The sequence below is a fragment of the Agathobaculum sp. Marseille-P7918 genome (assembly GCF_964248325.1).
In the GTDB taxonomy this organism is placed as follows: Bacteria; Bacillota; Clostridia; order Oscillospirales; family Butyricicoccaceae; genus Agathobaculum.
The window spans coordinates 1-41,699 of the sequence record NZ_CAXTXI010000017.1; the positions used below are offsets into that span (position 1 = coordinate 1).

The 41,699-nt window shown below is 47.9% G+C and carries 38 protein-coding genes, 2 pseudogenes and 1 riboswitch; of the genes and pseudogenes, 30 read left to right on the forward strand and 10 right to left on the reverse strand.

Going from position 1 to position 41,699, the window contains the following annotated elements:
* The first annotated feature begins 224 nt into the window (after positions 1-224).
* The 24 genes from ACESSO_RS16225 to ACESSO_RS16340 all read left to right on the forward strand — a co-directional run bounded on the left by ACESSO_RS16225 (position 225) and on the right by ACESSO_RS16340 (position 25,756).
* A complete protein-coding gene (locus tag ACESSO_RS16225; RefSeq protein ID WP_373166631.1) occupies positions 225-590 on the forward strand; it encodes an ArsR/SmtB family transcription factor in 366 nt (121 codons plus the stop codon).
* Between the two features lie 4 nt (positions 591-594).
* Positions 595-3,039: a heavy metal translocating P-type ATPase gene (locus ACESSO_RS16230; protein WP_373166596.1), complete on the forward strand. Its 2,445-nt coding sequence runs from the start codon at positions 595-597 to the stop codon at positions 3,037-3,039.
* A 106-nt stretch (positions 3,040-3,145) separates the two neighbouring features.
* Positions 3,146-4,969 carry a TIGR03960 family B12-binding radical SAM protein gene (locus tag ACESSO_RS16235; RefSeq protein ID WP_373166632.1) on the forward strand — a complete coding sequence of 608 codons (1,824 nt, stop codon included), beginning with the start codon at positions 3,146-3,148 and terminating at the stop codon, positions 4,967-4,969.
* On the forward strand, positions 4,962-5,630 hold the full coding sequence (locus ACESSO_RS16240) for a TIGR03936 family radical SAM-associated protein (RefSeq protein WP_373166597.1): 669 nt from the start codon (positions 4,962-4,964) through the stop codon (positions 5,628-5,630). Before ACESSO_RS16235 ends, ACESSO_RS16240 begins: the two co-directional genes overlap by 8 nt.
* Before the next feature lie 13 nt (positions 5,631-5,643).
* A complete protein-coding gene (miaB, locus tag ACESSO_RS16245) occupies positions 5,644-7,044 on the forward strand; it encodes a tRNA (N6-isopentenyl adenosine(37)-C2)-methylthiotransferase MiaB (protein ID WP_373166598.1) in 1,401 nt (466 codons plus the stop codon).
* Positions 7,045-7,059: 15 nt separating this feature from the next.
* Positions 7,060-9,648 carry a DNA mismatch repair protein MutS gene (gene mutS, locus ACESSO_RS16250; RefSeq protein ID WP_373166599.1) on the forward strand — a complete coding sequence of 863 codons (2,589 nt, stop codon included), beginning with the start codon at positions 7,060-7,062 and terminating at the stop codon, positions 9,646-9,648.
* 17 nt (positions 9,649-9,665) lie between these two features.
* Positions 9,666-9,950, forward strand: coding sequence for a hypothetical protein (locus ACESSO_RS16255; RefSeq protein ID WP_373166600.1), 285 nt, complete (start codon positions 9,666-9,668; stop codon positions 9,948-9,950).
* Positions 9,951-9,973: 23 nt separating this feature from the next.
* Positions 9,974-11,920, forward strand: coding sequence for a DNA mismatch repair endonuclease MutL (gene mutL, locus ACESSO_RS16260; protein ID WP_373166601.1), 1,947 nt, complete (start codon positions 9,974-9,976; stop codon positions 11,918-11,920).
* Positions 11,921-11,933: 13 nt separating this feature from the next.
* A complete protein-coding gene (gene miaA / locus ACESSO_RS16265; protein WP_373166602.1) occupies positions 11,934-12,875 on the forward strand; it encodes a tRNA (adenosine(37)-N6)-dimethylallyltransferase MiaA in 942 nt (313 codons plus the stop codon).
* Positions 12,876-12,905: 30 nt separating this feature from the next.
* The gene (hfq, locus tag ACESSO_RS16270) at positions 12,906-13,154 is read left to right on the forward strand and encodes an RNA chaperone Hfq (protein WP_373166633.1); all 249 of its coding nucleotides are present in this window, start codon (positions 12,906-12,908) and stop codon (positions 13,152-13,154) included.
* A gap of 18 nt (positions 13,155-13,172) precedes the next feature.
* Positions 13,173-14,450 (forward strand): HlyD family efflux transporter periplasmic adaptor subunit, encoded by a 1,278-nt coding sequence (locus ACESSO_RS16275; RefSeq protein ID WP_373166603.1) that lies wholly within the window; start codon positions 13,173-13,175, stop codon positions 14,448-14,450.
* Positions 14,447-15,172: a YggS family pyridoxal phosphate-dependent enzyme gene (locus tag ACESSO_RS16280; RefSeq protein WP_373166604.1), complete on the forward strand. Its 726-nt coding sequence runs from the start codon at positions 14,447-14,449 to the stop codon at positions 15,170-15,172. Before ACESSO_RS16275 ends, ACESSO_RS16280 begins: the two co-directional genes overlap by 4 nt.
* 20 nt (positions 15,173-15,192) lie before the next feature.
* A complete protein-coding gene (locus ACESSO_RS16285) occupies positions 15,193-15,693 on the forward strand; it encodes a cell division protein SepF (protein ID WP_373166605.1) in 501 nt (166 codons plus the stop codon).
* Positions 15,694-15,705: 12 nt separating this feature from the next.
* Entirely contained in the window at positions 15,706-15,972 is a 267-nt protein-coding gene (locus ACESSO_RS16290; RefSeq protein ID WP_373166606.1) for a YggT family protein, read from the forward strand.
* Positions 15,973-16,062: 90 nt separating this feature from the next.
* Positions 16,063-16,692, forward strand: coding sequence for a DivIVA domain-containing protein (locus ACESSO_RS16295; protein ID WP_373166607.1), 630 nt, complete (start codon positions 16,063-16,065; stop codon positions 16,690-16,692).
* A 26-nt stretch (positions 16,693-16,718) separates the two neighbouring features.
* Complete coding sequence (gene ileS, locus ACESSO_RS16300; protein WP_373166608.1) at positions 16,719-19,511, forward strand: isoleucine--tRNA ligase; 2,793 nt, start codon at positions 16,719-16,721, stop codon at positions 19,509-19,511.
* A 68-nt stretch (positions 19,512-19,579) separates the two neighbouring features.
* Positions 19,580-20,083 (forward strand): signal peptidase II, encoded by a 504-nt coding sequence (lspA, locus tag ACESSO_RS16305; protein ID WP_373166609.1) that lies wholly within the window; start codon positions 19,580-19,582, stop codon positions 20,081-20,083.
* Positions 20,076-20,996, forward strand: coding sequence for an RluA family pseudouridine synthase (locus ACESSO_RS16310; protein WP_373166610.1), 921 nt, complete (start codon positions 20,076-20,078; stop codon positions 20,994-20,996). Before lspA ends, ACESSO_RS16310 begins: the two co-directional genes overlap by 8 nt.
* Entirely contained in the window at positions 20,993-21,805 is an 813-nt protein-coding gene (locus tag ACESSO_RS16315; RefSeq protein WP_373166611.1) for a Cof-type HAD-IIB family hydrolase, read from the forward strand. Before ACESSO_RS16310 ends, ACESSO_RS16315 begins: the two co-directional genes overlap by 4 nt.
* A 155-nt stretch (positions 21,806-21,960) precedes the next feature.
* A complete protein-coding gene (locus ACESSO_RS16320) occupies positions 21,961-22,332 on the forward strand; it encodes a GntR family transcriptional regulator (RefSeq protein ID WP_373166612.1) in 372 nt (123 codons plus the stop codon).
* Positions 22,333-22,347: 15 nt separating this feature from the next.
* Positions 22,348-23,073: a hypothetical protein gene (locus ACESSO_RS16325; protein WP_373166613.1), complete on the forward strand. Its 726-nt coding sequence runs from the start codon at positions 22,348-22,350 to the stop codon at positions 23,071-23,073.
* Positions 23,060-23,536 carry a hypothetical protein gene (locus ACESSO_RS16330; protein ID WP_373166615.1) on the forward strand — a complete coding sequence of 159 codons (477 nt, stop codon included), beginning with the start codon at positions 23,060-23,062 and terminating at the stop codon, positions 23,534-23,536. The genes ACESSO_RS16325 and ACESSO_RS16330 overlap by 14 nt, the downstream gene beginning before the upstream one ends.
* Positions 23,537-23,551: 15 nt before the next feature.
* A complete protein-coding gene (locus ACESSO_RS16335; RefSeq protein ID WP_373166617.1) occupies positions 23,552-24,304 on the forward strand; it encodes an ATP-binding cassette domain-containing protein in 753 nt (250 codons plus the stop codon).
* Between the two features lie 3 nt (positions 24,305-24,307).
* Positions 24,308-25,756: a hypothetical protein gene (locus tag ACESSO_RS16340; RefSeq protein WP_373166618.1), complete on the forward strand. Its 1,449-nt coding sequence runs from the start codon at positions 24,308-24,310 to the stop codon at positions 25,754-25,756.
* 115 nt (positions 25,757-25,871) lie between these two features.
* Here ACESSO_RS16340 and ACESSO_RS16345 read toward each other — a convergent pair whose 3' ends face one another.
* The 8 genes from ACESSO_RS16345 to ACESSO_RS16380 form a co-directional block, all read right to left on the reverse strand.
* Complete coding sequence (locus ACESSO_RS16345) at positions 25,872-26,750, reverse strand: metallophosphoesterase (protein WP_373166619.1); 879 nt, start codon at positions 26,748-26,750, stop codon at positions 25,872-25,874.
* 55 nt (positions 26,751-26,805) lie between these two features.
* Positions 26,806-27,420: an ECF transporter S component gene (locus ACESSO_RS16350; RefSeq protein WP_373166620.1), complete on the reverse strand. Its 615-nt coding sequence runs from the start codon at positions 27,418-27,420 to the stop codon at positions 26,806-26,808.
* Positions 27,421-27,509: 89 nt separating this feature from the next.
* Positions 27,510-27,641: riboswitch (FMN riboswitch) on the reverse strand.
* Between the two features lie 42 nt (positions 27,642-27,683).
* Complete coding sequence (locus tag ACESSO_RS16355) at positions 27,684-28,289, reverse strand: toprim domain-containing protein (RefSeq protein WP_373166621.1); 606 nt, start codon at positions 28,287-28,289, stop codon at positions 27,684-27,686.
* 1 nt (position 28,290) lies between these two features.
* Complete coding sequence (holA, locus tag ACESSO_RS16360) at positions 28,291-29,337, reverse strand: DNA polymerase III subunit delta (RefSeq protein WP_373166622.1); 1,047 nt, start codon at positions 29,335-29,337, stop codon at positions 28,291-28,293.
* Between the two features lie 4 nt (positions 29,338-29,341).
* Complete coding sequence (locus ACESSO_RS16365; RefSeq protein ID WP_373166623.1) at positions 29,342-31,576, reverse strand: ComEC/Rec2 family competence protein; 2,235 nt, start codon at positions 31,574-31,576, stop codon at positions 29,342-29,344.
* 61 nt (positions 31,577-31,637) lie between these two features.
* A complete protein-coding gene (locus ACESSO_RS16370; RefSeq protein ID WP_373166624.1) occupies positions 31,638-31,976 on the reverse strand; it encodes a histidine triad nucleotide-binding protein in 339 nt (112 codons plus the stop codon).
* 37 nt (positions 31,977-32,013) lie between these two features.
* The gene (gene alaS, locus ACESSO_RS16375) at positions 32,014-34,641 is read right to left on the reverse strand and encodes an alanine--tRNA ligase (RefSeq protein ID WP_373166625.1); all 2,628 of its coding nucleotides are present in this window, start codon (positions 34,639-34,641) and stop codon (positions 32,014-32,016) included.
* Between the two features lie 359 nt (positions 34,642-35,000).
* Positions 35,001-36,329, reverse strand: a complete 1,329-nt coding sequence (locus ACESSO_RS16380; protein ID WP_373166626.1) for an MATE family efflux transporter — start codon at positions 36,327-36,329, stop codon at positions 35,001-35,003.
* A gap of 192 nt (positions 36,330-36,521) precedes the next feature.
* Between ACESSO_RS16380 and ACESSO_RS16385 the strand changes: the two genes are divergently transcribed.
* Complete coding sequence (locus ACESSO_RS16385) at positions 36,522-37,382, forward strand: helix-turn-helix domain-containing protein (protein WP_373166634.1); 861 nt, start codon at positions 36,522-36,524, stop codon at positions 37,380-37,382.
* A gap of 427 nt (positions 37,383-37,809) precedes the next feature.
* Here the strand turns inward: ACESSO_RS16385 and ACESSO_RS16390 are convergent, their stop codons facing one another.
* Positions 37,810-38,133, reverse strand: a complete 324-nt coding sequence (locus ACESSO_RS16390) for a hypothetical protein (protein WP_373166627.1) — start codon at positions 38,131-38,133, stop codon at positions 37,810-37,812.
* A gap of 318 nt (positions 38,134-38,451) precedes the next feature.
* On the opposite strand from ACESSO_RS16390, the pseudogene ACESSO_RS16395 reads away from it, so the two are divergent.
* A pseudogene (locus ACESSO_RS16395) lies at positions 38,452-38,655 on the forward strand (helix-turn-helix domain-containing protein); the annotation flags it as partial.
* Between the two features lie 56 nt (positions 38,656-38,711).
* Complete coding sequence (locus ACESSO_RS16400) at positions 38,712-39,149, forward strand: hypothetical protein (RefSeq protein WP_373166635.1); 438 nt, start codon at positions 38,712-38,714, stop codon at positions 39,147-39,149.
* A gap of 97 nt (positions 39,150-39,246) precedes the next feature.
* Here the strand turns inward: ACESSO_RS16400 and ACESSO_RS16405 are convergent.
* Positions 39,247-40,064 (reverse strand): annotated as a pseudogene (locus ACESSO_RS16405) (helix-turn-helix domain-containing protein).
* 532 nt (positions 40,065-40,596) lie between these two features.
* On the opposite strand from ACESSO_RS16405, the gene ACESSO_RS16410 reads away from it, so the two are divergent.
* From ACESSO_RS16410 to ACESSO_RS16420, 3 genes are read left to right on the forward strand one after another with little or no spacing between them, the layout of a single operon-like run.
* Positions 40,597-40,782 carry a hypothetical protein gene (locus tag ACESSO_RS16410; protein WP_373166628.1) on the forward strand — a complete coding sequence of 62 codons (186 nt, stop codon included), beginning with the start codon at positions 40,597-40,599 and terminating at the stop codon, positions 40,780-40,782.
* A complete protein-coding gene (locus ACESSO_RS16415; protein WP_373166629.1) occupies positions 40,783-41,112 on the forward strand; it encodes a DeoR family transcriptional regulator in 330 nt (109 codons plus the stop codon). It abuts the gene before it with no gap.
* On the forward strand, positions 41,105-41,404 hold the full coding sequence (locus ACESSO_RS16420) for a DUF3847 domain-containing protein (RefSeq protein ID WP_373166630.1): 300 nt from the start codon (positions 41,105-41,107) through the stop codon (positions 41,402-41,404). The genes ACESSO_RS16415 and ACESSO_RS16420 overlap by 8 nt, the downstream gene beginning before the upstream one ends.
* The last annotated feature ends 295 nt before the right edge of the window (positions 41,405-41,699 follow it).

Consider the following 41,699-nt stretch of genomic DNA (forward strand, 5'->3'; position numbering starts at 1 on the left):
CATGAAGGATATGGCCCCCTCTCGTCAAGTTAAGTGTCGCAACTCAACTTTAACCGATGTGGCCCTATCCTTCATCCTTTTTTTATTCAACTGTCCAAGATGTATTGTACTCCTACAACTCTATTTCACGATGCATTTTGAGGAATTCTTGACAGGAAAGGATTTCGATGATACTATTATTTAATAGAAAATTGCGTTTTGCGGGAGGGATCTGGTTGGCTGTTATGCGTCTGAATGAAGAGGCCGAATGCTGCGAAGAACATGTCATTCACACGGATGCTGTCACACATGCACGCATTGCAATGCCCAGTGAGGAAATCACTTCCGCTGCTTCGGACTTTTTTAAGGCTTTTTCCGACAAAACTCGTCTGCGTATTTTAACTGCGCTGGTGACAGAAGAACTGTGTGTTTGCGATATTGCTTCTCTATTAGGAATGAGCCAATCTGCAATCTCCCATCAACTTCGTTTTTTGAAACAAGCACGTCTTGTAAAAAGCAGAAAAAACGGCAAAACCGTGTATTATGCGCTTTGCGATGACCATATTCAAGTTATTTTAGCTCAAGGCATCGCACATGTGCAGGAGGGATAGATGAATGAGTGACAAGAAAAACCGTCTTGCAGAGCAATCAAAAGAAGATCGTCTCGATCAGAATGGTGCATTGCCGGAGTCGGACATTGGAAATACTTCGGCGCATGGGAAAGAGGAGGACTTGCCTTCTCCTACCGAACTATTAAATGACCTTCTGGCTGGACTGGAAGGCGGGATGCACAGCTCTGAACAGGTTGTACAACAGCCCGCTCCTGCTACCGCCGAGCAGTCTGGCGATCAGCCGGTATTGGATGCTGTGGAAGCGGATACTGATAATCAGGCAGAGGAACAGATGCCAGGTCAGGCTGAGATAATCGAGGAAACAGATGAATCAGAGCCTGTTGCTGAGCATATCAGTACGGCCCCAGAAGCTGAAGCCGATGAGAGTGAGTTCGAAGCGGACGACGCAGAAGAAAATGCTGCAATCAAGCCTGTTACCGAAACTGCATTGACGGTTTCTCCCAACGGTACCAACGGCACAGAAGGTATGACGCTGATGGAACGCGCGCAATATCACGCGCGAATGCGTCGCCGAGAGCAGACACGCCTGCGTCGTGAAAGTGCCAAGCGCGGTGCGTCCGGAGCAGAAATCCCATATCAAGCAATGACGCCGATGGATATGCGGTTTACCTTGATTCGTTTGGCAATTGCCGCAATCTTTTTGATTTTCGGTGTATTTCTTCGACAAACAGCTATCGGATTCATCTTCTATCTCATTGCATATTTAATTACTGTATTGCCGATTGTTGTAAAAGTGGCGCACAACTTTACTCACGGCAAGTATTTTGATGAATATTTGCTGATTTTCATTGCATCACTGGGTGCATTTCTTCTGGGAAATCGGCCTGAAGCAAGCGTAGTATTGATTCTGCACGGCGTAGGCAAAATCGCTAGCGACTTAGTTTTAGCCTCAACGCACAAATCCCTTACAAAACAGACCGGTTTTATTCCGGAGCATGCGTCGGTAGTGAATATGCAGGGAGAAGAACGACAGGTCTCTCCCAATGAAATAAAAATCGGCGACTTTGTACTGGTTCGTTCGGGCGAGCGCGTACCGATCGACGGAATTGTATTGCGTGGCGAAGGCACCGTAGATGATACCGTATTAACCGGTGACAACGAGCCGGTGCAGATTTCTAAAAACGCAAAGGTCTTGGCTGGCAGTTTATATACCGGTTCTCTTTTGCTCCTGCGGGCTGTGGCCCGTTTTGATGATTGCGCTTTCAATCAAATCATGCGCGTACAGGAAGAGGGGAAGGAGCGAAAGGCAGCGCTCGAAGACAGTGTAGCGCATGGCGCTGCACGAATCATTCCGGTCATCATTGTCTTGGCAATACTGTTGTCTATCATTCCGCCACTCTTTAATTCCGGTACGTCCATGGCAAATTGGATTTATCGTGCGTTGACCATTTTGGTAGTCTGTTGTCCTACCGCACTGTCTGTTTCGGTTCCGCTTTGTTTCTTGTGCGGCAGCGGCAGATTGATGCAAAAGGGAATTCATGTAAAAGGCAGTGAAGCGATTGAAAAAATGGCTGAGCTGCGCATGGTTGTGTTTGATAAAACCGGTACCTTGACGGAAGGTAACCTGCGGGTAAAAGAAATCCATGGCACACAGGACTTTAATCAGGAAAGCTGTTTGGCGTTGGCAGCGGCTGCGGAACAGTTTTCGCAACATCCGGTTGCGCGCGCTGTTGTAGCTGCTTATCCCAGTGTTCCGCAGAAAATCAGCGAATTTGAGGAATTTCCGGGTCGCGGTGTGCGGGCGCGAATTGGCAACCGCAATCTTCTGGCCGGCAATCGCAGGCTGATGGTTTCACGCGGCGTAAAGGGTGTGCCGGATATCCCGGGCACAGTGGTTTATATCGCATACGAAGGGGAATATGCCGGTGCAATCGTACTGGAGGACACTGTTCGCCCGGAAGCGGCCGATGCGATTAAAGAACTGAAAAATCAAGGTGTTCTGCGCACAGTTATCTTGACGGGTGATACAGAACTGCCTACCCATCAGGCTGCCGAAGCCATCGGAATTGATACCACGCACTTTGGATTGCAGCCGGAAGAGAAAGCCTCTAAAATGGAATTTCTCATGCGAACCATCCCGACGGACGGTACAGCAGCCTATGTTGGTGACGGTGTTAACGATATCGAGGAGCTCAAAATGGCCGATGTCGGCATTGCAATGGGCGTTGCCGGTTCCCAGCAATCCGCATCAGCGACCAACATTCTGGTAATGAGCAATGATTTGACAAGACTCAGCGACACGCTGCGCATTTGCCGGAGGACGCACAGCATTGCACTGCAAAACATGGTTGTCGTGATTCTGGTAAAAATTTTGTTAGCGCTGTTGACACTGGTGGGCGTGGCCTACATGTGGCAGGCTGTAGCTGCGGATGTTCTGCTTGCAGTACTGACGGTTTTGAATGCCGCCCGTATATTGGGCATCAAGTAAAGTGAAAAGGGGGCCATGCCGACGCAAGTCGGTATGGCCTTTTTGCCCGTTTTATGCTATAATTGATTTGTATATTGTTTTGGAGGAAAACGACTTGCATAAGAAAATGGAAGCTATTCTGTCCCGCGTGCAAAAGCCCGCGCGCTATGTGGGCGGCGAATGGGGGTCAGTGACAAAAGATAAGGCAGAGATTGATTTGCGCTTCGCCTTCTGTTTCCCGGATACCTATGAAGTTGCTATGTCACATCTCGGTTCCCGCATTCTGTATGGTCTGCTGAACGACCAAAAAGGGATTTGGTGTGAGCGTGTGTGCGCACCATGGATCGATATGGAGGCTGAAATGCGTGCCGCGGGTATTCCACTGTATGGTTTGGAAAGCGGCGATCCGCTTTATGAATTTGATATTATTGCATTTACTTTGCAATATGAATTATCGTTTACCAATATTCTCAACATGCTTGATCTTGGCGGCGTACCGGTGCTGGCCAAGGATCGCACAGACCTTAAGCATATTGTTGCCTGCGGCGGTCCTTGTGCGTATAATCCGGAGCCGCTGGTTGACTTTGTCGATCTGTTCATGATCGGTGACGGCGAGGAGATCATGCTTGAATTTACCGATTTGTATCGCAAGGCCAAGCGTGAGAACTGGAGCAAGAAGCAATTTCTGATTGCTGCTGCGCAGATTGACGGCATGTATGTGCCTTCGCTGTATGAAGTAAGCTACCACGAGGATGGCACGATTGACTGCGTCACACCAACCAACGGCGCGCCTGCAATGGTTCAAAAACGCATCGTCAAGGATTTGGATACCATGTATTATCCAGACTCCTTTGTTGTCCCGTCAACCGATATTGTGTTCGATCGTGCAATGATCGAACTGTTCCGCGGCTGTCCGCGCGGCTGCCGCTTCTGTCAGGCCGGACACACTTACCGTCCGCTCCGCACGAAGTCCAAGGAAACACTGCTGCGACAGGCCAAGGCGGTTCTGAAGAACTCAGGCTATGAGGAAATCTCACTTTCTTCGCTTTCTACCAGCGATTATGGCGATCTGTCCGGTTTGACCGAGTGCATGTTGGACTACTGCGAACCGCGGCATATCAGCCTGTCTCTGCCTAGCCTGCGCGCAGACAGCTTCAGCACAGAACTGATGCAGCGTGTACAGAAAACGCGCAAAAGCGGCCTGACCTTTGCATGCGAGGCTGGTACGCAGCGTTTACGCGACGTCATTAACAAAAACATCCGCGAGGAGGATGTTTTACACGCATGCGAAATCGCGTTTCAAGGCGGCTGGAACAATGTAAAACTGTATTTCATGATTGGTTTGCCGACCGAAACAACCGAAGACTTGGACGGTATCTCGGAAATCTGCAAAAAGGTTGCGTATTGCTGGCGCATGAATACAAACAACCGTGCGCGCGGCGTTCGTATTACGGCGTCTGCGTCGTGTTTTGTGCCCAAGCCGCAGACCCCATTCCAGTGGGACGCGCAGGATACACTAGAACAGTTTGTCGAAAAGCAGGCACACATGAAAGAAATCATGCGTACACGCAATGTAACATATAACTGGCATGACGCCAAAACCTCGGTGCTGGAGGGCGTGATCGCCCGCGGCGATCGTCGGCAGGGCGCAGCCATTTATCTGGCATGGCAGCGCGGCTGCAAGATGGATGGCTGGGATCAGTGCTTTGACTATGATAAGTGGATGCAGGCCTTTTCTGACTGTGGCCTCGATCCCGCATTCTATGCATCGCGGCAGCGCCCAATGGACGAGGTATTCCCGTGGAATCATATTGGCTGCGGTACACGCAAAGAGCACTTGAAGCGCGAATGGGAGCGTTCGCGTGAAGCGGCTATTACACCTGACTGCATGCAGCAGTGTGCAGGCTGCGGCGCAAACGCGCTGCTGGAAGGAGGTAAATGCCATGTTTAAAGCGCGGATGAAATTTGCCAAGGAGGGGAGAGCCAAGTATATCTCCCACCTTGACCTGATGCACACGATGCAGCGTGCAATGGCCCGTTGCCAGATGCCTCTCTGGTTTACAGAGGGGTTTAATCAGCATGCCTATGTGTCGGTGGCATTGCCGCTTTCGACTGGATATTCCGGCGAATGCGAGTTTTTGGATTTTAACATCACCGCAGATGCTGTGCCGGAAAATGCGGTTGAAGCGCTCAATGACGTATTCCCAGAGGGATTGCGTGCAATTGAAATTTATCCGCTTGAGGATGGCGGCATGAAGGTTGGTGCGATTGCATGGTCGCAATATCGTATCACTTGGGCCTTCGAGGACGGCATCCCGTCCGGATTTCTGCCCGCAGTGCGTGAACTATTTGGCCGTCAGAAGGTTGAAATTGTCAAGCGCAGCAAGCGAGGTGAAAAGACTGTCAACATGAAGGAACTGATGCGTGATCTGACCCTGTCCGAAGCAGATGGAGAGGTCGTTGCCGTTGTGACCACTGCTGCCGGTAACAACAACATGAGCCCGGAATACCTGACCCGTGCCATCCGTCAATATCTGCCGCAGTTCGAAATTCCGTTCTGTGCGTATCACCGTCTGAATGTGTTTACCGCGGACGGTTCCCCATTCCGATAAGAGGAGGCAAACAATGCCATCACCCGTTACCGTTTCTGAAGAACAACTGCAAAATCAGTTTACCTATATCGACGCGGTTTCTGCACTGACCCGCGGCAAGCAGCTGCGCGCCTATACGCATACGTTCGGCTGTCAACAGAATGAAGCGGATACCGAACGCATCCGCGGCATGCTGCACGAAATGGGATATTGTATGACCGACCGGCCGGAGGATGCTGATTTTATCCTGTATAATACCTGTGCTGTGCGTGAGCATGCAGAGGACCGTGCATTTGGCAATATCGGTGCGCTCAGCCACCTCAAAAAGCAGCGTCCCGATGTGGTAATTGCGCTGTGCGGTTGCATGGCACAGCAAGAGAAAAATGTCGAAAAAATCAAGAAAAGCTACCCTCAAGTCAGCTTGATGTTCGGCACGCATGCGCTTTGGCGCTTCCCGTCGCTGTTATATCGTGTCCTCACCGAGAAAAAGCGTGTCTTTGATATTGGTGGTGAGGATGATATTGCCGAAGGACTGCCGGTACTGCGCGCACAGGGGCCGAAGGCTTGGCTGTCCATCATGTATGGCTGCAACAACTTCTGCACCTATTGCATCGTGCCCTATGTGCGTGGACGCGAGCGCTCCCGCCGTCCGGAGGAAATCGAAAAGGAACTGCGAGATCTTGTGGCGGCAGGGTATAAGGAAATTACTCTGCTCGGCCAAAATGTTAACTCTTACGGCAAGGATCTCGGGCTGGATATCGACTTCGCCGACCTTTTACGGCGTCTGAACGCTGTGCCAGGTGATTTCTGGCTGCGGTTCATGACCAGCCATCCGAAGGACGCGTCGCCCCGTCTGTTTGACGCAATGGCACAATGTGAGAAAGTGGCCAAACAGCTGCATTTGCCGTTCCAATCCGGCAGTGATGAAATTCTGCGCCGCATGAATCGTCGGTATACAGCGGATGAGTATCGCGCTTTAATTGCTGATGCGCGGTCAAAAATGCCGGATATCACGTTATCGAGCGATATTATTGTCGGCTTTCCAGGCGAAACAGATGAGGATTTCGAACAGACGCTCCAGCTGGTCGAAGATGTGCGCTTTGACTTGCTGTTTACTTTCCTGTATTCTCCGCGCAGCGGAACACCTGCGGCGTCTTATGAGGATAATGCTACCCCGCAGGAAAAGCAGCAGCGTTTTGAACGTTTGCTCAAAGCACAAGACGCCATCGTCGCTGAGCGACAGGCGGCTTATCAGGGCAAAACAGTGCGTCTGTTGGTAGACGGCACTGCCAAAGGACCGGATTATCCTTTTACGGCACGTACCGAGGGAAATCTGTTGGTATGCGTACGAGGTGCAGATATCGAAATTGGTTCTTTTATCGAGGCTGAAGTCGAAAAGACCAGTCTGCGCTGCCTGTTTGCACGAAAAATATAGAAAGAGGTCGAAAAAATGGCAGAACTCACGCCCATGATGAAACAGTATTTTGAAATTAAAAACAAAAACAAGGATTATATTCTGTTTTATCGTTTGGGCGATTTCTATGAAATGTTTTTTGATGACGCCAAACTTGTTTCCCGTGAGCTGGAACTCACCCTAACCGGCCGTGATTGCGGGCAGGAAGAACGCGCACCTATGTGTGGCGTACCATATCATAGCGCAGAAGGCTATATTGCAAAGCTGGTGCGAAAGGGCTATAAAATCGCCATCTGTGAGCAGGTAGAGGACCCCAAACTTGCCAAAGGGCTGGTCAAGCGAGAAATCGTTCGGCGCGTCACGCCCGGCACAGTGGTGGAGGCCTCGATGCTGGAAGAGGAGCGCAATAACTTTCTCGGCTGCGTTTACGCGGAACAAGGCGGTATCGGCGCATGTTTTGCCGATATCACCACCGGCGAAGTCTGGGCCACTGGGTCGGATAACTGGCAGGATATTGCCAGCGAGCTTGGCCGATTTGGACCTAGAGAGGTGCTGGTCGGCGGCGCTGCCGCATCTGCAGATGCTTTTCTGACTTTTTTAAACGAGCGATTGGAAGCATTGGTTGAACCGATGCCGGAGGAGAGTTTTGACACACAGCGGGCGGCGGAACACATTCGTTCTCATTTTCATATAGAGGATTTTGACGCCGCCGGTCTTACGGATTTGCCGCAGACCATTCAGTGTTTGGGCGGGCTGCTTTCCTATCTGGAGCAGACACAGCAGGCAAGCCTTGCTGCACTCAACCATTTGCAGGTATATCATCAGGGCCAATACATGGAGTTGGATCTGATTGCACGCCGCAATTTGGAATTGTGTGAAACCATGCGAACCAAAGAGAAAAAAGGAACGCTCCTTTGGGTACTCGACCGCACAAAAACCGCCATGGGTTCCCGCCTGATTCGTCAGTGGCTGGAAAAGCCACTGTATAACCCTCTGCATATTGTGCGACGTCAGCAGGCGGTCGGTGCGCTATGCGATGATGTGATTGCTCGTTCCACGCTGTCCGATGCTCTAAAAAAGGTGTTTGATATTGAACGTCTGATTGGACGCATCACCTATGGCACAGCCAATTGCCGCGACTTACGTGCGCTTTCTTCTGCAATTGCTTGTCTGCCGGAAATCCGGACGCAGGCGGCACAATTTTCTCAGCCAATGATGCGTGAGATTACCAACAATATGGACTTGCTGGAAGATATTCATGCGCTGGTAGAACTGGCAATCGTGGACGAGCCGCCTATCTTGCTGCGTGAAGGCGGTCTTATTCGGTCCGGCTATAATGAGGAAATTGACTATCTGCGCGATTTGGCATCCGGCGGAAAAGGGAAAATTGCTGCCATCGAGCAGACTGAACGGGAAAAAACCGGCATCAGCAAGCTGAAAATCGGCTATAACCGTGTGTTTGGATACTATATCGAGGTCAGCAAATCCAATATTGACGCAGTCCCAGATTATTATATCCGCAAACAGACGCTCGCCAATGGTGAGCGATACATCACGGAAGAACTCAAGCAGCTGGAAAGCACGGTATTGGGGGCACAGGAACGCTTGACCTCGCTGGAATATGATATATTTGTATCGGTGCGAGATCAGATTGCAGAGCAGGTACACCGCGTTCAGAAAACCGCACAGGCTGTTGCTGCGCTTGACGTACTGTGCGCGCTGGCCGAGGTTGCCTGTGATAATAACTATACTTGCCCGGTTGTCGATTTTTCCGACCGCATTGAAATTCACGATGGTCGCCATCCGGTCGTAGAAAAGATGCTGGCAGACAGCCTGTTTATTCCAAACGATACTCTGTTAGATGGCGGCGAAAACCGCGTAGCAATCATCACCGGCCCGAATATGGCAGGTAAGTCAACTTACATGCGACAGGTGGCGCTCATCACCATCATGGCGCAGATCGGCTCGTTCGTTCCGGCGTCCTCTGCGCATATCGGGGTGGCTGACCGCGTGTTTACCCGTGTAGGCGCTTCCGATGATCTGGCGAGCGGACAATCCACTTTCATGGTTGAAATGAGCGAGGTTGCAGATATTCTAAAGCATGCGACAAAGTCCAGCCTGCTGATTTTAGACGAGATTGGACGCGGTACCTCTACCTATGATGGTATGTCAATTGCTCGTGCAGTGATTGAGTATGTGGCCGACAAGCGCAAAGTGGGCGCTCGGGCATTATTTGCCACCCATTATCATGAGCTTACCGTATTAGAGGACATGATCAAAGGTGTGAAAAACTACAATATCGCAGTAAAAAAACGCGGTGACGATATTACATTCCTGCGTAAGATCGTGCGTGGCGGTGCAGATGACAGCTACGGCATCGAGGTTGCCAAGCTGGCAGGCATTCCCAATGCGGTGATTAAGCGGGCCAAGGCAGTGCTGGCAGATTTGGAATCAACACTGCCTAAGCCAGAGCTGCATGAAGTTGCGGAAGAGGACGGACCGCAGGTTACCATGGAGACATTGGCAGATAATGCAGTAGCCCAGCGGCTGCGTGCACTGCAAGTGGATACCATGACACCAATCGAGGCACTGAATGCCTTGTATGAACTGAAAAAACTGCTGTAATAGGAGCGACAAATGACATGGAGGCCTTCAAATGTCTTCGTTGTGGAACGGAAATGAAAGATGCAGGCAAAGAGACAATCCAATTAGGACAAACCAGTTGGCTACTCGGAGATTTACCGAATCTTTTGGCAGGCAGTCTGGATGTGCATATCTGGTTCTGCCCGACCTGCGGCAAAATTGAACTTTTCGGCGCGGTGGAAAAAGAAAATAATCTGCTGCAAATAACTTGTCCGCGCTGCGGCCATCAACACGATTTTGATTGTCCCAAATGTCCCCATTGCGGTTACGCGTATTATACGTGATTTCACCCGGAAAGGAAATCTTAATGGCAATTATCCACGAACTTTCTTCCCATCTTGCAGATTTAATTGCGGCTGGCGAGGTCGTTGAACGACCGGCTTCGGTTGCAAAAGAATTGATCGAAAATGCGATTGACGCCGGTTCCACCCGAATCACCGTAGAAATTGAAAACGGCGGCATCAGCTATCTTCGCATCGCAGATAATGGATGCGGCATGTCGGAAGAAGACGCGCCCATCGCATTTCGCCGTCATGCGACCAGTAAACTCCGCACAGAGGAAGATTTGACAGCCATCGGTACGCTGGGCTTTCGCGGCGAGGCACTGGCTGCCATTTCCTCGGTAACGCGCATTGATTTGTTTACTCGACAGAAAGGCGCGATTGCAGGGATACATTTACATTTGGAAGCCGGTGACATACAAACACAAGAAGAAGCTGGCTGTCCAGAGGGCACAACCATCGTCGTACGAGACTTGTTTTACAATACTCCAGCCCGTATGAAATTTTTAAAAAAAGATTTTACCGAAGCGGGATATATTCTCGGAGTTGTACAGCATGCTGCACTTTCGCATCCGGAAATTGCTTTTTGCCTGATTCGTGACGGCAAACAGGTGTTTTCTACCGACGGAAAGGGTAAACTGATGGCGCCCGTATTTGCAGTATTTGGCAAAGAGATGACAGCCAACATGATCGAAGTACCCCAATCCGAACGGAATGGAATGACAGTTTACGGATATATTGTTAAACCACACGCCGGCAGGCCCAATCGCTCCATGCAGCATTTTTTTGTGAATGGACGGTATGTCAAAAGCAAATTAATGCAGGCGGCGCTTGAAGAAGCATACCGCAATGCAATGATCACTGGCAAGTATCCTTCCGGCGCAGTATTTTTAGAACTGCCGCTTGCTGCGGTAGATGTCAATGTACATCCTGCAAAAACCGAGGTCAAATTTTCTCAGGAAAAACCGGTGTTTGAGGCCGTTTATGTTGCCTGTAAAAATGCCATTGCAGCAAATGACAATATGCCACATTTTACACATCAGGAAAAAGAACCGGTCGAACCAAAAAGCAAAGAGCCACTTCCGATTTATCAACAGCAGCGTTTTGCGGTCTCCAAGCCCGCGGTAGAGGTTTCGTCATCTGATAAACTGTTAGAGGCGCCTGAACTGGAAGATTTTTTGGTTGCTGTACCACCACGCGCGAAAAAGCCGTCTTTGTCCGGCACCTATCTTTCGTCGCCACGAATTATACAAGAAGACCGTAGCGAAACAACATCTTATCGCTCTTTTGATGCACCGCCATCCGAACCAAAGAAAGTCGATGTCGTACAATCGACACCCAATATCGGTGTAAAGCGGGAAACCGTTGCAGAATCTCATGCCGCGCCTACATTGGAACCGCTTGATAGCGGTGCACGCGTGATTGGAGAGTGTTTCCAGACATATCTTATCGCAGAAGATCGGGATGGACTAATCTTAATTGATAAGCATGCTGCACATGAACGCCTGCTGTTCAACAAGCTGCGGAAAGAAACCGAAATACCGCAGCAGGAACTGCTGACACCCGTTATTGTGGAACTAACCGGCGAGGAGGCAGCTGCCGTCCAGTCAGGCCTCGAGGAAATACGCCAAGCCGGTTTTTCGATCGATAGCTTTGGGGAAAACAGTTTTGCGGTGCGCAGCGCGCCAGCGTATCTGGATAGTGCAGATGTGGCAAGCGTAATCGGTGAATTAGCGGAAAAGCTGATGAACAGCCGCACAGCGATTCCTGACCGATTGGATGACCTCATTCATACGGTTGCATGCAAAGCTGCCATCAAGGCAGGGAAGGCCTCTACGCTGACAGAATTACAGGATTTGTGCGATCGTGTGCTGGCGGACGGGGATGTACAGTCCTGCCCGCATGGCAGGCCGACAACCGTTCGATTAACAAAATATGAATTGGACAAAATGTTCAAGCGAGTAAATCAATAATGGGGAGTACAGAATGCAAAATCGTTTGATCTGTATTTGCGGACCAACAGCCAGCGGAAAAACCGCCTTATCGGTTGCATTGGCGAAACAACTGCATACGGAAATTATCTCGGCAGATTCTATGCAGATCTATCGCGGTATGAATATTGGCACTGCGAAACCGACTACAAACGAGCGGCAGGGGATTCATCACCATCTGCTGGACATCTGTGAACCGGATGAACCATTTTCTGTTGCACGATATGTCGAATTGGCCAATGCGGCCGCGCAGGATATTTTGTCGCGCGATATGACACCAATTGTGGTTGGTGGAACCGGTCTGTATATGGATGCACTGATAGAATGCAGTACTTTTTCCGGTGATGAAACAGATTTGACCGTGCGGCAAAAATATCAGCATATGGCAAACACCCAGGGAAATCTGGCCGTACATTCGCTTCTGGCAGAGGTTGATCCGGAAAGCGCACAACGATTACATCCTAATAACCTCAAAAGAGTGATTCGTGCACTGGAAGTATATGAACAAACCGGTTTCACGATAGGAGAATTCAATCGCCGGCATAAACGCCCAGCCCCCAAATACAGTGCTGTAAAAATCGGTGTTTGCCCGACAGACCGCCAAACCTTGTATGACCGAATTGATGAGCGCGTCGATCAAATGCTTTCCGACGGATTATTAGAAGAAACGCGGGGGCTGCTCTCAAAAGGCGCACTCACCGGGACAGCTGCACAGGCTATTGGCTACAAAGAACTGTTGAGCTTTCTGGAAGGCAAGGATTCTCTGGATTCTTGTGTGCAATTACTCAAACAGCACAGTCGAAATTATGCAAAAAGACAGTTAACATGGCTAAAAAGGGATGACAGCATCCATTGGATTTATTATAATAGAGACGAGGACTTCTCAGACGTTTTACAGAAAGCGACAGAATATCTGCAAAATCAAAGTGTACAATGATACCATAAATTGTAAAATATTGGAGGAGTCATTGTGCGAAACGAAATTAATCTGCAGGACCGGATGCTGTGCGCATTGCGCCAGCAAGGAATCAATACCACTGTTTTTTTGACAAATGGATTTCAGATGCGCGGAACAGTCCGCGGATTTGATAACTTTGTTGTGATATTGGACAGCGATGGAAAGCAACAGATGATATATAAACATGCCATTTCCACGCTGATCCCGCAGAATCGTGTTGATCTGCATGCACCAAGAGAGGAGCGTGCGGCGGAATGATACTATACGAGGTTCCTTATGCAGCAACAAACAGGCAAAAAACAAATACACACACGAAACGGTGTTAATAGCAGAATTATTTTTCTATTGGTCGCAGTTGTAATATTGATATATCTGGGACAGAAGATAATCAGTGCTTTTTCCATCGGTATCGAAACCACACCTGCCATTCAGGTAACCGTGAATGACAGCATCACCGCACAGGGCTGGTTTTTCCGTGACGAAATCCCTATCAGTGGCAGCACAGGAAAATCAGTGAAGCATATTGTATACAGTGGCGAGCGTGTACAGCAAAGTGCGCCCCTTGCTATTGTTTATTCCGATGAAGATGCTCTTGCGTTGAGTCAGCAGCTTGATCCATTAGAAAACAGAATTGATTTGTTAAATACGGCATTGCAATCTGCAACGGACGGCGCGGATGCTTCAAAGCTGGATCAAATGATTATTTTATCCTTGCAGCAGATGGCATCACAAACAAAAAACGGTTCCGGTACTGCTTTGCATTCCTCCGCCGAGTCTCTGCGCACGCTGGCACTGCGCCGTGAAGCGGACAGCGTAGACACGGCTGCCATTACAGCAGAGCGAGATACTCTGGTTATGGAGCGGGATAGCTTAAATGCGCAGTTAGCTGGTCACACGACGCAGCTGACCGCCCCTGCGACCGGCTATTTTTCCGAAGTCGTAGACGGCTATGAAGGCATTCTTACTTTGGATGAGTTGGAAGACATTACGGTAGATCGTTTTCATGATCTTACTGAGACAAAGCCGATCGTCAGCGAACAGGCATGGGGAAAGATGATCCAAGGGTTCACTTGGTATCTGGTTGCAGAAATCTCTCAGGAGGATGCAGACCGGTTTTCAGTTGGTCAAAGTCTTCATGTCAATTTCACACAGGCATCTCTGGAAACACCTGTTTCAGTTTATTCCGTTATTAAAGACCGCACCAGCGAAACTGCATTGGTGGTTTTGGCAGGCACAGAATTCAACAGCGAAATGGTTTCCATGCGGCAGCAGCCGATAGAAATCATCATTGCTACATATACCGGCCTAAAGGTCCCGAAGGAAGCAGTTTATGTGCAGGAAACGACTACCAGCGATGGCAAGACGCAGAAGGAAGACGGCGTATTTATTCTCAGCGGTAGCTTCCAAAAATTTAAAATCATAAATAAACTCTATGAGACTGAGGACTATTATGTCGTCGAGCAAAGCGCAACCAATTCTGACATGCTGGTGGCGCAGGATCAAATTATTATAAGTGGGAAAAACTTGCAGAACAATATGGTGGTGAAGACATGACGGATCAGGAAAACAGAGAACTGAAAAGCCGCATTGCAGCAGTTCAGGAGCGTGTTGCACAGGCAGCACAACGTGCAGGGAAAAAACCGGAGGACATTATTCTGGTTGCAGCATCTAAAATGAATGATGCAGAGCGAGTGCGTGCGGCAATCGCTGCAGGTATCAGAGTATGCGGCGAAAACCGCGTGCAGGAATTACTGGAAAAATATGAGCAGCACGCCTACGATGGGGCGGATCTGCAGTTTATCGGTACGCTCCAAACCAACAAGGTGAAATATCTGATTGGCAAAGTTTCACTGATTCAATCGGTTGGCTCTGTCCATCTGGGCGAAGCCATTGCAAAGGAAGCGGCCAAGCATGGCATATGTCAGGATATCCTTTTGGAGGTAAATATCGGAAGGGAAGCGGCAAAAAGCGGCTTACTGATCGAAGAACTGGACGAAGCCATTTCCAGATTAAGTGAAAAAAAATCGCTGCATATTCGCGGTTTAATGGCAATTCCGCCAATTGCGGATGAAATATCGAAAAATTCAAGCTACTTTCACGAAATGCAACAAGTATTTGTTGACATTTTGACGAAAAAATACGATAATGTAAATATGGATTATTTGTCTATGGGAATGACGAATGATTTTGAAATGGCGATTGAGTGCGGTGCAAACATGGTTCGCATCGGCACAGCGATTTTTGGTGCGCGCCCGTATCAGATCGTTTCGCCCTAAAACATAAGGAGGAACTTTGCATGGGTTCAATCAAAGGCTTTATCGATTGGGTTAAGGGCGAGGACGTCGAGGACGAATACGAAGATGAACTGCCCCGCCAGCGCAATGAAGAGCCAGTGAAAAGTAGTGCGCCGTCATCATATGAACGGTCGTATGAAAGATCCTATGACCGGTCTTATGATAGTGCATCATCGGAAGCATCTTCGCCCCGCCGTGGAAATAAAGTGGTAAACATCAACACAACAACACAGCTCGCTGTGGTGTTGGTCAAGCCGGATCGCTTCGAAAATGCAGCTGAAATTGCCGATCATTTAAAAGATAAGCGCACAGTCGTACTGAATCTAGAACAGACTAATAAAGATATTGCGCGTCGCTTGGTGGATTTTCTCAGCGGCGTAGCATACGCTAACGAAGGAAAAATAAAAAAGGTTGCAAACAGCACATACATTATCACACCCTATAATGTAGATATTATGGGAGATTTGATTGATGAATTAGAAAGCAGTGGTATGTATTTTTAAGGTTATGGTGCCGTGAACACAATTGTAATATATATTGTAGCCAGCCTGCTGCGGATTTTGCAATTTCTGTTTTTTGCACGAGCTATTATGAGCTGGTTTGTACAGGGCAGCAGTTCACAGATATATGAATTATTATGTCTTGTAACAGAACCGATCATTCAACCGTTCCGCAGTTTGCTCAGCCGTATCAATGCATTGCGAGGCATTCCATTTGACTTGGCGTTTTTGCTGGCATTCCTTGTTCTGATTGTGTTGGAACAAGTTTTATACATGCTCTAAGCCTGTCGAAATATGCGGCGAAATCAGTGGTCGGGCTATGCCCGGCCATTTTCCCGTAGACAACAGGAGAAAAAAACGGAGGAATAACAAATGACGGTGCAGGAAATTCAGGAAATCGGCTTTGAAAAAGCGGTTTTCGGCGGATATGACATGAAATCAGTGGATACCTTTCTGGAGCGTGTTGCGGAAGAATTTGCCGCGATGCAGAAAGAAAACGCTGCGCTGAAAGCAAAAATGAAAGTGCTGGTCGACAAAATTGAGGAATACCGCGGCGTAGAAGATGGCATGCGGCGTGCACTTATGAGTGCACAGACGATTGCGCAGGACACTATCGACAAGGCTAAGCAAGAGGCGCAGGATATTGTTACTGCCGCAAAAGATGAGACTGAAAGCAAAGTCAAAAACACGCGCGATGAAATTACACTGGAAGAGCAAAAGCTTGAAACAGCAAAAAAGAGTACACTAGAATTTGTCGCGCGCATTTCTGCTGCTTATCAGGCGCAGGCTAAGGCTCTGGTAGAACTTGCCAAGGCGGAAAAGCTAGTTGGTCAGCAGCAGGAACCAGTACAGCCTGCACCTCAGCCGGCAGAACAGCAAGCGCCTGCTCAACCGACACCGCAGGATGAGCAAGCAGATGCTCCCATAGAGGATGCTACGCGCAAATTTGACTTTGGTGAATTAAAATTTGGCGCTGATTATGACCCCAAGGAAGTAAAGTAACAATCGAAAGGACTGAACACTGCACCATGCAGCAGGATTACAATAACACGATCAATCTGCCGAAAACCGACTTTCCGATGCGTGCGGGACTGCCCAAGCGCGAACCGGGTTTTCTGGAAAACTGGGAAAAGGACGACCTGTATCACGAATTGATGAAGAAGAACGAAGGAAAGCCGCTCTTCGTTCTGCACGATGGTCCTCCGTATGCAAATGGCAATCTGCACATGGGGCATGCACTCAATAAGATTTTGAAGGATTTTATTGTGCGTTCCCGCAATATGATGGGCTATCAGGCGCCGTATATTCCCGGATGGGATACACATGGTCTGCCGATTGAGCGACAAGCAATCAAGGCCTATGGCATGGACCGTGACAAGGTTTCTACTGCGGAGTTTCGCTCCAAATGCGAAGAGTTTGCGCATGACCACGTCAACACACAGCGGACACAGTTTAAGCGCCTTGGTGTCATTGGTGACTGGGAGCGCCCGTATTTGACCTTGACGCATGACTATGAGGCAACTCAAATTGAAATCTTCGGCGAAATGGCGAAGAAGGGCTATATCTACAAAGGCATGAAGCCTGTTTACTGGTGCCCACATGATGAAACCGCGCTTGCAGAAGCTGAGATTGAGTATCAGGACGAGCCGTGCTCCTCGATTTATGTCAAGTTCCATGTGACCGACGATAAGGGCGGCAAAATTTCTGCGATTACCGGCAGCTTAGACAATGTCTACTTTGTAATCTGGACCACGACGACCTGGACGCTGCCGGGCAACCTTGCCATTTCGGTCAATCCGGTTTATGAATATGATCTGGTCAAGGTTCCTTCGGGCGATATTTATGTGCTTGCCAAGGAATTGGTAGAGTCTGTGATGCAGGCTGCTCAGATCGATTCTTGGGAAGTGCTTGGCACGCTGCTGGGTTCGGATATGGAACTCATGCGTACCAAACATCCGATCATGGATCGTGAGAGTGTTGTTATCTGCGGCGATCATGTCACGCTGGATGCTGGTACCGGCTGTGTTCATACTGCTCCGGGCTTTGGTGCAGATGACTTTATTGTTTGCCAGAAATATGATATTCCGATTATTGTTCCGGTTGACGGTAAGGGCATGACCACGGCAGAAGCCGGCAAGTACGCGAACATGTACTATGAAAAGACCACGCCGATCATTCTGGATGATTTGAAAGCAGAGGGCGCACTGTTAGCGATCGAAGAGATCGTGCACAGCTATCCGCACTGCTGGCGTTGTAAAAATCCTATTATCTTCCGCACAACCGAGCAGTGGTTCTGCTCAGTGGATGCACTGAAGGATGATGCTGTCAAGGCTTGCGAAAGCATCCAGTGGATTCCCGGTTGGGGCGAAGAGCGCATGACCTCCATGATCCGTGAGCGTTCCGACTGGTGTATTTCCCGCCAGCGTGTCTGGGGCGTTCCGATTCCGATTTTCACCTGCAAGAAGTGCGGCAAGCCGCTGGTCAACGAGCAGACCATCAAGATCGTAGCCGATCTGTTCCGTGAGAAGGGATCGAATGCTTGGTTTGATATGGAGCCGTCCGAGATTCTACCGGCTGATATTAAGTGTGAATGCGGCTACAGTGATTTCGATAAAGAAACCGACACCATGGACGTTTGGTTCGACTCTGGTTCTTCTTGGCGTGCAGTCATTGAAAATCGTGAACATCAGTCTACGCCAGTTGACGTTTATCTGGAAGGCAACGACCAGTATCGTGGTTGGTTCCAGTCCTCTATGCTGACGTCCATTGCCACGCAGGGCAAGGCGCCGTATAAAACGATTATTACGCACGGTATGATCGTGGATGAAGAGCGTCAGAAGATGTCCAAGTCGCTTGGCAATGGTATTGCGCCGGATGATATTTTGAACCAGTATGGCGCGGATGTCATGCGCCTCTGGGTAGCGTCTTCCGATTACCGTCAGGATATGCGTATTTCCAAGGACATGCTCAAGCATCTGTCGCAGAATTATCTAAAGATCCGCAACACCGCACGTTATATTCTGGGCAACCTGTTTGATTTCGATCCCAAAACGGATATGGTTGCCTACACTGAGCTGCCGGAACTGGATAAGTGGGCTTTGATGCGCCTCAATGAGTTGGTTGCAAAAGTGCGCGAAGGCTATGATTCTTATGAGTTCCATACAGTATTTCATTCGATTCATAACTTCTGTGTTGTTGATATGTCCAATTTCTATCTGGATGTTATCAAGGACCGTCTGTACTGCGATGAAACCAAGGGCCTGAGCCGTCGTTCTGCGCAGACTGCGATGTATCGTATTCTCAGTGCTCTGGTGCGTATGCTGTCTCCGATTCTCTGCTTTACGGCAGATGAGATTTGGCAGTCTATGCCGCATACTGCAGAGGATGATGTGCGCAACGTGGCATACAACGAAATGCCTACGGCGGATGATACCTTGTCGTTTACTGATGCAGATGTCGAGAAGTGGGCAAAACTGACCGCCTTCCGTGATGACGTCAATAAGGCACTGGAAGGCGCACGTAATGCAAAGACGATCGGTAAACCGCTGGAAGCCTGCGTAACCGTTTATGCGAATGCAGAACTGGCTGCTTTCTTGAACGACTGCGGTCAGGATTTGGCTGACCTCTGTATTGTCTCCGAACTTTCGGTGAGCGAAGGTACAGGAGAAGGCATGGCAAGTGAGAACCTGCCTGGCCTGACGATTGCAGTTGCTCGTGCGGCAGGAGAAAAGTGCCTGCGCTGCTGGAAGCAATCAAAATCGGTTGGCACTGATGCAAAGCATCCTGCTTTGTGTGCGCGTTGTGCCAAGGTTGTAGGTTAACAAATCAACAAGAAAGGGGAACAGAAAGTTTTCTGTTCCCCCTTTTTAAGCGATGAGGAGTACGTAAAATGCTGTATATTGTTTTGGCGGTGCTGATGATCGCACTCGATCAAGCAGTGAAATACTGGGCATTTACCAGTTTACAGGCACAACAAACTATCCCCTTAATTGAAAATGTGTTTCACCTAACCTATATTGAAAACCGCGGTGCGGCGTTCAGCATGTTTGCACAATTTGATTCCCGTTGGATCTTTGTAACACTGGCTGTAGTCATCTCAATTGTCATTGGCGTGGCATTATATAAGGGCTGGATGCAGAATGCATTGGGTCGCTGGTCGCTAGTAATGGTTGCTGCCGGTGCTATTGGTAACGCAATCGACCGAGTTATCCGCGGGTTTGTGGTTGACCTGTTTGATTTCCGATTGATCCATTTTCCGGTATTTAATGTTGCTGACATTTTTATCTGCGTAGGCGCCGTGCTTTTTGTTATTTACTTCTTGTTCCAGCATAAGGATGAGGGACAGACAGATGCTTCTCAGAGCAAATCCCCGGAGTGTGACAGACATGAGTGAAATTGTTCTGAATGTACCTGACGCGCAGGCAGGTGCACGTATTGACAGTTGGCTCTCTACGCAAATCGAAGGATTGACCCGTTCTGCCGCACAGAATTTACTGCTTGAAAAAGCAGTTTTCTGCAATGGACAGCCGCTGAAAAAGAACTATAAACTGCTCGGCGGGGAAGATATCACCGTTGTGCTACCCGAATTGCGCGAAGTGGATATTGTTCCTGAGAATATCCCGCTGGATGTTATCTATGAAGATGCGGATATCATTGTTATTAACAAACCGCGTGGTATGGTTGTCCATCCAGCTCCAGGTAACTGGTCGGGTACGCTGGTCAATGCGCTGATGTATCACTGTGGAGACAGCTTATCCGGCATCAACGGGGAGCACCGTCCCGGCATTGTGCACCGCATTGACAAGGATACAAGTGGTCTTTTGGTGGTTGCGAAAAATGATACTGCCCACCAAAGTCTTGCAGCACAGATTGCAGCACATACCGCTTTTCGCGGTTATGAAGCTATTGTAGTAGGTAGCCCGCGTGAGGATTCTGGCACGATTGACAAACCGATTGCACGCCACAAGACAGACCGCAAGAAAATGGCCATCGTAGAGGGCGGGCGAGACGCTATTACACATTATACTGTACTCAAACGATTTCACGGATACACCCATATGGCATTTCAACTGGAAACCGGGCGTACACATCAAATTCGTGTGCATATGGCGTCAATCGGGCATCCCATCATCGGCGATCCTGTCTATGGCTTAAAAAAAGACCGTTTTTCTGATATTGGCGGACAATGCCTTCACGCTGCACAATTAACGCTTTGTCACACGACCACACAGCAGACAATGCACTTTTCCGCACCATTGCCAACCTATTTTACGCAAATTCTTGCAAAGCTGGAGAAAATGGGATGAAAAGATTTGATGGGACAATGCTTGCATGTGACATGGATGGTACGTTACTTGACAGTGATCGTCAGATATCCGATGCTAACATACAGGCTTTACGCTATTTTACCGCAGAAGGCGGGTTGTTTTCGCTGGCAACCGGACGCGCATATGCAGCTGTAACCGATTATATTGACTTACTGCCAATGAATGCCCCATATAGTTTGCTCAATGGTTCGCTTATTCTGGATGCACAGAATCGGGTTCTGAATTGCGCCGGCATGCCGAAGCAAACACCAATATTGATTGACCAAGTGCTCACCGCTTTTCCTCGGGTCGGATGTGAGGTGTTTTTGCCGGATCGGATTTTGGTTTGCCGCATGAGTGCAGAAACCGAACATCATATGCGTGTACTGCATTTAGCGTATGACTACGTAAGTGTGACAGAACTGCCGAGTCCTACCGACTGGTGCCAAATCAATTTTACCGGTCAGGCATCAGAAGTGGAGCCTGTTCGGACGTTTTTGACGCAGTTTGAGGATTCGTTCCATGCCGTTTGCACCATGCCGACTTTCTGCGAAGTGACACGGCGGGGTGTCAGTAAAGGCGCAGCAATGATGCAAATCGCAGCGGATTGCAACGTGTCGTGCAATAAAATATATGCTGTAGGGGATAGCGATAACGATTTATCCATGCTGAAGAATGCAGCAATTTCCTTTGTGCCGGGAAATGCCGCGCCGGATATGTTGCGGCATGCAGCCGTTCGGGTCCGGGATAACGACCACGATGCCATAGCGCATGTAATTGAATATTTAGAGAAACACCATAACGTCTGACAGAATAAACAATTCTGTCAGACGTTTTTCTATGCCACCAACGAATCATATTGATACCGACATATTGACGCAAAACCGTATCATAGGTATAATACAGTTATAGAAAGTGTGTTATAACCATAATACACTTAAACGAGAAGGGAGGCTGATTATGGTTGATTCCATTTGACAATTTTCATATGGAAGAGGGGATACCGATCTATCAGCAAATCCTTCTATACCTTAAACGTGGTATTGTTGCTGGAGATTTTCATGATGGTGATGAACTTCCTTCACGCCGAATGTTAAGCGCACTGTTAGGGGTTAATCCTAATACCGTACAGAAGGCATATCGGCAGTTAGAAGAGGAGAATTTGATTTGTTCTCACACCGGTTCCAAAAGCTATATGGTACTAGATACAGAGAAAATTGCTCAAATTCGTGCAGAATTATTGCAAAGTGATGTAAAAAGCGTAGTGCAGTCGATGAAACAGATGGGGCTGTCCAAGGCAGAAGCACTGCGCTTAATACAAGCATATTGGGATTGAGAGAGGGGAAAGAACATGGGCAAAAAACATCTTTCTGTGCTGATGCTGTATGTGCGTAGTTCGATCATACCGCTGCTGGGCATGTTGGTGCTCATAGGGAGCATACAAACCGGACTGTTCCTGTGGAGGATGAATCGTGGCGCAAATTCTTTAGAGGCTGTGATACAGTCTGCGCATCTCAGAGCTGTGTTAATGAGCGGATTCCTTTTGCTGGCGGCCTTTTTATACCGTATAAATGGTGGAGGATACACGCTGCGACGTCTGCGAATTTCTGAACGTGCAATATTCTTATGGCAAAGCCTGTCTTATTTTTTGTGCTTTGCTCTGCTATGGATGGCCGAGGTGATTATCATTACCTTGCTATGTCAATATTATCTCACACAGCCTGTGGTGAATATCGTATCAAATCAGACATTATTTCTCGCATTTTATCGCAGTGACTTCCTGCATAGTATATTGCCACTTGAGGAGATCAGTCGATGGATCTATCTGCTCATCACATTTGGGACGCTGTCTTTTACGACGGCTGGGGCAACGGTACGGAAGCGTTACGGCAGGAATATTCGAAATAATGTACCACTTTCTCTTACGGTTGCTTCCATGCTGTTTTACTTTGTACGACCGCTTGGCAGTTTAGCATCAGACGTAATTTTGAGTTTACTACATACAGCTCTCATTCTTTACACATTGTGGGATGTGTGGTTCAATGCGGAAGAGGTGATAAGCGATGAAAATAATTGACCTTTCCAAGTTCGCACCGCCGGGTACGATAATTAAAGAAGAAGCCAAACGATTGGGGCTTGGCCTTGCTGCGGCAACGTGCATTGCCGTGCTGATTTATGGTGTCAGCTTGCGTGATGCTTATGACTTTTTGTTTGATCGTGTCGGTGGCGATCGCGTGCTGCGACCCGATGCCATGATGATGCCTTTTAACGTTTTGCTGGGTCGATCATTATCGTTTTTTTATATTGTGGCGCTGTGTTCACTGTTAGCAGCCGTATTTCATCACTTGAGTTACTATATGGGAAGCAAAAGCATCTATTTGATGCGCCGCCTGCCGCAGCGCTGGGAACTGATACGACGTGATTTTACACTGCCGCTGCTTGGTGCACTCATCGGCTTGCTTGCAGCATTTCTATTAAAACTGCTGTTTTTGGCAGCGTACTATATTGTCACACCGGCACAGTGTCTGCCGACATGGTAGGGAGGGGGATTTGTGATGCTGGAAATCAAGAACGTGAGCAAAAGCTATTCGCTGAGTCAGCGTCTGCGCGGCAAACAAGCATTGCAGCAGGTCAACTTGTCGTTTGGGCCGGGTGAGATCGTCGGACTCTTCGGCGAAAATGGTGCTGGCAAAACAACACTGATGAAATGTATCCTTGGATTTTTGCGTTATGATGGATCCATTACACTGGACAATGCGCCGATTACGCATAATAATATCGAACGATTATCATTTGCGACGAGTGAGCACTCATTTTTTTCGAATCTTTCTGCCGAAGCACACCGACAATTTTACAAGGAGCATTTCCCACAGTTCATTGATAAGCGTTTTGCTGGGCTGATGGAATTTTTCGAGCTGCCGATGCACAAACCGCTACATAGTTTCTCAACCGGACAGAAAAATCAGTTCGAAGTCATTCTTGCTCTATGTCAAGGCGCAGATTATATCCTGATGGATGAGCCATTCGCCGGAAACGACGTATTTAACCGTGAAGATTTTTACAAAGTTCTGCTTGGTATTCTCGAACCACATGAAACGATCCTCCTATCCACGCACCTGATCGAAGAGGTTTCTAACTTTATCAGCCGTGCGGTGCTGATTCGACAGGGGCAGATCGTGGGAGATGTGTTGGCTTCCGAACTAGAAGATAGCGGTACCAGTCTGATGGACTACATCAAGCAGACCTACCACTACAGTGCCGACCGTGTCAGTCGCGCGCTGGATGACATTACAGGTGGGGAGGGATGAACCATGCGCAAAGCCTTTGGTTTGATGGCTGTGCTATTGTTGCTGGGTGGTGCTGCAATGGGTTGGTGTGTGAAAACAGTGTACGCATCACATGATCAGGTCCAGTTTACGGAAAACGTATTGGCGGGAGATCCTGCCGCTGCGGATGGTCTGTCTATCCAGATGCATGCCACCTATGGTGAGCAGCTGTTTTGGGATTCTATAATGCTGCTGCAAAGGGATGAGCCGCCGATCACGCAGACGGCATATCAGTTTTTCAATACCGAACAAGAAGAGGAATCGGAAGAATCTTATCGAGGTATTGAACTGTATTCCGATCTCGGTTCCAGTGGGAGCAACTTCCTGGATATACCGAAAAACAAGCGTACCGGCTTGGATCTTGCCTATCAGGAGCTGTATGATAGCGCAAAACCCGGTCAGGAAGCGCAGAAAACCATCAATGTTGCGGATTATTGCAAGTATTATCCGCTCGCCGGGTTTATCAGTTTGAAAGGAATCCAGCAGGATTTTGGCATTTGGAGCACCACCGATCCGGGATATGATGCATCGATACAAAATAAACTGGAGGAATTTTTCCGTATCCCAGTACTTCCGAACGAGAAACTTACAATTTCATTGGAAAAAGACAGCGCTGGGATGGTTTACTCATCAGGTACGAATTCGAACGAAGGTGAGCAGTTCAATTTTTATGCACAAGGAATTGTTACGCCGGAAACCATTTATTTTTCTTTCAATAATCGTACAAACCAAAACAATATCGTGGATACCAGCCTGATTCCAGGGGGATATGGCATTTATGCGATGGATTACACAGCAGGAAAAGTACAGCATCAAGGAAATGCAATACAAACACTGGAAAATGGCAGTTTGCATCTTGACAGCCTGCGGCTTGTATATCCGATTTCCCCAAAAGAGGAGTTTCTTGACCTGTGTCAGTGGTCGGATGGGAAAACACTACTTTTGTACACGCGAGAAGATGATAATGTATACTACTTAACTGTGATTTCGATGGATAGCATGCAGCAGATACAGCGGCTAGTACTTCAAACAACACAAAACGGAAGCGGATTTCTGTATTTGTTGCCAGAAAACAAAAATTTTATCGTTACCATTATTGACAAAACCGCAACAGTATTGCTGCCAGACAAAGATGGAAAATTCCATATTGATATGCAGACAACAAATACATTGGATTATCAATATCTGCCGAGGAACATAGACAGCAGTGCGATAGATTATCAGGATGGTAAGCTGGCATTGGCGGGTGAAAGTTATGATCGCTATAGTGGAATGATGCAGACAGGTTTCGATGTAGTTATCTGTGATCGAAGCGGATTGCGACTTTGGGCACAATATCAAAGCAGCCTACAAAACGATTTGACAGGCGCTTACAATACCAGTGAAATCGTGCGGCTATTGTACAATCATCCAATTGGAGTGACATGGCAATGAAGAAACTCCGGATACGCCAGCGTTGAACGTATCCGGAGTTTCTAATGCGTTTCTTGGATTTACAATCCCCTCAATTATACAAAACTTTTCTTTTGTATAATTATATATATTGAATTTAGAAGTCTGTTTGCTCTCCTGTACCACTCACCTCAACCACTACAATTTCCGGTGGATTGAACAATCGCGGTTTCCAATCACGTGCCAAACCGCGACCAACGATTTCAGTCATGCTGCCACAGGTATATTGACCGCCAGCATATTTCGGGAAAAATCCCTGATTGGGTGCAATCAAGCCGTTAAGCAGATATGGGATGCGCCATTGACCACCATGCGCGTGTCCGCACAATACCAAGTCAAACGGATACTTTGCATACTCTGTGATATATTCAGGCCGATGTGCCAGCAACACACACAACTGCTTTGTATCCAGATTTTGGAACCGTGATAAAGTATGCCGATATTCTTCTGACTCTCCGTATGAGCGAGCCTGTCGAGTCCCTGTTGAAGCAGGATCATCCACACCGCACAGTATGAAATTGACTTCATTTATAGTTACGGTTTCTTGGTCGTTACGCAGAACATGAACACCATATTGCTCAATCATATCAAATATATCTTCCGCTTGCCCGCTCCAGAATTCATGATTACCCGATACATAGTAGCAAGGTGCAATTTGGGTAATTTGCTGCAATAATTGTTCTGCTCCATCACGAGGAATCTTATCATCTACGATATCTCCACACAGCAAAATACAATCCGGCTGCTCACGGATAACTCGCTCTATCAACTGACATTGATTCTCTCCGTAAATGCAGCTGTGCAAATCAGAAAGCATCAAAAGACGCATCCCCTGCCCCTCTTTCAATTTATCGGTTTCCAGCGTATAATATCGTGTCACCAAACCACACTGCAAGCTGGCGATTCCAATGCCAACCGCGCACAGCAGAATTGCATGTATCCATCTTTTTCTTCTATTCATTACAACCTCCATCATAAAAACAAGGGGACATAAACGTTTTTTCCGTCCATGTCCCCCATTTGTTTATTTATTAGTTGGCTTTTTGCCGCATATGAATTGCTATTTGCTTTGATTTGATGAAAACACTCAGTTTCTTATAGGCAACCATAGTTATAATGGTTAAAATCACACCTTTGATTAGATTAAACGGCAAAATTCCCAACAAAAGATATGCGCCCATTCCATTGATTGCGGGGTTGACCGCTCGGCACATATCAAAAATAGCATCCAAATTCCAGCCCATTCCATTGACATAAAACGGGATAATCAAGCAGTAATTCGTCAGCATGCCCATACCGGCCATGGCGACAGAACCGCACAGACACCCTACAGCCGCCATTTTTCTGGACTTATGCGCACGGTAAATAAGTACAGCAATTACAACCAACGTTGACAGCATCAAAAAATCTGCCAATTCACCAGATCCTGCGGTTTGGCTCTGTGTCAAATGAATCAGATCTTTGATACCTATCATCGTAATAGCCGGACCAATGCCAAAGATGAATGCTCCAATCAAAACAACGGCCCCCGACAGATCCACCTTCAGAAACGGCGGCATGAACGGAATCGGAAATTCAAAATACATTAAAACGGTAGCGATGGCCGCAAATACTGCGGTATACGTGATTTTACTGGTTTTCGTCATGAGTATCTTCTCCTTTGCAAGGAGTTCTGTTTGTTTGGGTAACAAAAAGCCCTTGGAGCAATCCAAGGGCATGCAGACGTACCGAAATACACCTGTTTCTTTCATCCGGACTATAACCGTCGGTTGGGATTCACACCCATCATGCCTTTCGGCTCGCAGACTATCGGACAAACTGCCCGTATACTGCCGGTGGAGACTTTCACTCCGCCCTGAAACAGAACTATTTATTTATGATATCATTATAGGCTTATCTGCCATACTTGTCAATCCCCTGCTGATATTCTATGGATGATCTCTTCCATTTCAGTTCGGGAAGAAACTGCATTGATAAATTCCAATAGCGCATTGGCCGTCATATGGGATGGTAAATCCAATGCTTTGAGCACTTCTGTACGACGTTTTACGCTGTTCGGCTGACCGGATAATCCCCATGCAAAAAAATCTGCCTTGCTGATTGGCTTTTTATCCTGTGCGGAAGAGGATACTTCGTCCTCAAAAGTAGCGCCAGCACGACGCAACGCCTCCAAAATAACCTCTGGGCGCATCCCTTCTACCCCGAGTTTTCCTTCCTTTGAACCATGACGTTTGCGTCGCTCCTTGCCGACAACGTCCGGAATATAGGCTTGCTTCACACTTCCAGGCGGTAATGCCCCTTTTATATAATTGCGAATGACAAAACCAGCCCCATCGCTATCCGTCAACACAATTAAGCCGCGTGATAACGCAATTTTTCGCAGTAAGCGGAGCTGGTCCTTATCATGAAAAATCCGAAAGCCCCCGCTTTCCAGCACAACTGCATCCACAACCTGACGGACTGTATTCACGTCGTAGCGACCTTCTACTACAATTGCTTCACGAACTCGTATCACATTAGCCCTCCCTCAATGCGGATGCCATGGACAACAGCGTTAATTCAATCTGCTTTTGACGATCCACCGCACTGCCCTTTAGCGCTGCATCGGTTTGTGCGCACAGAGAAGCAACATGACGCAACCATTTTAGGGATACACGTCGTGCTGCGTTTTGTAACTGCTTAGCGTAATATGGAGATTTAGAGCCAATCATATCCATCAGCTGTTTTTCTCCTCCACGCGCTTCTGCGCACAGCTTCGCCGCGTATAAACGCTGAATATGGCGTGTGATTGTCGTAAAAATCATCACTTCATTGTTCTTCTGTGCAATCAAATCACCTACTAAAGATACTGCGCGTTCAAATTTTCCTACTGTTATAGCATCTGTCAAATCAAAAACCACAGCATCCAAAATCGGTGAACAGACCGCATCAATGTTGTATTTTTTGATTTCCCCCGTAGTGGTATGAGCTGCAGCCTTCTCCATCTCTCCCGCCAAATTGGTCATAGAATTTCCACAAAGGAAAATCATATACGACGCATCCTCCGGTGAGATGGCACAACCAAGCGCACGGGCGCGTCGCTCCAACCACGCAACCAGTTCACGCTCTTCCATGTGAGTAAACTCCACAAAACAAGCGACCTTTTGCAGCGTCTTATATAACTTTGTTCGTTTGTCTGGTTTGCCATCTAAAATATCATAGTAGAACACCAGACAAACATAGTCTGGTAAATCTTCCAGTAATGCGGGCAGCATATCGGAGAACGCAGCAGGCGGTTTAAACAAATCAAAATCTGTCACGATGATGAGTTTCTTTTCCGACATTGCAGGATAACTGTCTACCGCCTCGGTAAGCTGTTCCGGAGTCAGCCCCTTCCCCTCTAATTCAATCCGATTGAAATCCGCAAATGTGGGATCAATGACTTTCTCCCTGAGCTGCTGCAAGTAATATTCTTTTAAATAGCTTTCCTCGCCGAAGATCACATAAAGCGATGCAAAAGTCCCTTTTTTCAAATCCTGAAGCAGCTGCGACTTTCCGTTGGATTTAGACTTTTCCTGTGGCATGTTTTCACTCCTTCACAAACTGCCGCACAATTTCTCCGGTTACATAGGGACTTTCTACAGATAGTCCATGATATTGAGACAAAACTTCACCAAATCCAGCTTGCACAATAATTCTCTCTGCACCCATAGTATTTAATGCCTGCGTTAATAATTCGTCGTCCTCCATATTTCTCTGCGAAAGGACAATCTCCGGGGCGGCAATTGACGATGATTCCAGAAAGGCCGCCAACTGCTTTTGCGTCGGACTGTGCAGAACCAAAATTTCGTTCGCAATTTGCACGCCCAGTTTTCCATCTGCTACCGAAAAAACGGTGATCGGTGCCGCACCAGTGTCCAGTACCTCAGACTGATTGATTTCCTGCGCACCAACTTGGCCGCAAAGCTCCAGCAAATCCGTATTATACTTTGTTGCCTTGCATCCAGCAGGCATCAGAATCTGATTTACAGAAACCGCTTGCAGCAGTGCAGGCAAATCACGCGCATGTCCCTTATCCACTGCTGTTAAAATTAAAGTGTCAATGTGGTCAATATTATGATAACGCATCCATTCCTCTACCAGCTGTGCGGCATCACGATATCCACCATCGCCAGCGCAGTCGATTAGTGTTGCATGCGTTGTATCAGAAACCAGAATAGCTTGTCCTGTGCCACATGGTAAATAGGTCACGCGATAGGTTCGCTGATATTGATAAGTGCTCATGCCGCTGAGGACGATTAAGCACAAGCAAACCATCGGCAAAACAACTTTCCATTTAATTCGGCTACCCATCACCAGCCAGAAAAGGATCACCGCAAAACAAAGAAATAGTGCTGCAAGTCCAAAACCATCGCTCCAGTTTACCATTCCGTACGGAAGATTTGATACGCGCTCGGCCATCCACAAAATATAATGCAGCGGCGGCTGCGTGACTACGGATAAAGCAGGCACTACGGCCGGACAAATCGCTGAAGCCACACAAATGAAAAAACCCGCAATAAAGCATACGGCAGTTACGCCAACCACTAATAAGTTACTGAGAACAGATAGGATTGAAATATAGCCGAAAGAAGAAAGCAGAATCGGTGCGGTAAAAATAGTTGCACAAACAGTACAAGATAAGGCACCTACGAAAAAAGACAGCAGTTTGTGAAGAGGTTTCGGCAGCTTATGAAACAGATGCAGTATACGTTTCTGCATCTTTCCAGCAAGCAAAACCAATCCAAGAGTTGCTGCAAAAGACAGCTGCAAGCTCAAGCCGGCAATTGCATACGGGTTCTGAATCAGCAGCAAGGCAAGTGCTGCGAACAGCGAATTCAGTGTATCCGCTTCTCGTCTGGTTATAAACGCACCAGCCGCAATTAAATACATAATCGCAGCACGAATCACTGATGGCGACGCACCTGCAATCGGTACAAACAGAAGAATGAGTGGAACCGATAGATAGGTTCCCAGCCTGCGTCCGAAAATCAAATAACAAAACGCAACCAGAAAACCAACATGCAGCCCAGAAACGGCAACCAGATGGCTGAGTCCTGCAATACGCAGAGAAATAGCGTCTGTAGAGGAGATGGCATCCTTGTTGCCAATCATCAGGCCGGTTAGTAAACCGGCTTCCCGCTCCGGCAAGGCATCCTCTATCGCCTGTTTGCAAAAGCGTGCGATGCGCTGCGGTATCCAACGTGGTGAACCGTTCTCTGTCTGTAGCACAGCGAACGACATTGGTGTATCGTCTTCGTTCTTTGTATACGAAGCAGTAATATAGCATCCTTCCGATGCCTGATATGCTGCACGATCAAATCCCTCTGAATTCCCAGGCAGATAAAATCCAACGTTGACTTTAATTCGATCGCCGGCATAAAGCGGCGTTTCAGTCAGCGGCAAATAACAATACATGCGAAAGTTGCGAGGCAAAACATCATTATCCTCTACAGATAATTCCGCTCGCTGATTGTCGTCATATACTGCAGCATCATGCAATACCGTTGCTGTGATTTCGGCATGCGTACCTGCCAATATACGGACAGGATCGACAAAAACAGATTGATATGCGGAAAATCCAGTCAGAGCAAGAAATGCGGCTGCCAACATACAGCACAGCGTAAACAACTTATCATAATTTATCAACGCACCTGCGGCGGCTAAAGAAAGAGAAAGCAGCAAAAGAGAGAGACTGGGTTTTACACAAATATCTAAGCATACCGAGCAAAATATGGCCACAGCAGCTGCCGGAACCAGAAAAACAAGTGGCCGTTCCCGCATTTTATCTCCCCCTTCCCTATTTGATAAAAAAGAAGTGGCGGTAAGGCCACTTCTTTTACATTCAACCCGGAGGCCAGGTCATATCACGGCCGGAAAGCACATGGAAATGTAGATGGAACACGCTCTGCCCCGCCTGTTCTCCGATATTGGAAACCACGCGAAAACTATCCATCTTCATATCCGCCGCAATTTTAGCGATTACCTCAAAACAATGTGCCACAATGGCGCTGTTGGAAGAATCTATTGCAGCCACCGATTGGATATGCTGCTTGGGAATGACCAAAAAATGTGTGGGGGCTTGCGGATCAATGTCATAAAAAACATAGCACAATTCGTCTTCATAAACCTTTTTCGAGGGAATATCCCCCGCAACGATTTTGCAGAACAGACAATCTTCCATTCAAACCGCTCCTTTCTGTGTTTTCATTATAACGGATTTAGAGCAGCGCTTCAACAATATTGTTGACCGCTTCCAATGCTTCCTCCAGTTTTTCCGGCTGCTTGCCGCCGGCAGTTGCACTATCCGGACGGCCACCGCCGCCGCCGCCAACCATCTTAGCCACTTCTTTGATGATTTTTCCGGCATGGGCGCCCTTCTTAACGGCCTCCATACCACAAACACACAGCAGACTAATCTTCCCGTCATTCACAGCGGACAAAACAGCAACCATATTCGGCGCCTTTTCCTTGATGCTGTCACCCATCGTACGCAATACATCGGCTGTAGCATCCTCCAGCTTGGTAGCGACAACATTCACGCCCTTGACATCACGCGAAATATTCAGCAGATCCACCATCTGCATGGATGCCACTCTGCTGTTGAGCTTGTCAATCTTTTTGGTCATTGCACGCAGTTCGCCCACCGTCTGCTCAATCTTGGCAGGCAGCTCATTCGGCGAAGTTTTAAGTGCTGCCGACGCATCCGCTAACAGCTGCTGACGTTCATTCAGATAAGCCAGTACCGCCTTACCGGTCACTGCTTCAATTCGGCGCACACCGGCTGCAACCGATGCCTCACCAATGATTTTAAACGCACCTGCCTTGGCCGTATTATCCAGATGCGTGCCGCCGCACAGCTCGATGGAATCACCCGCCTGAACGACACGCACAACCGCACCGTATTTTTCACCAAACAGCGCCATTGCACCCTTCTTTTTGGCATCCTCAATGGACATTTCCTCGGTGATAACCGGGCTGCCAGCCAGAATCGCTTCGTTGACAAGCGTCTCGACCTGCGCCAGTTCTTCAGGTGTCAGCGCCGCAAAGTGTGTGAAGTCAAAACGGATATGGTCATTAGCGGTATAGGAGCCTGCCTGCTCGACATGGTCACCCAGCACCTTGCGCAGCGCCTTCTGGAGCAGATGAGTCGAAGTATGCGCACGGCAGATGGCCTGTCGGTATTCCGCATCGACCTTAGCCTGCACCTCATCTTCTACCGAAATTTCACCTTCGGTCACAACACCAATGTGCATATATTTACCATCCTTGGTCTTCTGTACATCAGAAACGGATACTACACCGTTTTTACCTTCCAGAATACCATGGTCGCCAATCTGGCCGCCCATTTCCGCATAGAACGGCGTATGGTCGAGCACGACGGTAATCTTTTCGCCCTTGGCAGCGGCACCGGACGGTTCGCCCTCATTGACAATGGCCAGCACCTTTGCCGCTTCTCCCAGCGTCTCATAGCCATCAAAGCGGGTCTTAATAGACTTATCCAGACCGAGATCCTCACTCTGCCAGCCCAAATCACCCATCTTCTTGCGGTCCTCACGAGCGCGCTCACGCTGTTCATTCATCAGGCGGTCAAACTCATCGCGATTGGTAGTCATGCCCTGTTCTTCCAAAATTTCAAGAGTCAGGTCGATCGGGAAGCCATAAGTGTCATACAGCTGGAATGCATCAGCTGCAGGCAGTTCCTTACCGTCCGCCGCTGCGATACGCTCGTTGAGGATGGAAAGACCGCTGTCAATCGTCTTATTGAAGCTTGCTTCCTCGTTTTCAATAACCTTGTGGATATACTTCTGCTTCTCAACCAGTTCCGGATAAGCTCCACCCGATTCCTGAATTACGGTCGTTGCTACATCAGAAAGGAACGGGCGGTCAATACCAAGCAGCTTACCATGACGTGCGGCACGGCGCAGCAAGCGGCGCAGCACATAGCCGCGGCCCTCGTTCGACGGGATAACGCCGTCGCAAATCATCATAACGGTAGAACGAATATGATCTGTTACCACGCGCAGCGAAACATCGGTCTTTTCGCTGTCACCATAATGCTTGCCGGCAATTTCGGAAACTTTGTTGGTGATGTTGCGTACAGTATCCACATCAAACAGCGAACCCACGCCCTGCACCACGCATGCCAAGCGTTCCAGACCCATACCGGTATCAATGTTCTTCTGCTTCAGTTCAGTATAATTGCCGTGGCCATCGTTATCAAACTGTGAGAATACGTTGTTCCAGACCTCCATATAGCGATCGCAGTCACAACCGACCGTACAGCCCGGCTTGCCACAGCCGTATTCCGGACCGCGGTCATAGTAAATCTCCGAACACGGGCCGCACGGACCAGAGCCATGCTCCCAGAAATTATCCTCCTTGCCAAATCGGAAGATACGCTCCGCAGGAATGCCGACTTGCTTATTCCAGATTTCAAACGCCTCATCATCATCCACATAGATAGACGGATACAGGCGATCCGGATCAATGCCAACCCATTCCGGGCTGGTCAGAAATTCCCAGCTCCATGCAATGGCTTCTTTTTTGAAATAATCACCGAAAGAGAAATTACCCAGCATCTCAAAGAAAGTGCCATGACGTGCTGTCTTACCTACATTTTCGATATCGCCGGTGCGGATGCACTTCTGACAGGTGGTAACACGATGGCGCGGCGGCTCCTGCTCACCCGTAAAAAACGGCTTCATCGGTGCCATGCCCGAATTAATCAGCAAAAGCGACGGGTCGTTCTGCGGAATGAGAGAAAAACTCGGCAGGCGAAGATGTCCTTTGGTTTCAAAAAACTTCAGATACATTTCGCGCAGCTCATTCAGACTTCTGTACTGCATATTTTTATCCTCCAAATTTTAGTTTACATAACAAAAAAACTTCCGCCCACTCTTTAGGGGCGAAAGCATTCTTCCACGGTACCACCCTAATTTGCGCCGCTGATGACGCATCTTAGTGATCGGATATCGCGGATCAGACGGTCTGCTTTCACAGACTACTCGGAAGTGGCTGTCCTCCGGTTTGGCAAAGGGCTTGCACTCTCCCCTCTCGCTATATGCCAGATGCCGAAAAACTCGTTTCCTCATCGCATTATCATATTTGTTCTTATAAAAGTATATCATTTTATATTTTTTTGTCAACAGAAAAACCGACCATCAGGCCGGTTTTTCAGGAGAAAGAAAGAGAAATATTCAGTTCATCATGTCGCATCCGGTCGGGTGACCTTTTTCACCCATTTCCAGCTGCGCAGTCGAATCACGACCGGAATTGCCTTATACAACTGATCCCATTTGAGCAAGAAAAACACTACAACCGGCGCACACTTCCACCAGAATGCCGCCATCGCAGAAAATGGTACAATAATCAGCCACATGCTGATTAAATTCATCTTCGCACTGAAGGCCGTATCGCCCCCGCCTCGAATGATGCCGTTATCACAAGCCATCTGATAAGACGTGCCAACGGTTGTGATGGAAAGCACCAACATAAACTGCATGGATAATTCATATGCCCGTTCGGTCAATGTGCCGCCAAAGACCATTAGGATCGGCGTACGCAGAATGAAAATCAAAAATCCTGAGCAGATACCGATGGTAACAAACAATACTTGCAACGTGCGCACAAGCGGATGCAAACGCTGCTCGTTTCCTGCACCAATAGTGCGCCCGACCACAATGCCAGAGGCAGATGCAGCGCCATACGCCACAACGGACAACACTTGAAAGACCTGTACTGCAATCGCATTCGCTGCTGTCACATCGCCACCAAGATGACCGAGGATTCCAGTCTGCACCATCTGCGCCAAGCCCCACAGCGCCTGATTGATAAGCACAGGAGAAGAAACGCGGGCATAGTCCCGCATATAGCTGATATCAATGTGAAGCAGTTTTGTCAGAGTCAAATTGAGCTTGTGCTCTTTATATTTCAAATAGTAAATAACAATCAATAGCTCCACGCACCGTGATACCAGTGTTGCAATCGCAGCACCGCGCACGCCCAGTTCCGGAAAACCCAGATTGCCATAGATGAGGCAATAATTGAGACATACGTTGATAACCAATGTAGAGCCGGAAATGATATAACCAATTTTTACGATGCCAATCGAGCGAAGCGAAGCCACCAAAATATTGGTAACAGTAAAAATAATGTACGTAAAACAGATAATTTGGAAATACTTTTGTCCCTCCGCAATAACCGCACTGTCATTAGATAGCAAACTCAAAAGCTGTGTGGGGAAAAATAATACCACGCCAAACAGAACAACTGCTAAGCTTCCGCCAAAACGCAACGCAACGCCAATTATATGGGGAATCGGTTGCAGATTTCCTTTCCCCCAGTACTGTGAGCCGAGCACAACCGCACCCTCTCCAGCGCCTACTACCAGCATTTGCAGCAAATACTGCACCTGATTACACAAACTGACTCCACCCATGGCATCCTGACTATACCGGCCGAGCATTACGGTATCCATCATATTCACGCCATATGTCAATAGGTTTTGCAGCGCCAATGAAAGCGCCAAAATCATAAATGATTTATAAAATGTCTTTTCCTTTATCATCTTTAACACCTTATGAACATGCGTTTGTCATGGTTTTATTAGTATAAAATTTATTTCTTACGTAAGCATACTGGATTTAACGCTGTTTTTCAATAATAAAACACTGCATTTTATTTATATTTTGTGCTATCATACATATAAGAGGTGAGCACATTGAAAGTGAATAACGAACCGGGAGTGTTATCGCGCTCAGAACGCTTCTTTTCCACGCCGTCCGCAACCGCACGAACGCTGTTTTTCTATGTCACTCGTGTCGGACATTATTATTATGATGAACGATATGACTTTTCAGATACCTGTGATGCGGCCCGACAGGAGAGTCATAAGAATTTTTTTCTTGCGTTTATCCGTTCCGGAACTATATTCTATGAGACAACACAGCAATTCGCGGCAGAACGCGGTCAAGTTGCATTGGTTGACTGCCATAAACCACATCACTTTTATACTGCGGGAGCGGCAGAGGCAATGTGGATTCATTTTGACGGTGCCAACGCCGCAGCCTTTTTCAATCAAATTATTGCCTTTCGAGGTGGCAAGCAGGCTTTTACTCCGTCACCGGATGATAGAATCGAACAGGAAATGGCGCAAATCATCTCCGGATTACGCAGTGCCAATATCAGTGAAGTGGATTGTTCGCAGCGTATTTATCGTATCCTATGCGCACTTCTTTTTCCCTCCGCTTCAACCAAAACCATTGCAGATGACAATGCCATATCTCAAGCAATTCACTATATCGACCAACATTTATTTGAGCAAATCAGCGTAAATCAGATTGCAGAGCATGTTCGTCTGAGCACTTCGCACTTTTCCAGATTATTTCGCAGCGCAACCGGTTTTTCTCCTCACGAATATATTATGCTGCATCGAATCGACGAAGCAAAGGCATTACTGCAATCCACTTCCCTATCCGTAAAAGAGATTGCGTTTCGGGTTGGCTACCGCAGCGAAGTCAATTTTATTATCGCCTTTACGGACAAGACTGGTCTATCCCCCACACAATTTAGAAAAAATATATATTGAGTTTTATCCAAACGTTTGCTTCACCTGACTTATGAACAAAGAGCAGCGTTAACATGGCTTCTTTGTATGAAAAAGCGGTGCCCACCTCAAATTCCACTTTGACCGTTACCTCAAAGTTCGGCATCTCAAAACTAGACGAACCGTCGCCCTAATCGGTGACTGGCACTTTATTTCCGTCCTTGTCCACAACCGTGATATCGTCATAGCGCTGTTGGGAGCGACTGTAACTACCTCGCCTTATGCGGCTTCCCGTCTGTCCGAGATAGCAGTACCGCAACCGCCTCCTCCGCCACCAGAGCTGCCATTCTTCTGATACGCAACAAAAATATTGTGATCGCTCGTTACGTTGATAAATGTGTAGCTGTTGCCGTACTGCTGTCGACCGTTACGCTACCCAGTACATAGCCTGCGTTGGGCGCAAAATTAATCATCTAGTTCTGACCATCCTGCACTTGTACTGTTCTGCTCGGTGTTGGATAACGGATGCTGTAATGGTGTGCTCCGTAGCCGCCGTTTTGGGCTTGGCTTCTGTCTTGATGATAATATTACTGTTGTTGTTGCTGCTCGATACCTCACCAGTAACTTCCTTAGTAACCTCCTTTACCGTATGCTCTCCAGACAGTGCAGATACGCCGTTCGGGACGTGTTTTCCGTCATTGTTGTCTTTATACTCATATTTGACGGTAATTTTCTGGGTATACGCTTGATCTAACGTCCACTTTCCTGTCAGAGTAAAACTTGAGTTGTGCATGTTAAAATCAGTGCCCGGCGTTACCTTCGTGTCGCCGTCCGAGCGGTATCAACCGTCAAAGGTGAGCCATCCAAACTGGCGGTAGGTTCTATCGCCGCTGTGACCTGCTTTCCACTATCCTCCACTGTAGTCTGTGGAAGTTTCGCATCACTTGGCATATTGCCAGTAAAGGCATAGCTCCGCTTATGGCTAAATAGCAAAGAAAGAAAAAGCATAATCCAAACAGAACCGGCAGTGTGGTCAGAAAACATTGTGAAAACACAAGATTTCTTCTATAATGAATACGAACCTTAACGATGAAAAGAAAGTGGAACGCCTATGCACATCAGCTATCAACCGCTATAGAACACCTTAAAAAAGTGTGGCATGAGGAAAGAGGACTTGCGACTTGCTGCCGGTCTGACAACTAACATGATTGCCAACATGGGCAAGGGCGAGCATATCAGCATGAAAACTCTGCTGCGTATATGCGAAGCCCTGAATTGTGGCATTTTAGATGTGATTGAATTGGAGCAGAAAGAAAATAATCAAATCTAAGAATAAAACAAATCGGAATTTGATAAGGAGTGAAAAGAAAAGTGTGTGAGGAATGTTACTCTGATGAAAATAGAATAACGCCTTTACTAAATCCGCTGGACTGTTTGGAGAACCACACTCAATATATTTGTGGAACTTGTGGACGGTGCATTTGTATCGAACATGACCCAAACAGAGGATTGCAACGGTGGAATTTTCCTTTTAAGTCATTGGAAATTGCAAAACTATATTTGCGAACAGCAGACTATACAACGAAAAGTGCGTGTGGTATTTATGAGATAGAGAACAATAAAGGAAGATTATCTTATAAAATATTTATAGGGAATGATGAGTTAAATCTATTCTTGAAAAAGAATAAAGACAAGAAATGCAGACAAATGATGCCTGTGTTTAGTGCTGGAAAGTATAAAGAATATCCACACACAGAAGTACGAAAATTGACGCCTGATGAAATAAAACAATATATGAGTGAACGCTAAATTCCAGTTTGTAGAGATACTACGATGATAAAAAAGTGAGTTTCATCCCCAAAACTAATTGCCGTTGCAGGAACACCCGTTCCCACAACGGCAGTTTTTATTTCCATGGCCTGCGCCGGAAGTTGATCCCGGAATTTTTGCGGCGATCTTTTGAACAGTCTTTTCAGGGTTGTTCTTTCTTCGTCTGTAAGCCGCTTGTATTTTAGCTGGAACGCCTTGTAGAAGATTTCCAGAAATTCCTGTACCCTATCGCCGGTGGACTACATGGCCTTTCGGACTTCTCTTATCAGTTCACCGGCGGGCGTGGTATCCGGCGCACTCTCCATGTCGTTCTCATGGGCTTTGCGTATATCGTGAAGGATGGCGTCCCATGTTTTGTGTGTCACATAGCAGAAAAAACTTCTTCCCCTATCTGACCGGCTTCCAGAATTTTCAGGGAGCGATCTGCGGCAGTTTTGGGATGCTCTTCCAGTATCATTGCCCGGACAGCGGCCAGCGCACTATTGAGGTCATGGAACTGCATGGTAGCCATTCCGTCCACATAGATTTCTGCGTCAGCCATCAGCTCCGCAAATTTTTCGTGGGACATCATCTCGCACAGCAGCCGGGTATTGATCCGTCCGCTTTTCAGAAGCGCCGCGGCTTCGTCAGTCAAATGCAGTTCAGACAGCGGAGTGTTGATCTGCTCCCGATTTTCTGTCCGGCAAAATAGATAGTCAATGAACACCTGATAAAAGTCTGCCAGTGTGATAAGGTTGCCGTGATTGATTTCCTTATTTCGGTTTTCTTCATTTTCATAACTGGCTAAAGCAGATTTTGAAATGCCGGTCTTTTCCGCCAGTTCTTTCAGCTTCAAGCCCTTTTCTACCCGTAAATGTTTCTCAAGCGTTCCTGCAAGGAAACACGGTCTTTCATCGGCTTGCCACTCCCTTTCCTTGCGGTTTTCAAGCATATATAATCATTACACCATACCGTTCCGAAATCGTGGAAATTTTCGATTTTGGGGCGGTATTCCTACTTTCTGGACATACGGGAAAGGGTTTAAAAATGAGCTATGATTAAGTCAGTTCATCGATGGATTATTCCAATCGAATGACCGGCCTGATGGGATATGCTCCCCGGCGATGTAGCGCAACGACCTGCGGCAAGGAATTGGAGGAACCTTGACCGCAGCGAGCATACCAACGATAACAAAACGCTGCTGTGAGATTCAAGGACAGGAACGACATCAGGGAAACCCGGCAGAACTGACACCAAAACGCTACCCAAACATGACAAATCGGCGGGGCGTAGTCTGCCCTGTCCGTGATACTATGGGGCTTTTCCAAGCGGCTCTATGGCCGCATTTTCCTTGAAAATCGCCCCGAAACATGACACCCAAAACCGCTATCCGCCCATCTATACCGTTACGGCTGAAATGGGCGGATTTTCTATGATAGGAGGCACCATGCCGAGAATGAGCAAGAAACGGAAGTTGGAGCTGTCCTTCTTCCTCAATAACCGGGGGCGTGTGGCCTACAACGACCTGTGCCGGAAGTGTCAGCATGAGTGCAAACAGAGCTTCCGGGCTGTCGTAATCGACTGCCCCCATTACCTGTCCAAACGAGCCAAGCGAAAGGAGAAAACCGACTAAATGGAATTTGAATTTATGACCGCAGACACCGTTCTGCCGCCCTGTATGCCACTTCCCACCGCCATGCTGCAGCTACCAATCAGCAGTACCGCAGAGGTCATGTATGACGCCACCCTTGCGGCGAGTACGGAGGATACCAACGGGATACTGTTTGTCCGTTTCCCCATTGTAGAGCTGGTAGCAGCCTCGTCCCGCGGCTCCGTGACCGTCAAGCGTTCCTTGAAGGAATTGGAGGACGCCGGACTGATCCTGCGGGTGCGCCGGGGTGTGGGAGAACTGAACCGCATTTACACACTACTCCCCAAAAAGGAGGGCTGTCGTGATGAATGAAAAGCTGGAAAAGCTCAACCGGGAGCTTGCCCAAAGCGAAGCCAGACTGCGGCGGGCGCAGAACGAAGAAAAGATACTGAAACACCAGATAAAACAGCTTACCCGGAAGGAACGGACGCATCGGCTCTGTACAAGAGGGGCTATGCTGGAAAGTTTCCTGATAAGGCCGGAAGTGCTGACGGACGATGATGTGATGGACATTCTGAAACAGGCATTTTTTCAAAATGGTATGAAAGAAGCTGTTGCGGAAAGCGTGAAACGGAGGGTAGCCGGGGAACCCCTTACAGAGTAAGGGCGCAACTATAACACCGGCGGGGCCGGTGCGTTGCGCCCTGCCGGGGGCTTCCTGCGGAAAGCAGATGATTGCCGGCACACTTGCGGCTGCTTCCAATCATCACAGGGGACGCTACGCTTCCCCTGCGCTGGCTACGCCAGCTACCCCTTTGTGGACTTGCTGCCCGGAAACACCTTACGCTGCAAGCTTTTCCCGTCCAACAAGTTTACAAAATCTGTAGGTTTGTCAAACATATTGGACAGAGAACTCAAAAGGAGAAAGCCAACCCAGAGGCCTCATGGGAAAGTTGTTG

Excerpts from the sequence above, each read along its gene's own strand:
- ACESSO_RS16230 (WP_373166596.1), top strand. The coding sequence starts at position 595 with ATGAGTGACAAGAAAAACCGTCTTGCAGAGCAATCAAAAGAAGATCGT.
- lspA (WP_373166609.1), top strand. The coding sequence starts at position 19,580 with ATGCTGTATATTGTTTTGGCGGTGCTGATGATCGCACTCGATCAAGCA.
- ACESSO_RS16420 (WP_373166630.1), top strand. The coding sequence starts at position 41,105 with ATGAATGAAAAGCTGGAAAAGCTCAACCGGGAGCTTGCCCAAAGCGAA.
- ACESSO_RS16370 (WP_373166624.1), bottom strand. The coding sequence starts at position 31,976 with ATGGAAGATTGTCTGTTCTGCAAAATCGTTGCGGGGGATATTCCCTCG.
- ACESSO_RS16280 (WP_373166604.1), top strand. The coding sequence starts at position 14,447 with ATGACGGATCAGGAAAACAGAGAACTGAAAAGCCGCATTGCAGCAGTT.
- ACESSO_RS16335 (WP_373166617.1), top strand. The coding sequence starts at position 23,552 with ATGCTGGAAATCAAGAACGTGAGCAAAAGCTATTCGCTGAGTCAGCGT.
- ACESSO_RS16340 (WP_373166618.1), top strand. The coding sequence starts at position 24,308 with ATGCGCAAAGCCTTTGGTTTGATGGCTGTGCTATTGTTGCTGGGTGGT.
- ACESSO_RS16330 (WP_373166615.1), top strand. The coding sequence starts at position 23,060 with ATGAAAATAATTGACCTTTCCAAGTTCGCACCGCCGGGTACGATAATT.
- ACESSO_RS16365 (WP_373166623.1), bottom strand. The coding sequence starts at position 31,576 with ATGCGGGAACGGCCACTTGTTTTTCTGGTTCCGGCAGCTGCTGTGGCC.
- ACESSO_RS16255 (WP_373166600.1), top strand. The coding sequence starts at position 9,666 with ATGGAGGCCTTCAAATGTCTTCGTTGTGGAACGGAAATGAAAGATGCA.
- ACESSO_RS16275 (WP_373166603.1), top strand. The coding sequence starts at position 13,173 with ATGCAGCAACAAACAGGCAAAAAACAAATACACACACGAAACGGTGTT.
- mutS (WP_373166599.1), top strand. The coding sequence starts at position 7,060 with ATGGCAGAACTCACGCCCATGATGAAACAGTATTTTGAAATTAAAAAC.
- ACESSO_RS16295 (WP_373166607.1), top strand. The coding sequence starts at position 16,063 with ATGACGGTGCAGGAAATTCAGGAAATCGGCTTTGAAAAAGCGGTTTTC.
- ileS (WP_373166608.1), top strand. The coding sequence starts at position 16,719 with ATGCAGCAGGATTACAATAACACGATCAATCTGCCGAAAACCGACTTT.
- ACESSO_RS16390 (WP_373166627.1), bottom strand. The coding sequence starts at position 38,133 with ATGCACAACTCAAGTTTTACTCTGACAGGAAAGTGGACGTTAGATCAA.
- ACESSO_RS16225 (WP_373166631.1), top strand. The coding sequence starts at position 225 with ATGCGTCTGAATGAAGAGGCCGAATGCTGCGAAGAACATGTCATTCAC.
- miaA (WP_373166602.1), top strand. The coding sequence starts at position 11,934 with ATGCAAAATCGTTTGATCTGTATTTGCGGACCAACAGCCAGCGGAAAA.
- ACESSO_RS16350 (WP_373166620.1), bottom strand. The coding sequence starts at position 27,420 with ATGACGAAAACCAGTAAAATCACGTATACCGCAGTATTTGCGGCCATC.
- alaS (WP_373166625.1), bottom strand. The coding sequence starts at position 34,641 with ATGCAGTACAGAAGTCTGAATGAGCTGCGCGAAATGTATCTGAAGTTT.
- ACESSO_RS16415 (WP_373166629.1), top strand. The coding sequence starts at position 40,783 with ATGGAATTTGAATTTATGACCGCAGACACCGTTCTGCCGCCCTGTATG.
- ACESSO_RS16240 (WP_373166597.1), top strand. The coding sequence starts at position 4,962 with ATGTTTAAAGCGCGGATGAAATTTGCCAAGGAGGGGAGAGCCAAGTAT.
- mutL (WP_373166601.1), top strand. The coding sequence starts at position 9,974 with ATGGCAATTATCCACGAACTTTCTTCCCATCTTGCAGATTTAATTGCG.
- ACESSO_RS16345 (WP_373166619.1), bottom strand. The coding sequence starts at position 26,750 with ATGATGGAGGTTGTAATGAATAGAAGAAAAAGATGGATACATGCAATT.
- miaB (WP_373166598.1), top strand. The coding sequence starts at position 5,644 with ATGCCATCACCCGTTACCGTTTCTGAAGAACAACTGCAAAATCAGTTT.
- holA (WP_373166622.1), bottom strand. The coding sequence starts at position 29,337 with ATGCCACAGGAAAAGTCTAAATCCAACGGAAAGTCGCAGCTGCTTCAG.
- ACESSO_RS16325 (WP_373166613.1), top strand. The coding sequence starts at position 22,348 with ATGGGCAAAAAACATCTTTCTGTGCTGATGCTGTATGTGCGTAGTTCG.
- ACESSO_RS16380 (WP_373166626.1), bottom strand. The coding sequence starts at position 36,329 with ATGATTTTGGCGCTTTCATTGGCGCTGCAAAACCTATTGACATATGGC.
- ACESSO_RS16235 (WP_373166632.1), top strand. The coding sequence starts at position 3,146 with ATGGAAGCTATTCTGTCCCGCGTGCAAAAGCCCGCGCGCTATGTGGGC.
- ACESSO_RS16285 (WP_373166605.1), top strand. The coding sequence starts at position 15,193 with ATGGGTTCAATCAAAGGCTTTATCGATTGGGTTAAGGGCGAGGACGTC.
- ACESSO_RS16410 (WP_373166628.1), top strand. The coding sequence starts at position 40,597 with ATGCCGAGAATGAGCAAGAAACGGAAGTTGGAGCTGTCCTTCTTCCTC.
- ACESSO_RS16310 (WP_373166610.1), top strand. The coding sequence starts at position 20,076 with ATGAGTGAAATTGTTCTGAATGTACCTGACGCGCAGGCAGGTGCACGT.
- ACESSO_RS16315 (WP_373166611.1), top strand. The coding sequence starts at position 20,993 with ATGAAAAGATTTGATGGGACAATGCTTGCATGTGACATGGATGGTACG.